Below are 57,671 nucleotides of genomic sequence, written 5' to 3'. Positions count from 1 at the left end.
TTAGCAATTCTTATAAACGATTATGGCAAATTTCAGATACCACACAATTTCAAAGTCTAAGAAAATTAGACATATTTGTAAAATTTATAAAAATTCTCCATTCATAGTTTTTTTACATGGATTTATGTCAAATCTTGATGGAAAAAAGCCAGAAGCTTTTTTAAAATTTGCAAAAAAAAATAAAATAAGTTTTCTTGCTTTAGAATATTCAGGTCATGGAAAATCTACAGGTAAATTTACAAATGGAAATATTTCAAAATGGACTAAAGAAACTTCTATATTGATAAGTAAATATATAAAAAATAATAATTTTTATGTCATTGGTTCAAGTATGGGTGCTTGGATTGCTTTAAGACAATTCAAAATATTTAAAAAACAAATTATGGGATTTTTAGGAATTGGGTCAGCACCTGAGTTTTTAGAAAATTTGATGTGGAAAAAATTCTCCAAAAAAATAAAGCAACAAACAATCCAAAAAGGTATATATCAACTAAAACATGGGAATTATGAGTATCCAATCACTTATCAGCTTATAAAAGATGGAAGAAAAAATAGAGTTTTAAATAAAAAAATAAATTCAAAAATTAATGTTACCATGGTGCATGGTGAATATGATGAAGCTGTACCGGTAAGTTATTCTAGAAAAGTTTTAAAACTGTTTCCAAAAGCAAAAAAGAAATTGATCATTATAAAAAAGGGTGACCATAGCTTATCAAATAAGAAATGGCTTAATATAATCTTAAAAGAATTAAAATTATTAATTAACTAACTTCTTTTATAACTTTTTTTAAACTGATAGGGTTTTTCAGTTTATCTAACATTTCTTTAGGACAAACCTGAATGAAATTATTAATTTCATTATCATAATTTTCAATTATTTCTTTAGATAACAAAGATCCTGTCTCTTCATGGTGTTCTTTGATTAAATTTTTTAAACTTTCTTTCCAATAATCTGTTTCAACATTCTGCCAAACTACTGACTCTGGGTTTACTTTTTTTTCAAATTCTTGTGATTTGTCATAGATAAATGCCATACCACCTGTCATACCAGCAGCAAAGTTATCTCCAACATCTCCAAGAATTACCACAGTTCCACCAGTCATATACTCACAACCATTCGAGTCACATCCCTCAATAACTGTAACTGCACCTGAATTTCTTACAGAGAATCTTTCACCAGCCTGGCCGGCTGCAAAAAGTTTTCCAGATGTTGCTCCGTATAGAACTGTATTTCCTAAGATAGTATTTTCATTTGAAACTAAGTTACTTTCCTCTGGTAGTCTTATAGAAATTGTAGCTCCTGAAAGACCTTTGCCAACATAATCATTTGCATCACCTTTTAATACCAACTTCAAACCTTTGGATGAAAAGGCTCCAAAAGATTGGCCAGCTGATCCTTTAAAGTTTAATATTAAAAAATTATCATCAAGTTTTTCATAGCCATATTTTTTATATAAATGATGAGAAATTCTTGTCCCAACTGCTCTATGAGTATTTTTAATTAAATATTCTTTTTCAATTTTTTCAGAATTATCTAAAGCCTTTTCAATCTCTGGCCATATCTCTTGGTCTAGAGTATCTGGCACTGAATTAATTTCTTGGTTTTCACAGTATCTAGTATTGTTCCCAGTATCTGCTTGAACAAACAAAGGATTTAAATCTAAATCATCTAAATTATCTGAACCCTTACTAACTTGTCTAAGTAAGTCAGTTCTACCAATAATATCGTTTAATGATTTAAAACCTAATTTAGCTAAAATTTCTCTAACCTCAGTTGCTATAAACGTAAATAGATTAACAACCTTATCTGGTGTTCCAGTAAATTTTTCTCTTAATTTTTCATCTTGAGTACAGACACCAACGGGACATGTATTCGAATGACATTGTCTTACCATTATGCATCCCATTGCAACTAGAGCCGTTGTTGCAACTCCATACTCTTCTGCTCCCATCATGGCTGCTATAACGACATCTCTACCTGTTTTAATCCCACCATCAGTTCTAAGTGTAACTGTGTGTCTAAGATTATTTAATGTTAAAACCTGATTAGCCTCTGTTAGTCCCATCTCCCATGGAATACCTACATATTTTACACTTGTTTGCGGGGTAGCTCCGGTTCCACCGTTATGTCCTGAAATTAATATTATGTCTGCTTTTGCTTTAGCAACTCCTGCAGCAATAGTCCCAACTCCTGAGGAAGCAACTAGTTTTACTCCAATTCTTGCTTTTGGATTAATCTGTTTTAAATCATAAATAAGCTGCGCAAGATCTTCAATTGAATAAATATCGTGGTGTGGTGGAGGAGAAATTAGTGTTACTCCAGGCGTTGAGTGTCTTAACCTTGCTATTTCATCAGTAACTTTGAAACCTGGGAGTTGTCCACCTTCTCCTGGCTTTGCACCTTGTGCAATTTTTATTTCAATCTCATTGCAATTGTTTAAATAATTAACTGTTACACCAAATCTTGCTGAAGCTATTTGCTTTACTCTTGAGTTTGCACTATCTCCGTTATCTAACACTTTAAATCTTTTTTCATCTTCACCACCTTCACCACTACAAGAAGCTCCTTTAATTCTATTCATGCCTGTAGCTAAAGTTTCATGCGCCTCTTTAGACAAAGCGCCATGAGACATGCTTCCACTTCCAAATCTTTTTAAAATATTTTCTATTGGTTCTACTTGTGAAATATCTATTGATCCCTTTAATTTTTTTTCTCTGAAATCAATTAAGTCCCTTAAATTTATTGGTGGTAAATTATAAATACCTTCTACATATCTTTTATAAGCGTCATAAGAATTAGAACCAACTGCACTTTGAAGTAAATGTATAAGTTTCCCTTGATATTGGTGTGTTTCTCCATTTTTTCTATATCTATAAATACCTCCAATAGGAAGAATTGTATCTGTGCTTTCAAATGCTTCTTTATGAATTGCTCTAATTTTTTTTTCGATTCCAGTAAGTCCAATACCAGAAATTTTAGACACAACTCCTGGAAAATAATCTGAAACAATAGTTCTGCTTAATCCAACAGTCTCAAAATTGCATCCACCTCTGTAAGAACTTAAAACAGAGATGCCCATCTTAGACATGATTTTTAATAAACCTGCATTTACAGATTTAATGTATCTTTCAACACATTCTTCAAAACTAAACTTTCCAAATAATTTTTTTTCAAATCTTTGATATAAACTGTCGAACGCCAAATAAGGATTTACTGTTGTTGCTCCAACACCAATTAAAGTTGCAAAAGAGTGTGTATCTAATGCTTCTCCAGATTGGATATTGATTGACACATAGCCTCTTAATTTTTTCTCAATTAAAAACGAGTTGATTGCACCAACTGCAAGCAGCATTGGAATTGGAAGTTTTGATATTGATAAATCTTTATCGCTAAGAATTAATTGTGTAACACCCTGTCTAACAGCAATTTCTGCATCTTTTTGAATTTTTTTAATAGCTTCGTATAAACTATTATTTTCTTCAAAGGTACAATCAATTATTGTTGAATTATTTCCAAAAAAATTGATGAATTTTTCAAACTGAGAATTAGATAAAATTGGGCTGTTAAGAACATAAATATTCTGTTTTGTTAAATTATCAAAATCTAGAATATTGCCTAAATTTCCAAATCTTGTTTTTAAACTCATCACTTTGTTTTCTCTCAAAGAGTCTATTGGTGGATTTGTAACTTGGCTAAAATTTTGTCTAAAAAAATGATATAGAGGTCTATATTTATCTGAGAGCACAGCTAAAGGGGTGTCATCGCCCATAGACCCTGTAGCCTCTTTTGCATCCTCAGCCATAGGGTGTAAAATTAATTCAAGATCTTCTAAACTAATTCCAAAAGTATACTGTCTTCTTCTTAAATCATCTCCTGAAAAAGAATTTTTTTCATTCTCAATCGTTAGCTTGTCATCTAAATCAATAATTTGTGAATTAAAATGTTTATACTCTTTTGCTAAGTAATCCTTAATTTGTTTATTAGTAAATACTTTACCTTTTTCTATTCTTACTCCTATAATTTCTCCAGGACCTAATCTTCCTTTTGATAAAATTCTTTTTTCATTTAGCTCGATCATCCCAGTTTCTGAGCCTGCAAACAATAACTTATCCTTTGTGATTGCATATCTTAGAGGTCTTAATCCATTTCTATCGTTTGCTGCAATAACCCACTCATTATCAGTTCCAGCTATAGCGGCAGGTCCATCCCAAGGTTCCATTGTGCTATTTAAAAAATTAAATAATTGCTGATGATCTTTTGGCAAAGTCTTATTCTTCTTAGACCATGCATCAGGAACTAACATTAATTTAGCTAATGGCGCAGGTTGACCTGAAATGTTTAATAATTCGAAAACATTATCTAAAGCTGCAGAATCTGAGGCTCCTTGTTGAATAACTGGCTTAAGATTTTCTATATCATCAAATAGTGGACTATTCATTTCTTGCTCATGAACTTTCATCCAATTTTTATTTCCTCTATAAGTGTTAATTTCTCCATTATGTGCAATTGCTCTAAATGGTTGGGCAAGATTCCAACTTGGAGCTGTGTTGGTTGAAAACCGCTGATGAAATATTGCGTATCTTGATACAAATCTTTCATCATTTAAGTCTAGATAAAATTCTGAAATTGCTTCGGCTAAAAACATTCCTTTGTAAATAATTGACTTTGAACTTAACGAACAAATATAAAAATTATTTAATGATTTTTTAAAAGCTTCGTTTTCGATTTTTCTTCTTGTCTCATAAATTCTTCTCTCCAGATCTTTATTGGTAAGTTCTTTATTATGAGGTTTGAAAAGTACCTGAATAATTTCAGGCATAGTTTGAAAAGCTTTTTCACCTAAAACCTTTGGATTAACAGGAACTTGTCTCCAGCCATAAATATTAAAATCATTTTTCGTTAATTCGCTTTCAACAATTGTTTTGCAGCTCTCTTGTGCTGCATAGTCATTACGTGGAAGAAAAATCATTCCTACGCAGATTTCAGAATTATCGTGCGTGTGTCCAGTAACTTCAATTTTTTCAATAAAAAAATCTTTTGGAATTTCTACGTGAATTCCAGCTCCATCTCCTGTTTTCCCATCAGCATCTACCGCACCCCTATGCCAAACAGCCTTTAAAGCTTCAATTCCATATTCAACCACATTCCTGGATTTTTTCCCCTCTGTTGAGGCTATCAAACCTACTCCACAAGCATCATGCTCCATATCTTCAGAATAGACATTGTTTTTCTTAAGTAGATCAAAATTTTTTTTATAAGTTTTCATTAAGCAACTTTTTTCTCATTTTTGGATTTTGTTTCTAAATAATTTTTTATAGAATCTGCTGCGTCTCTCCCATCTTTAATTGCCCAAACAACTAATGAAGCTCCTCTAACAATATCCCCAGCAGCAAAAACACCACTTAGATTAGTTTCCATAGTATCAAAATCTGTTTTTATTGTTCCCCATTTTGTAACTTGAAGTTCATTGCTATCAAATAAATTAGGTAAATCCTCTGGATCAAATCCAAGAGCTTTAATAACCATATCTGCTTTTATTTCATAACTTGATCCTTCTTGTACTTCAGGTTTTCTTCTGCCAGTTTCATCTGGTTCACCTAACTTTATTTGATCTACAATTAAATTTTCTATCTTATTAGTTCCTTTAAATTCTTTAGGACTAGATAACCATACAAATTCAACACCCTCTTCTTCAGCATTTGCAACTTCTCTTGCTGAACCAGGCATATTTTCTTTATCTCTTCTGTATAAGCATTTTACTGATTTTGCTTTTTGTCTAACTGAAGTTCTCACACAATCCATTGCTGTATCACCTCCGCCAATTACAACAACATCTTTTCCCTCAGCATTTAGAATTCCCTTGTCAAATAATTCAACGTCATCGCCCAATCCTTTCTTATTTGATGCTGTAAGAAAATCCATTGCTGGAAAAATATTATCTAAATCATTACCTGGTAAATTAACTTCTCTTGCTTTGTAAACTCCTGTTGCAATTAATATTGCATCATGTTTTTTTCTTAATTGCTCTAAACTTGCATCCTTGCCAACTTCAAAATTTTGTATGAATTCTATTCCACCATCTCTTAAAAGCTTTGTTCGTCTTTCAACTATTTCTTTTTCTAATTTAAAATTTGGAATTCCATATATTAACAATCCTCCAGCTCTATCATAACGATCGTAAACTGTAATTTTATACCCATTTTTTCTTAACTGTTCTGCTGCCGCTAATCCAGCAGGACCAGCTCCTATAATTCCAACACTTTGATTTTTTTCATTTGTAACTTCAATTGGTTTAACCCAACCTTGTTCCCAGGCGTTATCTGTTATATATTTTTCAACGGAACCAATTGTAACTGTTCCATGACCAGACTGTTCAATTACACAATTCCCCTCGCATAATCTATCTTGCGGACAGATTCTTCCACAAACCTCAGGCATATTGTTAGTGCTTTGGGAAAGCTCATATGCTTCTTTTAATCTTCCTTCAGCAGTTAACTTTAGCCAATCAGGAATATTATTACTCAAAGGACAATGAACTTGACAGAAAGGAACTCCACATTGAGAACATCTGCTTGATTGTTCTTTAGCTTTTTCATTCATATATTCGTCATATATCTCGTTAAAATCCTTTTTTCTTTGATCAACTTCTCTTTTAGGTGGAGTTTGTTGACCTATCTTCACAAATTTTAACATTTTGTCAGTCATAAAAAATATAATTTTTGGCAAATTATATAATGATTTTATATAATAAAGCATTAAATAGGTCATATTTATTGACCTTTAATATCTCATTTTTGTTATAAATAAACAGGTTTCTAATAAATGCATAGCTACTATGATCAAATCGTATTGTTTGAAATATAAGCTTTATAAGCTACGAAGAAATTATGTTTCAGAATATTATAGAAGTTTTAATCCTTTCAGCAATTCAAGGGGTTTCAGAATTTCTTCCGATAAGTTCTTCTGCACATTTAATTTTAGTTTCAAGCTTATATGAATTTAAATCTAGCTCATTACTAATTGATATAAGCCTTCATCTAGGATCTCTTTTTGCAATAGTTTATTACTTTAAAGAAGAGTTGTTAAACATAAATAAAAATAAAAGACTAATAAGTTTAATTGTTATTGGATCTATTCCATTAATAATCTTTGGGTATTTTTTGTATACCACAGGGCTAATTTATAGTTTACGAAACATTGAAACAATTGCATGGACAACTTTAATATTTGCGATTGTTTTATATTTATCTGACAAAAGTCGTTTTGATAAAAAAATTTCTACAAATTTAAATATTCAATCAATTCTATTTATAGGAATAATGCAAATTTTATCATTGATACCTGGAGTAAGCAGAGCAGGTATTACAATAACGGCTGCGAGGATTTTAAAATTTAATAGAGTAGATTCGAGTAAAATATCTTTTTTACTATCTATCCCAGCATTAGCTGGTGCAAGTGTACTTAGTTTAAAAGATATTTTTAATCAACCGACAGAATTTAATTATTTAGTAATAATTGCAATTATATCTTCTTTTATTCTTTCTTTTTTAACAGTTAAATATTTTTTAATTTTTATAAATAAGTTTTCTATGAATGCATTTGTAATTTATAGAATAATAATTGCTTTAGTATTGTTCGGTTTAATTTATTAAATTTTTTTTTTTATGAGTGGGAGTAATTGTGATAATAAAACACCACACAAAATAAAAAAACATCCAAGTATATTATTTATATCTAATACTTGATTTAAAATAAACCATGCAGCTACAGTTGCAAATACACCCTCAAGAGAGAAAATAATTGCTGCTGGTGCAGGTGTAATATTTTTTTGTGCATAAATTTGTAATACAAATGCAAATCCTCCAGATAATATTCCAGCATATAATATAGAATATATTTCCATTAGAATGTTGTTCCAAACAAATTCTTCATAAAGAATTCCGATGAAAAAAGATAAAATAGCTACGATTAAAGCTTGAATTGCTCCAATTGTAAGTGGAAGATTGTATTTAGAAATAATAATTCCAGTAAATATAATATGTGTGCTCCAAAATAAAGCTCCTAGTACAACTAGAGTATCTCCCAACCTAACAGTTGCATCATAAAAATTTGTTAATAAATATCCTCCAATTAAACATAAAATTACTGAAGGCCATACACTCCAATGAATTGATTTTTTTCCAAACAAATAAATTATGATAGGCACCATAGGTACATAAAAGATCGTAAAAAAGGCTGCATTTGCAACATCTGTATAGAGCAAAGCAACCTGTTGTAATGCAGAACCTAAAAATAAGGACAATCCTATTAAAGACACATAAATTACAAATGTTTTTTTATCTGTTTTTAATTCTGGTTTAAAATTTTTTAATTCAAATAAAATTATGAGTGGGGTAATAGCTAAAAAACCAACAAAAAATCTAACAGCATTAAATGTGAAAGGACCAATATTGTCCATGCCTGTATCTTGAGCAATAAAAGTTGTGCCCCATATAAAAGTACATAACAAGGCACTAAATAGGGAAATGGGTTTGGACATTTTAGATTATACAGCTAGCTTATAAGCAAAATTTTTGCCTAGATTTTCTTTAAGGTCATTGTTAAATCTTGCGGCCTCAGCACCATCAATAATTCTATGATCATAAGATAAAGAAATCGGTAGCATTGTTCTAATTTGAAACTTTCCATTTATATAAATTTGTTTTTTCTCTGACCTACCTACTCCTAAAATTGCTACTTCAGGATAATTTATTATTGGTGTAAAAAATGACCCACCTATTCCACCCAAACTAGTAATGGTCATCGAACCACCAAACAATTCTTTTTTGTCTATTTTTAAATTTCTACAAAGCTCACTTACCTCTCTTAACTCTCTACTAATATGAGAGATTTTTTTATTATTAGCGTTTCTAATTTTTGGAACCATTAATCCATTTGGAGTGTCTACAGCTATACCTATATGGTAATATTTTTTTATTGTCATTTTGCCTGTTTCAATTTCATCAATCGAGGAATTAAAACTTGGAAATTTTTTTAACGAAGCAACTAAAGCTTTTACAATAAATGCTAAAGGAGTAATTTTAATTTTTTCTCCCGTATAAATATCAGTTAAAGAATTTCTGAAGCTTTCCATTTCTGTAATATCAGCCTCATCATGATTTGTAACATGAGGTATGGTGGTCCATGAATTTGTTAAATACTTTGATGATAATTTTTTTACTCGCGGTATATCTTTTGTCTCTATTTCACCAAAATCTGAATGCTCAAATTCATTTTTAATTTTGTTTGATTTTTTTTCCTCAATAACTTCAGCTTTATTGTTTGATCTTAATGCTACAAATTTTTTTATATCGTCTTCAACTACTCTTCCATCTCTCTCGCTTCCTAAAACTTTGTTTATATCCACACCTAGTTCTCTAGCAAATTTTCTGGCTTTTGGGCTTGCTGATGAAATGTTAGATATATTATTTAAAACTTTAGTTTCTTGTTGAACTTCAGGTTCTATTACTTCAATTCTTTTAAACTCTTTTTCTATTATTGGCTTCTGTTCAACTTTTTGATTTATCTGTGATGACTTTTCTAAAGTTAAAATTAAATCTCCTTCAGATACTTTATCTCCAACTTTTATATTTAATTTAGAAATTTTACCTTCAAAACTAGATGGTATTTCTACGCTAGACTTATCACTTTCTATTGTAATTAAAGGGTCATTTTTTTTAATTGATTGGCCTTTTTTTACTAATACCTCAATAACCTCAACATTTTTAAAATCTCCTATATTTGGTACCTTAATTTCAATGTCTGACATTATAATTTTGTTGGCATAGGTTTATCGCCATCAATTTTGTATTTTTTCATAGCATCTTTTGCATATTTTGAAGCTATCAATTGTTCTTTTGCTAAAATGCTTAATCCATAAGCTACTAAATGCTCTTTATCTACCTCAAAGAATTTTCTTAAATTTTTTCTAGTGTCACTTCTTCCAAAACCATCTGCACCTAGAGAATAAAAGCTCTTATTGTTTGTGTAAGGTCTTATTTGATCAGAGTTCATTCTCATATAATCAGATGCTGCCATAATTGGTCCTTCCGTACTTCCAAGACATTGCTCTACATATGATTTTTTAGGAGTTTTGTCCGGATTTAGAAGGTTATATCTTTCAACTTCCATCCCATCTTTTCTTAACTCATTAAAGCTTGTAACACTCCATATTTCACTATCAATTTGATAGTCGTTTTGTAAAATTTCAGCTGCTGACATCATCTCTCTTAATATCGTTCCTGAGCCTAAAAGTTGAAGTTTTGTTTTTTTATATTTGTTAAATTCCTTTATCTTATACATTCCTTTAAGAATTCCCTCTTCACAATTTTTATCCTTAGGCATTTCAGGATGTGAATAATTTTCGTTCATTGTTGTAATATAATAAAAAACATTTTCTTTCTTCTCATGCATTCTTCTTAGACCCTCTCTAAAAATAGTTGCTAATTCATAGTGAAATGTAGGATCATAAGTTACACAATTAGGAATTGTTGATGCAATCAAATGACTATGTCCATCTTGATGTTGTAACCCTTCACCTGCTAATGTTGTTCTTCCGGCTGTTGCACCAACTAAAAAACCTCTAGCTTGGCTATCACCAGCAGCCCAAGCTAAATCTCCAATTCTTTGAAATCCAAACATAGAATAAAAAATGTATATTGGAATCATTTCAATATCATGATTTGTATAAGCAGTTGCAGCTGCTATCCAAGAAGACATCGCTCCCGCCTCATTAATTCCTTCTTCAAGTACCTGTCCACTTTTATCTTCTCTATAAGAACTTAGTTGTGCAGCATCCTCAGGCTCATATTTCTGCCCTTCATGAGCGTATATTCCAATTTTTTGAAAAAATCCTTCCATGCCAAATGTTCTTGCTTCATCTGGGATAATTGGAACTAATCTAGGTGAAATATTTTTATCTCTTAACAAATTAGTTAACATTCTGACCAGCGCCATTGTGGTAGACATTTCTTTTTCACCAGTTGAAACTTTCATAAAATCAAAAATATCTTTTGATGGTGCTTTAATAGGTTTTGCAAAGGTTGATCTCTCTGGTAAATAACCTCCCAGTTTAAGCCTTCTTTCTTTTATGTATCTAATCTCTGGAGATTTCTCATCAGGCCTAAAGTATTCTATATTTCTAACTTGTTCATCAGTTAGAGGAACGTCAAAACGATCTCTATAATACATAAGATCATCCACATCTAATTTTTTTGTTTGGTGAGTAGTGTTCACACTTTCACCTGTTTTTCCCATTCCATATCCCTTGATTGTTTTTGCAATAATAACTGTTGGACTTCCTTGGTTTTTAATTGCTTTATCATAAGCTGCGTATACCTTATGAGGATCGTGTCCTCCTCGATTTAATCTCCAAATATCTTTATCTGACATAGATGAAACCATCTCTAAAGTATCTGGATTTTTTCCAAAAAACTTTTCTCGCACATATGCGCCATCTCTTGCTTTCATAGCTTGGTATTCACCATCTACAGTTTCATTCATAATTTTTACTAATTGACCAGTTTTGTCATTAGCTAATAATGAGTCCCAGTATGAACCCCAAATAACTTTTATTACATTCCATCCAGCGCCTCTGAAGCTACCTTCAAGTTCTTGTATAATTTTTCCATTTCCTCTTACAGGTCCATCAAGTCTTTGGAGATTACAATTAATTACAAAAATTAAATTATCTAGTTTTTCTCTAGCTGCTAATCCAATTGCACCCATGGATTCTGGTTCATCCATTTCACCATCTCCTAAAAAAGCCCAGACCTTTCGTCCCTCATCTTTAATCAATCCTCTATTGATTAAATATTTCATGTATCTTGCTTGATAAATTGCAAGCATTGGTCCTAACCCCATCGAAACTGTCGGAAATTGCCAAAAATTTGGCATTAGCCAAGGGTGAGGGTATGAAGATAATCCTCCAGGTTTTACTTCCTGTCTAAAACTATCTAATTGTTTCTCAGTTAATCTACCCTCTAAAAATGCTCTAGCATACATTCCAGGTGCACTGTGTCCTTGGAAATATACTAGATCACCTCCAAATTTATTATTTTTTGCTCTCCAAAAATGATTCATTCCAACATCATATAAAGTTGCAGCAGATGCAAAGGTTCCTATATGTCCTCCTAATTCTGGAAATTTTTTGTTAGCTCTTACGACCATTGCGGCTGCATTCCATCTGATCAGAGATCTTATTCTTCTTTCAATATTTTGATCTCCATTTGATTTTATTTCAGCCTCAGGAGGAATAGTATTTATATATGGAGTATTTTGGGTGTAAGGAATATTTGCTCCTTCACGGTAAGCTTTGTTAATTAATTCCTTAATTAAAAAATGAGCCCTTTGATTTCCATCTTTTGAAATTACTGCAGATAAAGATTCTAGCCAATCTTTAGTTTCTAAAGGATCTGCATCTAATCCATTTGTAACTTGAATTATAGGTTGTTTTTTTTCTTTAATTGGCTCGGGTACATTCACCTGCTCCTCTTTATTTGCAGCCATAGCTTCCTCAGCTTGTTTAATAATATTTTCTGTATCTTTAGGAAGATTGCTCTCTTGAAGACTTTTGGTTGAATTGCTTAAACTTAAAAGTAAATCACCTTTTGAAACTTTATCACCTACTTTTACATTAATAGTGTCAATTTTTCCTGAAATAGTTGATGGAATTTCAACACTAGATTTATCACTTTCAATTGTAACTATTGGATCATTTTCCTTGATTGTATCTCCAGGCTTTACAAGTAATTCTATTACCTCAACATTCTCAAAATCACCAATGTCAGGAACAAGTAATTTTTCGCTCATTATTTAAAAGGCTTATACACTCAAATAAAATATATTTTTATGTTATTTTATCACATTAATTAATCTTTTTATGCAAAGCTGTGTTTTAATTGAACAAAATTTGTTAATAAAACCATAAAATACAGTATCTTTAATAAAAATTAATTTTGGACCGCTGGCCAAATTGGATAAGGCGCTCGGCTACGAACCGGGAAATTCCAGATTCGAGTTCTGGGCGGTCCACCAAAAAAGGATAAAAATGATTGATTGGCTTTTAAAAGCATCTTTACAAAAATCTGTAATTTACTTTTTTATAATTATTACATTGTTATTATTGCTATTAACAATTGTATTGTAAATTTTATGAGTAATGAGTTTGAGCAAATAAGTCTAACCCCAGGGTTCATGAAACATAATGGAGGTGTTTTGTTTAGAAACATCTCTGAAACTGAATATGAATTTAAATCTACTATAAATGAAAATCACTTAAATGCTGCAGGAATAACTCATGGAGGCTATCTATCAGCATTAATAGATGCTGGTGCTGGAACTGCAGCTCACAGATCTGCTGGTAATGCTCCATGTGTAACAATTTCGTTAGATATTAAATTTATTGGTGCCTCAAAAGTTGGTGATGAAATTATTGGCCACACAAAAATATTAAAAAAAACAAATACATTAATATTTTTATTTTGTGAGCTTAAATGTAACAATAAAATTATAACATCAGCAACTGGAGTTTGGAAAATTTTAAAAGTTAAACCTTCAAACTTAGGTCCAGGTGGTTAATTCATTCCTTTCTTCTGATATTAAAATATCCACAAATAACTAATAAAATTAAAGCAATTGGATAAACTATATTTTTCGATGGTCTATCAGAATTTTCAATTTTGAATTCACTGATATAATCTCCCATTTCAAAACCATTTTTTTTTGCTTCTCCATTCCATTTTAAATTATCAACTATTATTTTTTCATCCTGCTCTAATAAAATAATCCCATAATCCTCTAGAGTAAAATGATCCTCAAATGTATTTTTTGATATTACAAAAAGCTTATATCTTTCTCCATATAAACTAGGTCTCGTTATTTTAATTTGAATTTCTTTTTCTGAATCTAATTTTAATGAATTTATTTTACCAATTTCTTCATAATTATATTTTGGATAAAATTTATTTAAAACAAAATCTGGAGACAACAAAGAAATAGAAATGATTAAAAAAATAATAATTTCGTACCATTTAAGTTTATTTACAAACCATCCTTGTGTCGCTGATGTAAAAACTAAGATTCCAATTAATGAAGTTATAATAACAACTAGTCCATGCCAAATATTCTCAATACCAATAAGTAAAAGTTCATGATTAAATAAAAATACTATCGGCAATATTCCTGTTCTTAAACTATACCAGAAAGCTTGAACCCCAGTTCTTAATGGATCTCCTCCTGATATTCCCGCAGCTGCATAAGAAGCTAGTCCTACTGGTGGCGTTACATCTGCCATCAGTCCAAAGTAAAAAACAAATAAATGAACTGCTATCAGTGGAAAAATAAACCCAGATGCATTTCCAACATCAACTAAAACAGTTGCCATCAAAGATGCAACCACAACATAGTTTGCTGTAGTTGGTAAACCCATTCCTAACAACAAACATAAAATTATTGTTAAAAATAATAGTATTGTGACGTTATCTTTAGCAATAGATTCGATAACAATAATTAAGTTTGTACTTAAGCCTGTTGAGCCAACTGCACCTACTATGATACCAGCTGTAGCAATTGCTATACCAACTGCTACCATATTCAATGCCCCTTTTTCAAAACCAACGATTGTTTGATTAAACCATTCTTTAAAAGAATCTTTAGAGTAATTATTTTTAATAATTAAGTTAATTAGATTTACTAAAATTAAAGTAATTGTTGCATAAAAAATTGAATACGAAGCAGTAAACCTTAAATAAACAAGAGTATAAATTAAAACAAAAATAGGAATTAAAAAGTGAATTCCAGATAAAAATGTTTTTTTCAAATTAGGAACATCGGCATCGTCCATTCCTTTCAGATTTAATTTTAGAGCTTCTAGGTGAGATATGTAAAATAGAGCAATATAAGAAATAATTGCAGGTAAAAAAGCATGTTTAACTATTTCAAAATAAGTAACCCCAATAAAACTTGCCATTACAAATGCTGCGGCACCCATCACAGGCGGCATTATTTGTCCATTTACAGATGATGAAACCTCAATTGCACCTGCCTTTTCTTTAGAGAAACCTGTTTTTTTCATTATTGGAATAGTAAATGTTCCAGTAGTTACGGTATTAGCAATTGATGATCCTGAAATTAAGCCAGTCATTCCTGAACCTAGAATTGCGGCTTTGGCTGGTCCACCTCTCATTTTACCAACCATCGCAAAAGCTAAATCTAAAAAATATTTACCACCACCTGCCGTTTCAAGTAAGGCACCAAATAAAACGAACAGAAAAATAAAATCTACGGAAACCCCAATAGGGATTCCAAATATTGCCTCTTGATCCAACCATTGAAATCCTACCAATCTATTTAAAGATAAGCCTCCATGAGATATTATTTCTGGAGCATACCTTCCAAAATATGAAAATAATAAAAAACAAGTTGCAATGATTACCAAAGGTAATCCAATTGCTCTTCGTGTGGCCTCTAAAAGAATTAAAATACCACATCCTCCTAAAATTAATTCTACTGGAAAATTAAATGTATCAGTGATTTTCAAACTTAAAAGAACACCACCCCTCTCTACTAATTGATCATAAAAAAAATAAATATAGAGACAAGAAAAAGCGCCCACAAAACTTATAATAATATCAAAAAATGAAATTTTTTTTCCTTTTGCTACCGGGTAAATTAAAAATGCTAAAGTTAATGCAAATCCTAAATGTATTGCTCTAGCCGGTAAACCTTTGAACATTCCAATATTCAACATAAATGGAAATGGTGATGCGTACCAAAGTTGAAATAAGGACCAAATGATAGCTATTGCAGATACTACCTTTAAATGAAATCCAGTAATGTTTCTAGTTGGTGATAAATCTTCGCTTATTTTATTTTTTATATTGGCACTAATTGAATCACTCATAAGAAATATTCATACCATAAAAAAAAGGCCCGGTAAAAATTACCAGGCCTTTTAAAAAGTAAAAAACTTAGATTACATTAATCCAGCTTCTTTATAATATTTAATTGCACCAGGATGTAGTGGAGCAGATAAACCATCTTTAATCATGTTTTTCTTTTCCAAAAATCCAAATGCTGGATGTTGTTTTTTGAAATCATCAAAGTTTTCAAAAACTGCTTTTGTAACTAAGTATACTAATTCTTCAGAAACATCTGCCGAAGTTACCACAGTTGCTTTAACACCAAATGTAGTAGCATCTTTTTTCTGTTTTGTATAAGTGCCTTTAGGAATTACAGCCTGCGCATAATAATCAGCACCATCAATTAAGCCTTGAACTTCTGGTCCAGTCAAATTGATTGGAGATGCTTTAGCGGCACAAGTTGCTGCTTGTTCCATTGCACCATTTGGAAATCCAACCGAATAACCAAATGCATCAATTTTACCATCACATAAAGCTTTCACTTGCTCTGAAGAAGTTAACTCTGTTGTTGATTTAAAGAAACTATTATCAACACCCATAGCTTTCATTAGCTCTTCCATAGTTCCTCTCTGACCAGAACCAGGGTTACCAATGTTTACTACTTTACCTTCTAAGTCTGCAAAATCTTTAATTCTTGCTTTTTTTCTAGCCCAAATTTGAAAAGGTTCGTTGTGAACTGAAAACACAGCTCTCAAATCACTAAACTGTTTTCCTTCCCATTTGCTTGAACCATTCGCTGCATGATATTGCCAGTCAGATTGAGCTACACCAAATTGAAATTCTCCAGCTGCTATTTGTCCAATATTGTAGTTTGAACCACCTGTCGATGGAGCAGTACATCTATACGCTTTAGCTGTACCTTTTTTTCTACCGTGCTCAGCACTAATTGCTGATTTATGAAGCATTTTACATATAGCGTTACCTGTTTGGAAATATACTCCAGTAGGTCCACCAGTTCCTATCGTGAAGAACTCAGCTGATTTAGCAACTGTAGTTAAGGACAGTGATGCAAATAAAATCAGTAAAGCACTTGATAGGGATGTGATTATTTTTTTCATTATTTTTCCCTCTCTATAATTGTATGTCGTTATTTTTTATAAATTAATCTTACCAAAAAATTATAATAGATGTATAGGCTGATTTTAAAGATTTTCTGACCATTTTTTTAAATTATCAACACCTTCTACAACCTTTGGTGCCAACTTTTCGATTATATTAAAGTCAATAGATTGGTCTTCCTTAATACTATTCATGAATTTTTCTCCATCAAAATCAGTAAAGCTTAATCTTGCAAGCATTTTACTTTCATTAAATCCAAAATCTGATCCAGGTAATAATGCAACACCTGTTTCTTTTAAAATATTTTCACACATTTCTGATGAAGTTTTAAATTTAGAATTTAAAAATTCAGGCATTAAATAGAAACCTCCTTGAGGTTCATTAATTAAAATTTTGTTTGATTTTAAATTTTGATAAACATAATTGCCGACAGCCTTTAAAATATTTCTAGATTTGTTAATATATTTACTATGATTGTTTTCATATGCTTTTATTGCAGCATATTGGATAGGCGCACTTACTGCTGAAAAGGTTTCACTGGCTAAAACATTAATCATGTTTTTTATGTCATTTAAGCTCTCTGGAACAATAAAATATCCCAATCTCCAACCACCAGCTCCACACCATTTACTTAGGCCGGTACTGATAATTGTTTTTTCAGGACAAAAATTTGAAATAGACTTATAATTTTTTGTAAAAGTCAGTTCTGAATATATCTCATCAGATAAAATTATAAGATTATGTTTATTTGCAACATTAGAAATCTCTTCCAAATTTTCACAAACTTGTCCTGAAGGATTATTGGGGGAATTTAAAAATAATAAATAATTTTTATTTTTATCTTTTAATATTACCTCCTCTATTTCTTGAGCTGTAGGGAACCAATTATTTTCTCTTTTTGTTTGTAAAATTTGAATTTTGTTTCTTCCTAATATTGCTTGTGGCGCGTAAGAAACCCAACTAGGTGCAGGCAATATAATTTCACCATCGAATATTACATGAAGTAAAAACATCAACTCTTTAGAGCCTGGTCCTATGATGACATTCTCAGAATTATATTCATAATTTTTTTTCTTTGATGAGTATTTTGCAACAGACTGTCTTAGTTCTGAAAGACCTTGCATGGGCAAATATTTGTTTTGATACGCATTATTTTTAAGCTCCTCTACTACGTCTTGTGGAACTTTAAAGGGTGATTGTCCAAAACCAAATTTAAATATTTTTTTTCCTTCATCTTCAAGTTTTTTTGAAGCTTCATTGATTGCTAGCGTAGAAGATGGTTTTAAATCTTTAACTATATTTTTTAACATTTAATAACTTAACTGTTTCAAATTTTTGTATTGTTTTAAAACTTCTGGGTTTGCTAAAGCTTCTTTATTTTTAACAACACTTCCTTCTATAGTACTTTTAACAGCAAGCTCAACGATTTTACCACTTTTGGTTCTTGGAATATCTTTTACAACAATTACTTTACTAGGGACATGTCTTGGTGATGCATTTATTCTTATTTGAGTTTTTATTCTATTAAGCAAAGAATCATTAAGTATGTATTCATTACTCATTACAACGAAAAGAATTATTCTTATATCATTATCCCAAGATTGACCAACTACTAGTGCTTCTTTAATTTCATTAAACTTTTCAACCTCAGAATATATTTCAGCAGTACCAAGTCTTACACCTCCTGGATTAAGGGTAGTGTCAGATCTTCCATGTATAATAAAACCATCGGTATTTCTTCTTTCAGCATAATCACCATGATGCCAAGTATTTTTATATCTATTGAAGTAAGCTTTTTTAAATTTTACGTCATTTTTATCTTTCCAAAATTTAAGAGGCATTGATGGAAATGGATTTTTACAAACTAGTTCACCTTTAGAATTTTTTAAAGATTTACCGCTATCATTAAAGACATCAACATCTAAACCTAAGCCAGAATTTTGTATTTCACCAATATTTACTGGCTGATATATATTTCCTAAAACAAAACATGATACAATATCTGTACCACCCGAAATAGATGAGAGATGAACATTCTTTTTAATATTTTTGTAAACATATTTAAAACCTTCGCTTGATAAAGGAGAACCTGTTGAACATATTGTTTTTAGTTTTAGAAGTTTATATTTAAATTTAAGATTAGGTTCTAATTTTCTTAGAGCATCAATATATTTAGCACTAATTCCAAACAGAGTAATTTTTTCTCTTTGTGCTATTTTTAAAAGTAAATCACTTGATTTATACATTGGAGAACCATCAAAAAGTACTATTGATGCCTTTGAAGCTAACGAGCTTACTAACCAATTCCACATCATCCAACCACAAGTAGTAAAATAAAACACGTTATCATTTTCTTTTATATCGCAATGTAATTGGTGTTCTTTCTTATGTTGAAGAAGAACTCCACCAGTTCTGTGGCAAATACATTTTGGTTTTCCAGTTGTTCCACTTGAATATAAAATAGTCAACTCACTTTCGAAATCATACTTTTTAAAATTTATTTTTTCAGATTGATTATGAATAATCTCACGCCATTTAATTAAATTTATTTTCTTATATTTACTTTTATTAGTGACATATTTTTTTCCAGGATAATTAACAATCACAACATTTTTAATTGACGGAATAGATTTTAAAATTTCAGATAATCTCTCTAATACATTAATTTTTTTCCCATTGTAAAAATACTGGTCTGTAATGAACAAAACTTTTGGATTAATTTGAGAAAATCTCTCAACAACACCTTTAATACCAAAATCAGGACTGCATGATGACCAAATGCTTCCTATAGTGCTCGCTGCTATAAACGCCTCAACTGTCTCGATAGTATTAGGCATATAAGCTGCAACTCTATCTCCTTTTTTAATTTTAATTTCCTTTAAAAACTTTACAATTTTTCCTGTACTTAAATTTAATTCTCTCCAAGATTTTTCTTCTCTAAAGCCATTTTCGCTTATAAAAGTAATCGCCTTATCATCATTATTTTTTGACAATAAATTCTCACCAAAATTTAACTTACTACCTGGTAAGAATAAATTTTTATAAAATATTTTAGATTTTTTAATTTTTTTTTTACTTTTCAATCCTTTAATTTCTGAAAATTCCCAAAAATAATTCCAAAACTCAGGAGAATTTTTAATAGTCCAATTTAAAAAAGTTTTGTAATTTAAATTAAATTTTTTTTTGATTTTTTTTGAAATAAATTTCTCAAAAGCATAAAGATTTGAATTTTTTTTCTCTTTAAAAGATGCTTCCCAAAGTTTATTGGTCATTTTTATTTTTTTAAATTACTATTATAGAATTAATCTCAATTATGATATTCTCATTAATATTAATATAAAAATGAGAACTTTTTACCCTCCGATTCGGTCATGTTTTAGTCTATTTTTGTTCTTTAGCACTAACAATATCTGGTAGGTAAAAAAAATTATACACCAAAGATAGAAATGCCTAAAAATAAAATTACAGCTGTTCTTGGTCCAACAAACACAGGTAAAACTCATCTTGCAATTGACACAATGCTATCTTTTGACAGCGGAATGATTGGGTTCCCATTAAGATTATTAGCAAGAGAGGTTTACGATAAAGTAATAAAAAAAATTAGTATAGACAAAGTTGCTTTAATTACTGGTGAAGAAAAAATAATTCCTACAAACGCAAAATATTATTTATGCACAGTAGAATCAATGCCTATTGAAAAACATTTAGAATTTGTGGGCATAGATGAAATTCAAATGTGTGCAGATCATGAAAGAGGTCACATATTCACAGATAGATTATTAAATTTAAGAGGTGAAAAACTTACAATGCTAATGGGTTCTAGTACTATTAAAAACATCATATCTAAATTAAATGAGGATTTAGAATTTATTAATAGAGATAGATTATCAAAACTCACTTATGCCGGACATAAAAAGATATCAAGAATAAATAGAAAAACTGCAATCATAGCTTTTTCAGCGGAAGAAGTTTATGCAATAGCAGAATTAATAAGAAGACAAAAGGGTGGGGCAGCTATAGTTATGGGTTCATTAAGTCCTAAAACGAGAAATGCTCAAGTAGAACTTTACCAATCTGGAGATGTCGATTTTTTAGTAGCCACTGACGCTATTGGAATGGGAATAAATATGGATCTAGATTATGTATATTTCTCAAATCTTAAAAAATTTGATGGAAAAAAATTAAGAAAATTAAATTTATCTGAAATAGGTCAAATAGCAGGAAGAGCTGGAAGATATTTGAATGATGGTGGTTTTGGAATAACTGGTGATTGTAAAGAAATTTCACCTGAAGAAGTGGAATTAATTGAAGGACATAAATTTGAAGAAATAAGAACTTTATTCTGGAGAAATTCTGATCTTAATTTCAATAACCCAAATTCACTGATTAAAAGTCTTGAAGAAAGACCCCAGATGGAATGGTTAAGAAAAGTTCACGAATGTGAGGATGAAAGAGCGCTAAAATATTTTATAAAAGATGAAAAAAATAATCTAGAATTTAACGAAAGAACTCTCAAATTATTATGGGAATGTTGTCAGATACCTGATTTTGTTAAAAAAACCTACGGCAATCATTATGAAGTGATCAGAAATGTTTTTAAATTTTTAAACAGTGAAAAAGGTCTAATTTCAGAAGATTACATGAGATTACAGCTCATGAAACTTGATAAATTAGAGGGAAATGTAGATTCTTTATCAAATAGAATTGCAAATGTAAGAACTTGGTCTTATGTTTCAAATAAAAATAATTGGGTAGAAAATCAAAATTATTGGATAGAAAAAACAAAACATTTAGAAGATAGACTTTCTGACAGACTTCATGAAGAACTTACCAAGACTTTTATCGACAAAAGAGCAAGTATACTTGCAAGAGGTTTAAAACAAGACATGGAATTCAAAACTGAAATATTACAGAACAATGACGTTAAAATAGATGATCAGTTTATTGGTAAAATCAAAGGTTTGAAATTAGAATTAGATTTAAAAAAAGGCTCTCTTGAAACTGATATCAAGTCATTAAAAAAAGCTGCTAGACAATCAATTGGACCTGAGTTTGATAAAAGAATTCAGTCAATTGTAGATACAGGATTAATAGATTTAAAAGAGGATTTTAAAATATATTGGAATGAATTTCCAATTGCTAGACTGTTACCAGGAAATGATTATTTAAGTCCTAATTTTACTTTAGTTGTTGATGACATTATTGAACAAAATCCAAAACAAAAACTAAATGATTTTATTCAAAAATGGCTAAACTCTAAGATAAGCGATGTCTTGAAAAGTTTAATAGATTTAAAAAACATTAAAGAAGATAAGTCTTCGATTAAAGCTTTAGCTTATCAGCTTTATGAAAATAATGGTGTTTTAAAAAGAGAACAAGTTTCTGATTATTTAAAAAATCTTGAACAAATAGATAGAAAAGTACTTAGAGAATTGGGTGTAAAATTTGGAAGATACCATGTATTCCTTTATCAGCTTATAAAACCAGATGCTGTATCTTTAAGAACCTTATTGTGGAAAAATTTTCATCAAAAATTCTATAATTTAAAACCACCAACTTTCGGATTAAATTTTTTAGAAGATAAAGTTTCTCAAAATAAAAACTTTATGCTTCTCTGTGGATTTGAAAAATTTGATAATCTTTTTGTAAGAATAGATATTCTTGAAAGACTCTTTGTACAAATTATTAATGCTACTTCAAAAGAAAATAATGAAATAAAAATGATACCTGAAATGTTAAATCTTTTAGGGTGCAGCAAAGAGAACTTTAGAAAATTATTACAAAAAATGGGTTATAAAACTTATGAGAAAGAACAAGACATGTTTTTTAAATATAATCCTGTTAAAAAATTTAAAAAAATACAGAACAAAAAAGTTTCAAATGAAAATCCATTTAAAGTTCTTAAAAATCTCAAGCTAGGTTAATTTTATGTTTTTTAAAAAGACAGATAAAAAAGAAGAGAATAATTTTATAGTAAAAGTTTGTGCTTTATTAATCCATGCTGCAAAAATAGATGAAAATTATACTGACAAAGAGGAGGAAATAATTAAAAAAACACTTCTAGAGTTGGGCCTTGAAAGTGAAAAAATCACAAAAACTATACAAGATGCAAAAATTATTGAGGAAAATTCAAACCAAATTTTAGACTTCACAAGAGAAATTAAAAATTTACCTGAAAAAGAGAAAATTAAAATAGTGGAAGCTCTTTGGTCAATTATTTATTCTAATGAAGATGCGGATATGTATGAAACAAATCTTATGAGAAGATTAGCGGGACTTTTATACATTGACAGTAAAACTATGGGGGATATTAAGCATAAATTAAAAGAGGAAAGTAAAGAGTGACTTATATTGTAAACGACAATTGTATTAAGTGTAAGCTTACTGATTGTGTAGACGTTTGTCCGGTTGATTGTTTTTATGAAGGTAAAAATATGCTTGTAATTAAACCGGATGAGTGTATAGATTGTGGCGTTTGTGAGCCAGAGTGCCCCGTTGATGCTATAAAAGCAGATACAGAACCTGGAAGCGAAAAATGGTTAGAGATCAATAAAAAATATTCAGAAATCTGGCCAAACATAAGTGAGAAAAAAGATCCCCCAGCGGATCACGAAAAATTTAAAAATGAGCAAAATAAGTACGAAAAGTATTTTAAAGAAAATCTTTAAAGGTAAATCAGATAAAGAAATGACAAAAAAAGTTAAAAAGAAAAAAGTAACTAAAGTTAAAAAAGCTGTAAAAACTAAAACTAAAAAAGTCAAAAAAGTAGTAGTAAAAAAAGCTAAAAAAGTATTAAAAAAAATTCCAAATAAATCTCCTAAAATAAAAAAAGTTTCAAAAACTACTGAAACGCCAGATGAACCGAAAGTTGATAATTTAAGAATATCAAAAACTAATGAGGTTAAACCTGAGATAAAAAAAGTTAAAAAACAAGAAACTGAAAAAAGAGAATTTAAAATTAAAGATTATGTTGTTTATCCAAAACATGGCGTTGGTCAAATTACAGAATTTAAAAAAATAAATATCGGTGGTATTGATGTTGAAACATATGTTATCAAATTTGAAAAAGATAAAGCTAATGGTATGGTACCCGTTAACAAACAGTCTCACCTAAGGCCTTTAGCAACAATTAATCAAGTAAATAAATGTATTTCTATATTAAAAAGTAAGCCAAAAATCAAAAGATCAATGTGGAGTAGAAGAGCACAAGAATATGAGGCAAAAATTTCATCAGGTAAAATTTATGAATTAGCTGAAGTTGTAAGAGATCTAAACAAAGGTGATGATCTTATGGTTGATCAATCTTATAGTGAAAGACAACTTTTTGAAAAAGCTTATGAAAGAATGCAATCAGAATTTCAGATAATTTTAAATTTATCACCAGAAGATACTCAAAAAAAATTAGATAAAGCATTAAAGAGAAATGTTGGTGGACAAGCACAAGCTATTAGCGCTACTCCTAAAACTCCAAATGCTGATTTACCTGTCGAAGAGCCTATTTCTGAAACTGACGAACCTTTAGACGAATAAAAAAAAACGCCTCTCACACAAAAAGTTATGAGAAGCGTTTTTTGTAAAGAATACTAAGTTATTATTTTCTTCTTTTCTTAGCCTTTTTAGCTTTTTTCTTAGCTTTTTTCTTAGCTTTTTTCTTAGTTTTCTTTGCTGCTTTTTTTCTTTTCTTAGGCATCTTTAGCTCCCTTTTTAGTTTAACGAATCAAATTGATTCGCTGTTAACTTATTTTTATTTTTTTATACAACTTATGTCAAATCATTAATTAAAAGCGAATTTTAAAAAAAATATTTTTTATTTTTTATAAAAAATTTTTTTATTAATTTAGTTAATGTTTATGCGGTAAATAAACTCTTAATTTAAAGAAATTTAATAAAGTTTTTCTATTTCACTTTTATACTTTTCAATAATTTTATATCTTTTTAACTTTAAAGTTGGTGTCATTAATCCATTTTCAATTGTAAATTGATCTTTAATTACAAAAAACTTTTTAATTTTTTCTATCTTAGATAAGTTTTTATTTATTGCTTCTATTTCTTTTGAAATGTTTTCATCTGACACATTACTTTCATTATTATTTAAAACTAAAATAGCTATTAAATATGGTTTGTTATCTCCATAAACTAATGCTTGCTCTACATATTCAATCTTCAGTAAGTCATTTTCAATTTTTACAGGTGAAATATTGTCACCACCTGGTGTAATTAAAATATCTTTTTTTCTATCAGTAATTTTTAAGTATCCATTTTCAAAATGTCCTATATCTCCAGTATATAACCAGCCATCCTTTAAAACTTTTTCAGTCTCTTCCTTTTTATTCCAATAACCTAACATAACATTTTCACCTTTAACCAGAATTTCACCATCATCAGCAATTTTCACCTCATTACCACTAAAAGCAGGACCTACTGTATCTATCCTTATATCTTTTATTGGGTTACAACTTACAACTGGAGAAGTTTCAGTTAACCCATATCCTTGCAAAGTCGGTAAACCTATCGAATTTAAAAAAACACCCACTTCTTTATCTAGCGCACCTCCTCCAGAAATGAATGCTTTTAAAGAACCTCCAAACTGAGCTTTTATTTTTTTTCTAACTATTTTTTCACAAATTGTATTTTGCACTTTTTCAAAAAAAGTAAGTTTTTGATTTGTTAGTACTTTTTCTCCTAGATATAGCATTTTGTTTATTAGAGATTTTTTAAAACCAGTAGCTTTATTAAAAGTTGAATTAATTTTTTGATACAGATTCTGATAAAATCTTGGGACAGCTGTCATAATATCTGGACTACACTCCCCCATATTTTTAATTAACTTATCTATGCTTTCTGCGTAGTAAACTTCGGCACCTATTGCTATTTGGACAAACTGAACGGTGTGTTCATAGGAATGAGATAATGGTAACCAAGTTAGGAATTTAGGTTTGTAAGACATTATCTCTTTCAAAAGTGAAATAGAACCTTCACAATTATTTAAAATCCCCCCATGACTAAGCATTACTCCCTTGGGGTTACCTTGGGTTCCTGATGTATAAATAATACAAGCTACATCTTTTCTTGAAATTTCTAATTTTAAAAAATCGATCTCTTCACAGTCGTTCCTCAAAAAAATGTCTTTAACGCATATAGTATCAGATTGACTGTCAATTTGATCAAAGGTGATAACCTTTTTTATAAATGGCTTTATAGAAATTATATTTTTAATTTTATTATATTGAACTTGATCTGAGACAATTATTACTGATGGATTACAATCATCAATTAAATATTCATAATCTCTTTCGGTATAAGTGGTATAGGCTGGCACGGTAATTCCACCTGCTAACATTATAGCTAAATCAGATATCATCCATTCAGGTCTATTTTCTGAAATTAATAAACATCTATCTTTTTTTTGAATTAAAGATTTAAGCTCATTGCTTAATTTTATAATATTCAAATAAGTATCTCTCCAAGAAAATTTATCGTTTGGATTTTTTAAGGATTTTAGAAAAATTTGATCTGCTTTTTCTTTTGTATACTGATTATAAAATAATTCTAAAAGATTATTATAGTTTTTTATATTCATAAACTTTGGTGGGCGAAGAGAGAATCGAACTCTCACTTCTTGCGAAACACGATTTTGAGTTATACGCGTTCACTATTACTCCTTAATTTATTGAATGAATATTATGTTTTTTTTAGTGTACGACAAGTGTACGATCTAAAAAAGGAGATTTAGTTGACTTTTTAATTGAAAACCTAATCTTTATTGTATATTTTGATTTTATAATGAAAAATAAATATTTATCCAAAATTCAAGCTGCTACTAAAATTTTTAAAGAAAGAAAAATACCTTTAACTTCTAGAGAAATAGTAGAGATAGCAATGAGAAGAAATCTTATTAAAGTAAATGGTAAAACTCCACATGCTACTATGAACGCAGATTTCATCAACGAAGGAATTAGAAGATCGAAGAGAAGACTTAAACCTAGGTTTTCGAGAACTTCTGATGGTAAATGGAGATATGATGGAGACTAAAAAAGATTTAGGACAGTTTTTTACTCCCAAATTTATTGTGGAATTTATGATAGGTTTAATTAAAAAAAAAAACCTAAAATACTAGAGCCATCTTGTGGTGAGGGTATTTTTTGTGATGAATTATTAAAAAAAAAATTTAATCACATCACTGCTTTTGAAATAGACAAAAGATTTTGCCCATCTTACGCGGTCAATCAAAGTTTTATATCATCTGAATTTAAAGAGAAATTTGATGTTATCATTGGAAATCCACCATACATAAGATGGAAAAATCTAAATAAAAAACTTAAAAATGAACTAGATACGAACATACTATGGAAGAATAATTTTAATAGACTATGTGATTATTTATATATTTTTATATTAAAATCTATTCATTTACTTAAAGATGAAGGTGAATTAATTTTTATTACTCCAGAGTATTGGTTTAAAAACTTACATTCTCAGAACTTAAGAAACCTAATAATAAATGACTGCTACATAGATGAAATTTATTATTTAAATGAAGTAGATATTTTCAAAAGTGTTAAAAGTTCTTTTATTATTTTTAAGATAATAAAAAAAAAAATTAAGCCAAAAATTAAGTTATTTAAGATAAAAGAAAATTTTAATAAAATTGACAATATAGAAAATATTTTTTTAAATATTAATCAACACTTTGATTTTTTTGAAATTGATCAATTTAAATTAAACAAAAAATGGCTGCTATTCAAAAAAAACTTAATTGACGAATGTGATCAGTTAGAAGTTTCTTGTATTAAATTTGAAAGAGAAAAAGAATTATTCTCTAGTAATAATCCTAACACTCTTGAAAAAATATCTACTATAGCAAATGGGTTGGTTAGTGGTTTTGATAAAGCCTTTATTTGTAATGATATTTTATATTCTAAATTAAATAAAATAGAAAAGAAATATTTAGTTTCAATTGTTAAATCAAAACATCTTATAAAATATAAATTCATAAATTCTCAAAAATATATTTTATTAAATGATGCTAATATAAAAAATTTTAAAAAAGAATTCCCTAATTTTTATGATCATTTTGAACCTTTTAAAACAAAGTTATTGGAAAGGTATGATTATAAAAATGGAATAAATTATTGGGATTGGTCATTTTTAAGAAGTTATAAACTACAAAAAACAGATCAAAAAAAAATTTGTATCCCTTGTAAGCTAAGAATTAAAAGTTATGAGGATATAAATTTTTCATTGGTTGATGAAAAATATCTTTTAACACAAGATGTTACATCAATTTTTTTAAACAAAGAATTAAAAGAGGATATAAGATATATATTAGGTTTTTTAAATTCTTCAGTTGTAAAAAAATGGATTTTTATAAATAACAATAACAGAGGAAATGTATTAGAATTTTCAGAAGAGCCTTTAAAAAATATTCCAATAAAATTAATTGATTGGAAAAATAAATCTGAAACTAAAATTTATGATAAAATAGTTTATTATACAGATAAAAATCTAAGTGAATATAATACAAAAAATTCTAAGGCTATAGATCTCCTTGTTAATGATCTAATAAATATAAAAAAGGATTAATAAACTTTTTATCAAGTATTTTTTTTCTATTTTGAACACTTTTTATATAAGTTTTTAGATAATCTGATGCCCAATCTTTTTTACTTTTTGTATAATTTTGATCAATAGTACTAACATCAAATTGAATTTGTAAGGCGGCAGCCCAATTAATATAAATTTTTTCTGGTGTAATTTTGAATAGATCTCTTATGACAATTTCTTTTAAATCTAAGAAATTACCATTTAGCTCCCAATCAATTCCGATGTAATTAATATCTATTTTATTTCCATCATTATTATTAATAATAGACTCAGCAATATGAGCCATTTTATAGGCTGAAATTATATTGGGAGGTTGTCCTTTTTTTGAAATATTTTTGGTTTTAACATCAATTATAGTATTCACTTTATCGTCTATAAAAAGAATATCCGCAGTATCATTTTGTTTTTCCTCAAACATTGCTTCGGGCGTCCACTTATCAAGCGACGTTTTTCCACGATTTATTATAAAACCAAAAGTTCCTTTGAATAATTCAAGCCTCTCTTGTGCTGTTTTTTTTGAACTATTTTGTTTTAAAAGCTTATTTAAATACTCATATTGTTTAAAAATATTATTATTATTTTTTTTTTTTAAAAAATTATATATTTCATCACAAAAAGGTTCCCCAGAATTATGCCCTGAAAGCTGTCCTTGTGGCTTATTTATTTTTAAATTAGCCAACTCATCAAAATATTTCTTTTCAAATTTGATGCTCATTAATGATGATTATCATAAATAAAGTATGACAGGAATATAAATATATTTATGAAACAAAATATATACTATGAAATGAATACTTGGTTGAATGAACACAAATTTGATATTTTTGGTTCTTTATCATTTAAAAATCATTTTAAGGACAACATTAAACAAAAAAGTTTTCAACACTTTTGGAACAGAGTGGACAGTCACTATTTTGGTAGCAATAGAAGAAATAGAATTGAAAGAATTTGTTTTAATCATATAGGTTATTCAAACACAAACTTACATTTTCATTTTTTGGCAAAATGTCCAATAGTTGAAGATACACATAAATTTAATGCTGTTTTAAATTTAATTTGGTTTGAAATGAAAGAAAGTGGCAAGTATTCAAAAATAGAATTAATCAATGACAATGTAGCAGTTGCTAAATATGTTGGACACGAAACTTATAAATTAGGCACAGACACAATTAACACAGAAACCTCTCATCTTACTTAATAGGCAATATAAAAAATTCTAATCAGCGATGCTTTTTGGAGTTAGTCTTTGGAGATACAAATTGGTTATACATAATAACCTTTATCCACAACTATTGTCTAAAGTATTAAAACTATACCTCTCATCAATTGTATTAATTTAAAAAGAAAACAACTTCAAATACAGATTTCTACTGTTTTTGAGTCAAAATCAGTAGTTTAATGATTTAATAATATGATTGTTTTTAAAACGCTTTGCTCTTTCACGTTCACTTCTTAAACGCAGCTTTAACGCTTCAATACTGCGTCGTATAGCGTTGATAGTATGCTGATTGGATTGATTAAGCAGTAGAGTACTGCGTGGTTTAAACTCGCTAAATCTCATACAAATTTACTTATCTGTTTCAATTTCAGATTAAAACATAACAGAACATACATAATGTTATGTTTTGACGACTTCTCCATATGCTGTGGGAGTTTTAGCGAGTAGTTAAAAATCGATTGCTCTTAAAACATAATGAAACTACTTTTTTTGAAACAAAATCATATGTGAGGAACAAATGAAACAAGCAAAAATATTAACTCAAAAACAACTAAATTTATTTTTTAAACAACTCGAAATTTATCCTAACGCAAAACGCAATCGATTGATTATAGCATTCACTTTTTTTGGTGGATTAAGAATTGGTGAAGTGGCAAAACTACATTGGAAAGATGTCGTTGATATCAACTACTGTGTTAAAGATGAAATGATACTCTTGGCAGAAAATACTAAATCAAAAGAAAGTCAAAAGGTTTTTATCAATAAAAAACTTAGAAATGAAATTATTGAATACAAAAGATATTATAGCAACAAATACTCAAAAATTGACTTAGGAACTCCTCTATTAATAACTCAAAAAAGAACTCAATTTTCAGCAAACTCACTGTGTCAATTAATTAATTCAATCTATAAAAGATGTGGGCTTTCAAATGTAACTTCACACAGTGGCAGGCGCTCGTTTATCACAGCGTTAGCAAATAAAAGTATCAATGCCAAAGTGATAATGAATTTAGCAAGACATCGAAATTTGAGCACTACACAGCGTTATATCGAAGTGAATGATCAACAATTAAAAAATGCTGTAGAACTAATTTAAATTTGGTGGGCGAAGAGAGAATCGAACTCTCACTTCTTGCGAAACACGATTTTGAGTCGTGCGCGTCTACCAGTTCCGCCATTCGCCCTCTATTAAAGTTATATAATAAAAATATCTTAAATGAATAATGATTGAAAGTTATATTTTTTTATATTTAGCAAATTCTTGATTTAATGATTCATTTTTCTTTTTTTCTTTTTTCCAAAGATAAAAAAATATTAAAATTAATAAAGGTTGAATAAAAACAAATATTACTATGTTTGCCAATTCATATCCCATACCTGTGACATTCCCAATTACTTCAAGAACATAAACACACCAATCAAAGAAATCATTTATCATTGAAATATTATGAAAGATTAATTTGGTAAGAATATGTCTGGATTAGTTGAAATTAATTCCTATATAAAATGTATTGATAAATATTGATTATACAAAAGACCTCCACGATTTAAACACCGTTAAATCTGCCTTAAGAGAGTGTATCTATTTAAAGATACTCAGGCATCAAGAGGATTTCATAAATATGATTATTGAAACAGATGAGGCTTATTATTATGCCGAAAAAAATTATAGAAATAAAATTGTTGAATCAACATTGAATATAAAGGTTTTCAAACAACAGAGAGATCGGGTTGTTCACTTACATTACGTATACTATAAAGCTTTATATTTCTTAGTAGACAGAGTTTCAATTGATTACAAAAAATTTATGATATCTCTTAGAAAAGATAGGATAAGATTTCATAAATGGTTTGAAAAAAATGGAATTATCAATACGACAACATATTAAATTTTAAAAAAATTTCATTTATCTTATAACCTAATCAATTTTTGGTTTTTTTAGTTATTGTATAACTCTTACCTTTATTCCAAGGTATTCTCCCTGTTTTGTAACTTTTGCCTTTGTTCCAAGGAATTCTTCCTTTTTTTGACAGTGATATTTTTTTTCTAGCTTCCTCTGAATGTGTTTTTCCAAACATTGGGTTATTTTTGCCTTTAACCTTCTTCGATATTTTCTTTTTTGTCTCCTTAGATAAAATTTTACCTATAGAACCAGCTGACATTCTTTTCCTAACAGCTTTTGACCATTTTCTTCCTTTGTTAATTAGAGAGATTTTTTGAAGTGTAGTCTTGCTATAAATCCTTGTTTTATTTGACTCTGTAATTCTTTTTTTTTGATAGTCAGTCAATTTCAGATTCATATTTTTTTTAGTCAAAGAAATTATTTTTTTTGTTTTTTTTGAATGTTTTTTTCCATAAAAATTATTTTTTTTTCCTATTCGAGTTCCTTTTAATGCTTTTGAGATATTTGCTATTACCTCATTATCCATATGTATTGCTGGAAATGCTGCTTTATTAGCCCAATCTTCTTTTTTGTATATTTTTTTATTTACTTTAGTTTCATACTGGATTGCTTCTTTTTCAGTGTCAAAAGTCCAACCTAATCTAAAAGTAAAATTTTGAGGATTTTTTTTAAATTCACTACAAATATTTGATTTACTACTTCCAAAATATTTAATTCCAAAATCATTAATGGGAGAAACTTTATTTCTATATCTTACCCCATGATATTTTTTTCCATCTGATTTTCTTGAAATAAAATATGTGTACGGTTTTACTTTATTAAACTCATTAGTTTTCATTTTTATAATCTAAAAATTTAAAAAAATTATTCATTAATTTTATATGATTTAAATTTTTTGGTGAACTATCTAATAAATTTGGATTAAATAATATTATTGAGACAACTTGTGCTCTAGAGATGGCAACATTTAATCTGTTTCTACTAAAAAAAAATTCTTTATTTCTAGGTAATGAATCGCTATCTGAGGAAGTCATTGAAATTATTGTTACAGGTGCTTCCTGGCCTTGAAACTTATCAATAGTTCCAACTCTTGGATTCTCTATTTTAGACTCTTCTAATTTTGAAATGAGTAAATTAACCTGAGTATTATATGGACTGATAATTAAAAAATCATCTACAGCTAATTTTCTTATCTTTCCTTGGTCATCAAACTCAAGACCAATCATTTCTTTCATAAGATCTCTAATAACTTCAAATTCCTCAATGCTGGTTTGAACATTATTTGTATGATTCATTTCAATATAATGAATTCCGGTATCTTGGATTTTTGACTTTTTATTAAATTTAATTAATCTTTTGTCTGTTCTTTCATCACTAATTAATCTCTCTTCATAAAAATTTGATGAAATAAAGTTATTCAATTTAGAATTAAGCCTATATGTTTTATTTAAAAAGATACCTCTATCTTCAGGAATAGTGTCTTTTCCCTCTAATAAATAATCTAATATAGATTGACCAGATTCATTGGGGTGACTTCCTTTAATCGGTTGCCCAAGTTGATTTTGATCACCAATTAAAATTATATTTTTTGCTACAGTTCCAATACTTATCAAATCTGCCAAACTAACTTGTCCAGCTTCATCTATAAATAGATAATCAATTTTCTCATCATAAAAAGTACTTGCTAAATGATATTTTGTTCCAGCATAAATTTGTCCAACATCCGACTCTTTTAGGGCGTCCATAAAAACAGGATCTTTTTCATAAGTCTTTATATACTCACCATTAAATACTGTATCTTCGTCTTCTAAAGTTCCTCTTTTATATCCCTTGAATTCAAATTGTTTCTCAATCGCCATATCCTCTATTCTTTGGAGTAGATTATGAATTACTTTGTGAGATAGTCCTGTGATCGCAATTTTTTTATTTTGTTTTAATAATTCAATAATCGCATTTGCTGCTTGATAAGTTTTTCCAGTTCCGGGAGGTCCTTGTATGTAAAGATAACTATTTTCTAAATTTAGTATAATTTTAGGTATTTCTTTATCAAACTGCTCTGAAGAAATTAATTTATCACCAGTTTTTATACCTTTAATTTTTGGATGTTTTTTTTCTAAAAAATTATTTAACGCATGATATTTTTTTTCTTCATTAATCAAACTATCAATAAACTTATAGGTATTTGAGATTAATTTATTATTTGCTCTAGGTTTATCTGGACCAATGGAAAGAACATAGGGCAGCATACCAGATGCTGTTCCTCTTTTTAAAAGAACTTCTTTTGTTTTATAATCAATATCTATAATTGTTCCCGCATTATCTTTTTGTTCGATATCTTGGTTATTTGCGATAATTGCTCTTTTACTTTTTCTTAATTTGAAATCTTGATCTTCAAACTTATAAGAATAAATTAATGATCTTTTTTCTGGAGTAGGTTTTCCATTTAATTTCATGTCGCCTATACATTCTGGATCATCAATTAATTCTTCATCTGATTTTGTTCGTCTATCAAAAAATTCACGCCAAGCAGGTTTGTCTTCTCTATTATAAAATCCAATTATATCAGCCATTAGTTGTTTAATTTGAGAATTTTTAATCTTAGATTTTTCAACTTTATCTTGATACGCAAGCATATCTACTTCCCAATCTCTTAAATTCATTTCGTTATCTTCTTTTTGAGAAGTAAACCATGAAGTCTCTTTGGGCTTAATATTTAAAAGCCATCTATGGAGTTCATATGTAGATCTACAATCTTGTTTATTATAGCTTTCTATTTCATCTAAATATTTTTGATTCTGGGTTTCAACCCATTCACTATAATACTCTTGAGAAACATCACCTTTTTGTACATCTCCTTCTCTTTTAAAATTATAAAATTTTTCAACATTTTTTAATGAATAACTATTCTCAGAAATAAACAGTCCTTGAGTATTTACGTTTAATAAATTTACGAACTTATCTAGGTTCATATAATGATCATACTCAATACCTTTTACTTTATGTAAGGATGTTAATTTTAATAAAGCTGTTATTTCATAAGATCCATAATGGTAGATTTTAGAAGATGGATATTTTTCAAAATGTGACTTGGTGAACTCAAAGAAATTTATTACATTTTGTTTTTCCTCTTCTTTATTGTGAGACCATAGAGCTTTAAATTTTTCTTTATCATCCTCTATATAATAAATACCTAATAGATATTCTAAACCGCCTGGATAAATGTGATCTTCGACACTTTCTATGTCAAAATACAAATCACAAGCTGAGGGCTCTGGTAATAAATTAAAACCTTTTTTTCCATCTAAATTTCTTGGATTTGGTTGATGAATTGGAACATTAGTTTTTTCATATTCTTTTTGAAGTTTGGCTTGAGTAATCAATTTATATGAAATTTCTTCTCTAAAACCTTTAAGATTCTTTTTAGGATCTTGTTTTGATAATTTGCTAGCAGTATCTATTTTTAATTGTAATAATTTTTTTAAATGAACTTTTGTTAAACCACCAACTTGATTTAGGTTATCTTCCTTTATCCATATCTTTTCACACTCTTCCTGCCATGAACAAACTTTACAGAAACTACATTTTTCTGGTTTAGTTTTATCAATTCCATTTGATATAAATTTTTCATAATTTTCTCTATGAGTTTTAAAAAATTTATTAACTTGATTGACTTGTACATTTTCTTCAATCATATCTTTCAGTACAACAGTGAATCTTTTAGGTAATACTCCTTGAGTTTTCTCTAACATATATGTGTACATACCCAGTTGAATAATATGATCAGGTTTTGGTTTGTTTGAGTTTTTTGTATCTATTACTTCATAACTATAATCACCAAACTTTGATTTAAGATCTTTATTGATAATCAAGAAATCAAACTCTCCACGCCACTTATCTCTTTGTAAATAACCACCATGAATAACCTCCCAACCTTCTTTCATGGCTTGTATTGTTTTAGGAACTTTTTCTTCTTTTGAGAGTTTAGAATTTTTTAAATCTATTACTTTTTTATATTTTTTCTTAAGTTCTTTTAGATAGTTTTTTTCGTGTAGATTTCCTTTTTCTAATCTTAATTGATCATTTTTAGATAATTCTATTTTCTTTAGATTTAACTTCTTTTCATTTATTTCATTAAAGATTGTGTATTTACAGCTCAAATAGCTTTTTAACATTGATGGTGAGTAGAGGTTTTTCATTTGTCTAATGTAACTTGATCATTATTGATTGAACAAGTCTATTTTTTAAAATTCTGTAATATTCAAAGTTATTAAGAAACAATTTTAATTTGAGACCTATTAATTCTAGTTAATCTACCAATTAGTTCGTCTGTCTGAACATTGGCTGTATAGAATTTGTCAATCATATCTGTTGATGTATCTAAATTTTTAGCAATATCGGTAGCACTAACTCCATTCTGAATTTGAAATAAAATGTAAGTGTGTCTGAAACTTTTTGAATCTCTTTTAACAAATTCATTTCCAATTTTTTTAGTTTTTAAACCTGCGTCCAATAACAAACTATTAAGCCCTTCTCTAAAACTCTTATTTTTAAAAATTTTTGTTGAAGGAGAAATTTTAACTTTATTTTTTTGATAAAGTTTCATTATTTCTTCAATAGCAAAATAACACGAACCCATTCCAATATTACTGTTAGCTCTTTGTTTTTTTCCAAATGCGTTGTTAATTGTATAATACCTCTCCAAACGGTTATAAAAATTATTACTAAATGATTTTTTTAAATTAGGTTTGACTTGATGTTTGTCGATCAATCTCACATCTTCAAATTTTAGATTTAAACATTCATTAACTCTTAAACCACTACCTGCTATAAATATTATAAATTGATGTAATAAACTTCTTTCAAATTGTACTCTCGTTCCTCGTGCTTTAGCAATCCTATTACGAGATGTCTTAAGTAAGTGCTGATACTCTTGTCTTGTAAAATGAACTCTTTGTGTTCTTTCATTCCTTAATTTCTTTTCTAATAACTTTGTAGTTATTTTTTGTAATTTCTCTTTTCTATATCCCTTTTCAACACTCCAACTCAAAAAATTAGATATAGTAACTAAATCACCTCTTAATGTTTTTCCACTTAGCTGTTTTCCTAATTTATTAGATTCTTCATTTCTCCATATTAAAAATTTCTTCAAATGCTCATAACTAATTTCATCAATTTTTGATTTCATTAATGGTTTACACTTCATAATCACGTTCATACGGGATTTGATGCTTTTATTTGAAGTCTTGCTTCTACTAATGTCATTTTTTAGCTCATTTAAAAAAAATGAAAGACAATCTTCAAAAGTTGATTGATGTACTTGTAGTCCTTCAGCAAGTCTAAAATGTAGTCTATCAAACCATTTTTCTAAAATCTTAATTGCTTGTTTTTTATTGGACGTTTTTGAGCTTATTTGAATTTGTTTCTTATCGATAAAAGTTCTCGCATACCAATTTTCACTTTTTTTATCTTTACGTTTGTAGACATGAAGTCTTCCATCTTTTCTTTTAAAGAGAGTGTTATCTTTGTAATAAGTCATAAAAACTCGTACACTTTTTAAATATAATTGTATGAAAGTGTACGACTAGTGTACGAATGTAAAGTCTTTAAAAAATAAAGCAAACAAAAGAGTATTAATAATTAGACTCACGTTTTGAGTCGTGCGCGTCTACCAGTTCCGCCATTCGCCCGTTATATTAAATTATAATTAAATAGTATAAGAACTAAAATTATATTAAAACTAAAAAATGTTCCAAAGTCTTTATAAATATTGTTTAAATTTAGCTGCTCACAAAAGTTCAAAATTATACTTAGGAATTGTTTCCTTCACTGAAAGTTCATTTTTTCCTATACCTCCAGATGTAATGATTATTCCTATGGTGATTGCTAAAAAAAAAGAATATTTTAAAATATTTTTAATCGCATCTATATTTTCAGTTTTAGGCGGAGTTTTTGGATATTTACTAGGTTATTTGTTTTATGATTTAGCTATTCATTTAATTGAATTTTATGGTTATGAAAATAAAGTAGAAAATTTGAAGACAAGTTTGTCTCAAGGATCAGGTTTTTTTGCCTGGCTAAGTATTCTTTTTCTAGCAGGATTTACTCCTCTTCCCTATAAAGCATTCACTATTGCTAGCGGTGTTGTTGGTTTTAGTTTACCTGTATTTATTGTTGTAAGTTTAATCTCGAGAAGTCTTAGATTTTTTATTGTTGCTTATTTATCTTATAAATTTGGTGACTTATTTACTGAATTCATGGAGAAGCATGGTTCAAAATGGTTCACTATAATTGGAATTTTAATAGTTATAGTATTAGGAATTATATTTTTAATTTTTAAATTTAATGCTTAATAACAAATCATTGTTTCTTAACCTAATTTTATTAGTCAGTTTCGTTGCTTTAATGTCAGCGTTCTTTATTGAATATATTTTGGGTCACCAACCATGCAATCTTTGTATCTTAGAGAGAATTCCATATGTAATTGCAATAGTAATTATACTCTTGAATTATAAATTTTATCAGTTTGAAAAAATATTTTTGGTTTTATTGGTAATTGTTTTTTTAACAGCTACTATCTTATCAGTTTATCATTTTGGTATTGAACAAGGGTTTATCGAGGAATCTCTAGTTTGTGACCTAAAAAATGGCTCTGAAGTAACATCCAAAGAAGAAATTTTAAAACAATTGCAAGAACAAAAAGTTAGCTGCAAAGATGTAACATTTAAAATTTTTGGATTATCACTTACAACTTACAATATTGTAATTTCTATACTAATTACAATCAATGCATTAAAAATTTATTTAAACTATGCCAAAAGTAAGTAAAAAAAAAATTGAAGAATTTATAAGGGTAGATCATGCTGGTGAACGTGGAGCAGTTAAAATATATGAGGGTCAATTGTTAGCTTTAAATACATTTGTCAAAGATGAAAATTTGAAAAAAATCATAGAAGATATGAAAATTCATGAAAAGGAACATAGTGAATTCTTTGAAAATGAAATTAAAAAAAGAAACATTGCTCCTACAAAACTTTTACCACTGTGGGATTTGCTAGGTGTTGGTTTAGGATTTGGTTCTACTTTGTTAGGGAAAAAGGCAGCCATGCTATGCACAGCATCTGTAGAGGAAGTAATTGATGAACACTATTTAAATCAAATTAATCAATTAGATGAAGATGAAAAATTTCTCAAAAACAAAATTACAAAATTTAGAGAAGATGAGCTTAATCATAAAGATATCGCTTATGAAAAGGGTGCAACTAAAAAAGGACCTTATAGTATTTTAGATAAAATAATTAAAACTGGTTCTAAAATTGCAATTAATATTTCTGAAAAAATTTAAGTTTCTAATTCAACATCCCAATATAAATAATCCATCCAACTTTTGTGTAAAAAGTTAGGAGGAAAGTTCTTGCCATTTTTATGTAAATCTTCTGTTGAAGGTCTAAATGGATATTGATTCAATTTCATTCCTGAATTTTTTAATAATTTTCCACCTTTTTTTACATTGCAAGCTGAACAAGCTGTAACAACATTGTCCCAATTTGTTTCTCCACCTTTAGATCTTGGAAGCAAATGATCAAAAGTAAGTTCCTCATTACTTCCACAATATTGACAAGAGAATTTATCTCTTAAAAAAACATTAAATCTAGTAAAACTTGGTTTCGTTTGAGGAACAATATAGTCCTTCAAAGCTATAACACTTGGTAGCTTCATATTAAATGAAGGACTTCTAATAGTTCTATCGTAATGACTTACAATGATAACTCTATCAAGAAAAACTGATTTCACAGTGTCTTGCCATGACCATAATGATAGTGGGTAATAGCTTAGAGGTCTGTAATCAGCATTAAGAACTAATGCAGGACATTTTTCTAATGATACATCTTGTTCAATAAAGTTGTTCACATCAAAACATTAACTTAGTTTAGCATCATAATCAATATGATCAGATGTTAAATTTTTTTTAAAATATAATTTAATGCTGTACTTGATGCCTCGATAGGAATGTGATGATCACAATTTTTTATTAATAACGTTTCAACAGGAATATTATTTCGAATTAAAAAATCTTTAGCTTCAAGTAAATGTGTTGATGGAACAATTTGATCGACATCACCATGTATTAGTAATGTATCTGTGCTATTTTTGATTCTATCTTTCAAATTAATTTGATCTATTATTTTTCCTGAAAATCCTATGACACATAAAAATTTTTCATTTGAGGTAAGACCAACATTCAAAGACATCATGCATCCCTGGCTAAAGCCTGATAAACAAATTTGTTGATTTGATAAGTTGTATTCAGTTTTAACTTCCTCAATAAATTTTTTGATAACATTTTCAGCTTTAATTGACTCTTCAAGAATATAAGATGGATCTTCTTTGGTTAAATCAAACCATTGATATCCTGATGGATTAATTGCACATTTTTCATGTCCATTAGGACAAATAAAAATAGTATTTGGTAAATGTCTTTTCCAATTTAAAGTTAACATACTTATGTCTTTTCCATCTCCACCATACCCATGAAGTAAAATTATCGCATTCTTAATTTCTGTTCCTTCTTCTGGTTTGATGATGATTGAATTAAGGCAAAATGTCATAGATGATTTATTATGTTTTTTATTTTTAAAAACACACTACAATAATAATATGTTTTCTGGAATATTAGTTAAAATTTTATCTATCGCTCTTTTAATAGCTGTTGGAATAGTTTTGGTTTTGGGTATTGGAACTTTATTTAAAGGTGGAGAAACAAGTAAAAAATATTCAAATAAACTAATGCAGCTTAGAGTGCTGCTGCAATTTGTGGCCATACTTGTTTTGGTAGCTTTCGCATATTTTTTTAAAAACTAATTATATTTCTCAATCCACTTTAAAAAATCTTTGTCATTAAAGTCTATGTCACCAAGAACCCTAGCAAATTCCTTGCCTTCTTTATTTATAAATATTGATGTTGGAACTCCTCTTAGAGAAAATGTTTTAGCTAAAGTTACTTCTGGATCAAAAAAAGGTTCCAAATTTTTTAAGTCTAATTTCACAAAAAATTCTTCAACTTTATTTAGTTTTTCTTTCCCAATATTAATAGGAAAAACTTTTAAATTATTAAGTGATGAATTTGCTTGCATATTGTCTAATGAAGGCATCTCTTCTTTGCACGGAGGACACCAAGTAGCCCAAAAATTTAAAACTAACAATTTTCCTTTGAAATCATTAATTTTAATTTTTTCATTTTTCTTATTTAAAAAAAATACATTTTCATACGTTTTTGGAACTTTATGAATAACAATATTTTTAATGTTCGGTAAATCACTGGCTTCTACAGTTGTAATTAAAAAAATAAATAATGCTAAAATTCTCATATTAATTAGGTATAACTAAATATCATGGCAAAAAATAAAAACAACCAAGCAATATGGAACACGCGAATACAAAAGGAAGCGTCAAACTTATTTCAAAAAGTTGGTAATTCTATTGATATAGACAAGAGACTTTACAAAGAAGACATCCAAGGATCCATTGCACACGTTGAAATGCTTTTTAGACAAAAGATAATTTCCTTTAAAATAAAAAATAAAATTATTTATGGTCTAAATAAAATTTATAAAGAAATAACTCACAAAAAATTTGAATTTAATAAAAAATATGAAGACATTCATATGAATATAGAGAAAAGATTATTTCAAATAATTGGTGATGAAGCTGGATACATTCATACGGCTAGATCAAGAAATGATCAGGTAATAACTGATTTTAAAATTTGGATTAAAACTGCAACAAAAGATATTAATAATAATATAGATAAAGTAATCAAAAGTTCAATTAAACTGGCTGAAAAAAATGTTGAGACTATTATGCCAGGGTTCACTCATCTTAAAAATGCTCAAGCTATATCATTTGGCCATTATTTAATGGCTTATGTGGAAATGTTTACTAGAGATAAAAAAAGATTTTTAAACAATTTAGATAATTTAGATGAAAGCCCGTTGGGTGTAGCGGCTCTATCAGGCACTTCATTTAACATAGATAGAAATTTTACATCTAAAAAACTTGGGTTTAAAAGACCAACCAATAATTCAATAGATACAGTTTCAGATAGAGACTTTGTGCTAGATTTTCTTTATGCTGTTTCTGTATGTTCAATGCATATTTCTAGAATTGCAGAGGAATTAATTATATGGAATTCAGATGGATTTAACTTAATCAAATTATCAGATAAAGTTGTTACAGGCTCTTCAATTATGCCTCAAAAAAAGAACCCTGATCTTCTGGAATATCTAAGAGGAAAAACTGGTGCTTCTTATGGAAATTTTTTTTCTATGCTAACTATACTAAAGGGTTTGCCGCTATCCTATTTTAAAGATTTACAGGATGATAAGGAATTAGTTTTTAATTCTAATGACACTCTCATAAATTGCTTAAAAATATTTGATGAAGTTTTAAAAAATTGCAGTGCAAATAAAAAGAAAATGCTTGAACTTGCTAATACAGGTCATATTACGGCAACAGATTTAGCTGATTATTTAGTTAAAGAACACAACATGTCATTTAGAAAGGCATATCAAAAAACAGCTGCTATTGTGAACATGGCAGAAAAAAGAAAGAAAAATTTAAACGAGTTGACTTTACATGAACTAAAAAAAATTGAACCAAAACTCACAGAGGAAGTTTTAAATATTTTTGAATTAAAAAATTCTATTAATTCAAAAAAATCTTTTGGAGGAACATCTTTTGATAATATAAGAAAAATGATAATAAAATATAAGAAAACAAAATGATTAAAAAAATATCACTTTTAATTTTAATTTCATTTATGCTGGTATCTTGTGGTAAGAAAAATTGTCCAACTTATACAGGTTCAGAAGAGGAGAAATGTGATCCTCTATTTAAAACAAGATGAAATATATAAATAAAAAACTTTCAATTGATAAACATTACTTCCAAGATATTGCTCAAAAGTACAATACTCCAACTTATTGTTACTCATATTCAAAGTTAAGAGAAAATATATTAAATTTCAAAAAAAATTTTAAATCAATATCACCATTGATATGTTTTGCAGTTAAATCAAATACAAATGTAAATTTAATACAGGAAATAGCAAAATTTGGTTTAGGAGCTGATGTTGTTTCTGTTGGTGAAATGATGATGGCTCTTAAAGCGGGTGTTAATCCAAAAAAAATTGTTTTTTCGGGAGTAGGTAAAACTACAGATGAAATAAAATATGCAATAGACAAAAAAATTTTATTAATAAATGCAGAATCTAAAAGTGAAATAGAAGAAATAAATAGAGTTGCTAAAATTAAAAATAAAATTGTAAAAATTGGTCTAAGATTAAATCCTAATACTGATGCCAAAACATTAAGCCAAATTTCAACTGGTAAGAAAGAAAATAAATTTGGTGTAAATGAAAAAACATTTTATGAAATTATTGATTATTGTAAAAATTCAAAAAATATTGATCTTAATTGTTTAAGTGTTCATATTGGAAGCCAAATTTTAGATCATAAACCATATGAAAAAATGCTTAAGGTGGTTGATAATATTCTGAAAAAAACATCTCATAAATTTGAATATATCGATTTAGGTGGTGGTATGGGAATTAAATACACAGACGATAGTAAAAAACTTAATTATAAAAAATATAATTTAGCCATTAAGAAATTTTTAAAAAATAAAAAATGTAAAATAATATTTGAACCTGGGCGGTCTATAATAGGAAATGCTGGAACATTAATTACAAAAGTTATTTATATAAAAGACAGTGAAAGTAAAAAATTCATTATATTAGATGCAGCAATGAATGATTTAATGAGACCAGCATTATATGGTGCAATTCACAAAACTTTACCTGTTATTAAATCTGGAAAAGTTTCTAAAAAAACTTATGAATTTGTAGGACCTATATGTGAAACTACAGACAAGTTTGTAACTATTAAAAACTTTCAGGAACTTCAAGAAAAAGACTATGTTGCAATATGTGACGCAGGAGCTTATGGAATGTCGCTGAGTTCAAATTATAACTTAAGAACAAAGCCCTTAGAATTACTAATTAAAAACAATAAAATAAAAATAATTAGAAAAAGACAAAAGCATAAAGAAATAATCTAGCTTTTGAGACAATGATAAGAAACTTTTTATTTTCAATAATTTTTTTTACTGGAATTATTGTTATTTCTATAATTTTTTTACCTTCTTTCTTTCTACCAAGAAAAGTTGTTTTAATTGGTGGCAAATTAATGGGCTATTGGACTAGTATTTGCTTAAGGTTTATCCTTTCAGTAAAAATCCTTATCAAAGGTGAAGAAAATATAATCAAAGAGGATAAATTTTTTATTGCTGCATCTCATCAATCAATGTTTGAAACTTTTTATTTGCAAACTATTTTTAATTCACCAGTTTTTATTTTAAAAAAAGAGCTTCTCCAAATTCCAATATTTGGTTGGTATTTAAAAAAAATAGGATCAATTTCAATAAATAGAAATAAAACAACTAAAGATAATTTGGGTTTTTTTAATGATATTTCAAACACAATATCACAATCAAATCGTCCATTAATTATTTTTCCTCAAGGTACCAGGGTATTACCTGATGATAGAACTCCATTTAAAAAAGGAGCCTCAAGGATATATGAAGAATTAAAAATAAATTGTTTACCAGTAGCCATAAACTCTGGTTACGTATGGCCAAAAAAAGGTGGAAAAAATAGTAATAGAACAATTACTATATCAATATTAAAACCTATTTCAGCTGGCCTAGAAAAAAATGAATTTTTAAAAACTCTAGAAAAAAATATCTATCAAGAATTAGATTTAATAAATTAACCCTTCATTGGCATCACAACATAAATACTATCAAAATCGCCTGGATCTTTTATTAAAGCTGGTGAGCCCATATCATTAAAAAAGATTTCGACTCTATCACCATCTAATTGTGAAGCCACATCAATCAAATATCTGGAGTTAAAACTTATTTCTAAGTCGTGATCAAATTTAACATTTAATGTTTCTTTCCCGTCTCCACTATTAGTATTATTTACCGAAAGATTTAGAGTATCATTTGATAAATTAAATTTTACACCATCTTTTTTATCTAGAGATACGGAAGCCACTCTATCAACTGAGTTTAAGAAAAGTTTTAAATCAATTTCTAATTTTTTTTGATTATTTTTAGGAATTACCTGAATATAATTCGGGAATTTTCCATCGATAAGTTTTGAAATTAAAATACTATTATTTAGTTCAAACTTAATTTTTGACTTTAGATTTGATACTTTTACATCACCATCATAACTATCTAACAGTGAACAAAGTTGAAAAATTGTTTTTTTTGGAAGTATAATAGGGTCAAATTCAATTTTTTCATCTAGCCTGATTTTTGAAATCGACATTCTATGACTGTCAGTAGCTACAGCTGTTAAATAATTTTTATCTTCAACTTCAGTTTGGTGAAAATAAATACCACTTAAATAATGTCGAGTTTCATCATTTGAGACAGAAAACTTACATTTATTTAGAAGCTTCAGTAATTGTTTTGATTTTATAATAAATTCATTTTGATTAAAATTTTCATCAGTCAATGGGAACTCGGTAGCACTAATACAATTCAAATTAAAAATGGATTTTTCCGATTCTACTTGTAATTTACTTACATCGGTAAGACTAAGGTTAATTTTTTTTCCTGATGTTAATTTTCTGATTATGTCATACATAATTGACGAGGTTGTTGTTGTTTTTCCTTCTTCTAGAATTTCAACATTATTTAGCTGGTGTATAAAAATTAAATCAAGATCTGTAGCAGTAATTGTTAATTTAGAATTGCTAGCATCTAATAAAATATTAGATAAAATTGGTAACGTGCTTCTCTTTTCAATTACACCCTGACAATAATTTAGTGCTTGCTGAAGGTCTTGTTGGTTGACGTTAAATTTCATTTTCTTTGTTATTGTATAATATCTGATTTTTAAGTTTATTGATATTATCTACCATTTCTGGATCTTTTTCTTTGATTTTCTCAATTGTTTTAACAGAATGGATAATTGTTGTGTGATCTCTATTTGAGAATTCTCTACCTATTTCTGGTAATGATTTTGAAGTTAAAATTTTAGTTAAGTAAATTGCAGTCTGTCGAGGTCTTACAAGATATCTTGATCTTCTTGAAGAAAGCATTTCATTTTTACTTATCTTAAAAAACTTACACACAATAGTCTGTATTAAATCAATTGTTACTTTATTTTCTGAGATATTTAAAAGATCTTTTAATACCACTTTAGTTTCAGGTAAATTTGGAACTTTGTTATAAATTCTTGAAAAAGACACTATTCGATTAACTGCTCCAACTAATTCTCTAACACTTCCTGAAATCTCATTACTGATAAAATCTTGTATATCTTTTGATACTTGAAGCTGATCCGAATATAAATTGTTTAATTCTTCTGTTTTTTTTTGAACTATTTTTTTTCGTAATTCTAAATCAGGTTTTTGAATGTCAACAACCAATCCACCTGAAAATCTGGATTTAATTCTCTCTTGAATACGCATTAATTTATTAGGTGCTCTATCTGCAGATACTATAATTTGTGATCCTTTATCTAACAAAGCATTGAATGTATGAAAAAATTCTTCCTGCATTGCTTCTTTGCCGCTAATAAACTGGATGTCATCTATTAATAAAATATCAGTATTTCTAAAATATTCTTTAAACTTAACCATATCATTTGATTTAATTGATTTTACAAACTGATACATGAAACGTTCAGCTGAAATGAACATCACTTTATTTTTTTTCTTCATCTCAAAACCAATAGAATTTAATAAGTGAGTTTTCCCCATTCCTACACCACCATAAATATAGAGTGGATTGTAATGAGAGATAGTTTCTGTAACCTTTAAAGAAGCTTCATATGCAAGTTTATTGCTTGATCCAGTTATAAAGTTATCAAATCGTTTGTTTGGATCTATTCGGTTGTACTGAAGGTACGAGTCTTTTATAAATGAAACATTTTCATTTTGGGTATTTTCAATATTTGTTGTTTCTTTTAAATCCTTATCAACTTTTTGATCAATAATTTTAAATTCAATTCTAATTATATCTTTTTTATACAATTTAATTATTTTCAGAATTTGGTCTAAATACCTCGAAGTAATCCAATCTCTAATAAATCTAGTTGGAACAGATAAAAGTAAATAATTATTATGCTCCTCAAGAAATGATATTTTTTTTAACCAACTTTCATAAATTTCCAAACCTAATTTATTCTTCATTTCAGATTGAATTTGTTGCCAATCGATCTCTTCTGAAGCAAAATTATTAATATTTTTATTTGTAAAAGATTTATTCATAACTTAAGGAAAGATCTCAGTTAGAACGATTTAAAAAATTTTGCAACAAGTATTAAATTTAAAATTAAAAAAAAATTAAATCTGCAATTGTAGAATTTATTGTCACAATCATTTTTTTTATGGACACAAATTTTTAAATTAGTTTTAAATTTTCTTAAAAATAAAATTTTTGATTGAATCAAATACAGATTGAATCAAACATTGATTGTATTGTGTAAGATCAAAGATTTACTAAATCTAAATATAGTAATTTGAAAATATTTAGATCTTATATAATGTGTGTGTGAAATTTATCTTCGAAACAACTTAAGGTTTTTAAATTGCTGCAATCTTTTTAGTTATTCTTGAAACGTTTCTTGATGCATTTTGTTTTTTAATTACACCAGTCTTTGCAATTTTCATCAACTCAGAGTTTAATTTAGGTAAGAATTTTAACGCTTCATCTTTCTTTTTGGTATCAATTAAAGCGTTCATTTTCTTTAATGCATTTCTAAATCTACTTTTTCTAGCTTTATTAACTGCTGTTTGTTTAGAAATACGTCTTATACGTTTAATAGCTGATTTTGTATTTGCCATGCGCAGGGGTATAGCTTGAGAACTGAAAACGGTCAACTAAATATTTGCCTAATTTTGGCAGGAATTACAAAAAAAAGTAGATCTATTTGATACAATTTTTTTCTGTATAGTATCGGTACATCCTATAGTTTTACATCTTAATCCTTCTTGCTGATACACTTTAAATTCTTTTTGATAGTTTCCAGAAGATCCCAACGTATCCTTAAAATCTCTAATACTTGAACCACCTTTTTTAATTGCTCTTAATAAAATTTTTTTTGAATAATAAATAATTTTTTTACAATCTTCTCTAGTTAACAAACTTGCTTTTTTAAATGGATAAATCTTACTTAGAAATAAAATTTCACTTGCATAAATATTCCCAATTCCAGAAACAAATTTTTGATCTAATAAAAATGTTTTAATATTTTTATTCTTTCCTTTGAAGTAATTTAAAACATAATTCAAATTAAAATTTAAATTGAATGGTTCTGGTCCCAAATTTTTAAACCTATTTTCTAATTTTTCACTATTTTCTACTAACTCAAAAAAACCAAATCTTCTTGGGTCATTATAAATTACTTTCAAAGAATTAAATATTAATTCAATATGATTATGTTTTTTTGGTAATATAGGAGAATGATAAAAACTAGCATTAGTAAATTTTAATTTTTTTTTACTATCAATGATGTGTATGGTTCCAGACATACCCAAATGTATCAAACAAAACTCTCCACTTTTAAAATTCAATATTAAATACTTGGAAAATCTATCTACTTTAATAATTTTTTTATTCATTAAAAAAGAACTAAAATTTTTTGGAAGTGGAAACCTAAGATTTTTATTTCTAATAATTACTTTTTTAATACTTTTTTGTTTAACTTTTTTGTCTAAAGATTGTCTAACAATTTCTACTTCTGGTAATTCTGGCATTTCTCACTATATTCAATATATATTTTTTTATGCAACAATATCTTCAAAATAAAAAAGGCCTTGTGGAAGGTGTTTTTGATCAAGTTTATAATAAATACGACTTGATGAATGATTTTATGTCACTAGGCATTCATAGATTTTGGAAAAAAAGTCTAATCAATATAATGAAACCATCTCCAAATAGAAAGTTAATAGATGTTGCTTCTGGAACTGGAGATATCGGTAAATTATTTTTGAATAGTACAAATCAAATGTCAGAAGTCACTTGTGTAGATCCAAATAAAGGTATGATTAATCAAAGCAAACAAAAATTATCTAATTATAAAAATATAAAATGGATCAATGCAGCTGCTGAGAAGCTTCCACTTCAAGACAACGAATTTGATTATTACACAATAAGTTTTGGTCTTAGAAATACAAAGAATTTAGATAAAGCTCTATCTGAAGCTTATAGGGTATTAAAACCAGGTGGAAGATTTCTATGTTTAGAATTTTCAAAAATTCAAAACTCTAACCTAGATTTTGTTTATAAAAACTATTCAAAAATAATTCCTCATATTGGTCAATTTATTGTTGGCGATAAAAAACCATATGAATATTTAGTAAAAAGTATTGAAGAATTTATTAATCAGGAAGAATTAATTGACTTAATGAAAAAGCATAATTTTACGAAATGTAATTATAGGAACTTTTCAGGTGGTATAGTTTCTATCCATAGTGGTTGGAAAATATAATGCTAAAAAAATTAATTACTTTATTTAAATTAGGAAGAAAGATTGCAAAATCTGATATTTTAGATATTGCCTCTAAATTTAAAAAACCGCCAGTCGCGATCACAATTTTATTTCAGCTATTAGCAATATCTTTTGAAAAAAAAGAATTGAGTCATCATGCGCTAGATGATGGTGAAAGACTTTCAAAATCATTAGAGTCAATGGGTACAACTTTTATAAAATTAGGTCAATTTTTAGCTACTAGACCTGATATTATAGGAGAAGAACTTTCTACAAAGCTGGAAAAATTACAAGATCGTGTACCACCATTTTCTATTAATCAGGCAAAAGAAATAATTAAAAATGATTTAGGCAATGATGCTTACAATTCTATTATTGATTTAAGTGAGCCAGTTGCTGCTGCATCAATAGCACAAGTTCATAAAGCTAAAATAAATGACAATGGTACAATTAAAGATGTAGCAATAAAAATTATAAGACCAGACATAAAAAAAATATTTAATGAAGAAATTGATGCGATGATGCTATTTGCATTTATCATTGAGTCATTTTTAAAAAAAACTAAAAGATTAAAACTTGTGGAAGTTGTTTTTTTGTTGAAAGAAATAACTAACCTAGAAATGGATTTAAGGTTTGAGGCAGCAGCCGCAAATGAATATGCAGAAAATACAAAAAATGATGCTGGATTCAAAGTTCCTGAAATATATTGGAACTTTACTAGTGAGAATGTAATGACATTAGATTGGATAGATGGAATATCTATTCGTGAAACAGAAGAGCTAAAAAAAAGAAATTTAAATACTAATAAAATTGCTGAAGATATTATCCAACATTTTTTAAGACATGCAGTAAGAGATGGTTTTTTTCATGCTGATATGCACCAAGGTAATATATTTATTGATGAGAATGGTCAAATAGCTCCAATAGATTTTGGCATAATGGGTAGATTAGACAAAATGAGTAAACGTTTTTTAGCAGAAATTTTATTTGGATTTATACAAAGAGATTATAAAAAAGTTGCTGAGGTTCACTTGGTAGCAGGATTAGTCCCTAAAAATGTGCCAATAGATGATCTTGCACAAGCATTAAGGTCAATAGGAGAGCCAATATTTGGTCAAGAGGTTAAAGATATTTCAGGTGGAAAATTATTAAAACAGCTTTTTGATGTTACAGAAAAATTCAATATGCAAACTCAACCTCAATTGTTGATGTTACAAAAAACAATGGTTGTAGTTGAAGGTGTTGCAAGAAAATTAAATCCTAACACTAATATTTGGACAACCTCTAAACCAGTTCTTGAAAATTGGTTAAGAGAAACAAAAGATCCTATAAATAATTTTAACGAAACACTTAAAAATAGTACTGAAGTAATTAAAAGATTACCTGAATTACCTGAAATCATGGACAAAGCAAATCAAGCTCTAACATTTTTAGCCAGCGGACAAATTCCTCAAAACTCCAACTCTTATACAGCTTTAAACGATAAAAAATCTGAAATGATAGCATTTAGAAACCAATCTATTATTGGTTTATTACTTCTTGTAATTTTTGGTCTTATAGTATTTTAATTCTGCAAATGAAAAATCTTAATAACAAAAAAATTCTTTTTATTATTTGTGGTGGTATTTCAGCTTATAAAAGTCTTGAAACGATTAGATTATTAAAAAAAAATGGTGCAGAAATAAAAACTATACTTACTGCTAGTGCTAAAGAATTTGTAACTCAATTATCAGTAGCATCATTATCTCAAGGTAAAGTTTATAGTGATTTGTTTAGCTTAGAAAACGAAACTGAAATGGATCACATTTCACTTTCTAGATGGGCAGACGTTGTTATCGTTGCACCAACTACAGCAAATACAATTTCAAAATTAGCACAAGGTTCTACAGATGATTTGGCTTCTACTGTAATACTTGCTTCAAATAAACAAATTTATTTAGCACCAGCGATGAATGTTAGAATGTGGGAACATAAATCTACAAAAACTAATTTAAAAAAATTAAAAGATTTTGGTTATAAGTTTATTGGTCCAGAAATAGGAGATATGGCATGCGGAGAATACGGACAAGGTAAGATGTCAGAACCATTAAAAATTGCGGATGAATTAAACCAATTTTTTTTAAACCAAAGTCAAAATAAAATATTTAAAGCTTTAGTTACTGCGGGTCCAACAAATGAGTATATCGACCCTGTGCGTTTTATAACAAATAAATCAAGTGGCAAACAAGGATATGAACTAGCTAAATGTCTATCGAAAAAAGGTTTTGATACAACACTGATTTCAGGACCAACTAATCTAGAAGTAGAAAAAGATATTAAACTCATTGAAGTTGAAACAGCAGATGAAATGTTTGCTGCTACACAAGAGAATTTACCTGTAGATGTAGCAATTTTTTCAGCAGCAGTATCAGACTTTAAAGTAAAAAATAAATCTCAAACAAAAATAAAAAAAGAAGAAGCATTAAATTTAAATTTAGAAAAAAATATTGATATTTTAAATTACATATCAAATCATAATTCTATGAGGCCTGAAATCGTGATTGGTTTTGCAGCAGAAACAAACGAAGTTTTAAAAAATGCAGAAGAAAAATTAAATAAAAAGAATTGTGATTGGATAATTGCTAATGATGTTTCTAAAAAAAATATTGGATTTAACTCTGATTATAATGAAGTTGTAATCCACTACAAAAATAAATCTTTAAAAAGTGAAGTCCTACCATACAAAAGAAAATCTGAAATTTCTGAAGAAATAGTTGATAGAATAATTGATCAATTAAATTAATGGCAAAAATCCTTGTTAAAAAATTAGATCCTTCAATAGAGCTACCTGCCTACAAAACAGAAGGAGCTTCGGGAATGGATCTTATGGCATTTATAAAAGAACCTATTATACTTAAATCCCAAAATTCTTGTTTAGTTCCAACTGGAATTGCCGTTACTTTTTCAAATGAATTTGAAATTCAAATACGACCTAGATCAGGTTTAGCAGCAAAAAATAGTATTAGTGTTTTAAATACACCAGGAACAATAGATAGTGATTATAGGGGTGAGATAAAAGTAATACTTTACAATCACGGAAAAGAAGATTTTTTAATAAACAATAAAGACAGAATAGCTCAAATGGTTCTTGCACCAGTGATAAAAATGAATTTAGAAGAAACAGATGAGCTCCCAGAAACAATTAGAGGCGAAGGCGGATTTGGCTCAACAGGAAAATGAGCAAAAAACTAAACAAAAAACAAATCGAACGTTTTTCAAGACAGATCATATTAAAAAATATTGGTATTTTAGGTCAAAATAAAATTACAAATGCAAAAGTATTAATAATAGGCATGGGTGGTCTCGGGTGCCCAGTAGCAGAATTCTTGACTAGGTCAGGGGTTGGCTCATTAGGAATTGTGGATCATGATCGAATAAGCCTTTCAAATATTCATAGGCAGAGTTTATTCAATCAGAAAGATTTAAATCAACTAAAAGTCAAAATAGCTAAAAAAAAATTAAACAACATTAATTCTTTAACAAATATAAAAATTTTTAATTACAAATTAAATAAATCTAATTTTCAAAAAATTATTAAAGATTACGATTATATTGTTGATGGAACTGATAATTTTGAAAGTAAATTTCTAATTAATGATTTAAGTTTAAAGTATAAAAAGTTTTTGGTAACTGGTGCTATAAGTAAATTTGATGGTCATATCTTTACATTTAATTTCAAAAATAAAAAAGAACCATGCCTTCGATGTTTTTATCAAGAGGAAAAAATATCAGATGAAATACTCAATTGTGAATATGAAGGAATCCTGGGAACTGTAGCGGGAATAGTTGGCACGATGCAAGCTAATGAAATTTTAAAAAATATTTTAAATATAGGCCAAAGTTTAAATAATTATATTTTAATTATTGATTTATTAAATTTAAATTTTAGAAAAGCAAAAATTAAAAAAAGAAAAAACTGTCTATGCAATTAATTATAAGAATAATTTTAATTTTTATCTTATCAATTTCAATAAGTTCAGCTGATGAAATATTTGTTTCTTTAAAAAAAAATAAAGTAAACGTTAGGTACGGTCCAAGTTTTGATTCTGATGTAAAATATGTTTACAAAAAAATTAACCTTCCTTTAAAACAAATAGATAAAAAAGAAAACTTTAGAAGAATTATAGACCTTAAAAATAATGGTGGGTGGATACATATATCTCAATTAAAAAAAAATAATTCTGCAATAGCAACAAAAGATAAAATTTTATTTAAAAACCCTACATCTTTTGCAAAACCAATTGCTCTTATTAAGGAAGGTAGGTTATTAATTTTAGAAAAGTGTGAACAAGAATGGTGTCAGATAACATCTGGAAAATTTCAAGGTTGGGTTAAAACAGATAATTTCTGGGGATTTAATTAACTAAAATCAGCAGCAAGTGACTTTTTGTTCTCTAAAGACAGCTTGGTAGTATGGGAATATTCTTTATGGTCTATTCCTATTTCAACTTCAATTTCTTCAGATTTAAATTTAGCTATTTGGTCATCTGAAAAATTAAAATGAATAAATTGAACTGAAGAAGCTTTTCCTTCAGCTGATGTTCTATCAACATCTTCCTCTGGTATAGCTTTTATTTTTTCTCCATTAATTTTCATAAACACTGTTTCTTCTATTCCACCCACTTTTCCTAGGAAAGCTGCACGTGATATAGGATTGTCTATTTCAAACATCAAAGTAGCTGTTAATTCTTTACCATTTGGTATTAGAGGATTGTATGCTGATAACTCATCTTTAAGTTGTTCATCTCCACCTTTTTCAATATATAACATTTCTTGAACTTGAGCTAACATTGTCTCGTAACTTTCAAAATAAAAAGTTGCATAAGGACCTAATGCAATTCTTCTATTTTTTTTAAAATCAACAATATTTTTTCTCAGTTCTCTTCTATTTTTTGTGTAGACATCCAATGGCATAATGTCTTCTTTTTGTATCTCTCTTTTTTCTCTAGGCATAATCATAATTTATAACTTTTAGCCATCAATTCGATAGGATGTAGTGCCTCATCATTGGAGATGTTAGTATCCACTTCTAGCTGCTTCAAGTGCTTACCTGCTAAAGGACAATCAGAAGCCATGTACTTGTTGTTTTTTGTTTTAATTTGTCTTGCAGTTGGTCTTCCTACTTTATTGGCCAGATCATGTGTTTCTTTCATCACACCAAAAGTTCCACCATGCCCAGCACATTTCTCTACAACATCAATTTTAACATTCGGGATAAGTTTAAGCATATCTCTGGCTTTGATACCCATGTTTTGTGCTCTTGCGTGACACGCATGGTGCACTGTCACTCCACCATCTATTTCTTGTAAACCATCTGCTAATCCCTCATTGTTTGCAATATCAACAACATACTCATCAATATCCATAACGTTTGCAGATAATTTTTTTATTTTATCATCATTAGGTAAAAGCAATGGCCATTCAAATTTTAACATTAAACCACAACTAGCGGTTAATGTAACAACTTTGTAACCTTTGTTAATCCATTCAACTAAATCTTTAGAAACTTTTTTTGCCTGTTCCACAACTTTAGGAAGATCAGCTTGCTCTAAGAATGGCATTCCACAACATCCAGGATAGGCTTCTTGAACTTCTACACCATTTTTCTTTAGAACTTTTAAAGCTGCAACACCCGTATTTTTTTTATTAAAGTTAACAAAACAGGTAGAATAAATTACAACTTTTCTATCATTAGTTTTTGTCTCGTAGTTTATTTTGTCATTATTTTTCTTAAAAAAGTTAGAGAAAGTTTCTGAATTGTATTTTGGAAGTTGAACCCTTTTATCGATACCAGCAACTACCTCTAATATTTTTCTGAACAACTTATTTTTTATATCTGATGCCCAATTAATTATTTTAGAAAATAAAACCCCAATTTTTGCGTTTCTATCTATTTGGGCTAATTGCATTGGAACACTTGGTAATTTACCTAATTTTTTTTGTGCCGTTCTGTACCTCAACATTAAATGAGGGAAATCAAGATCAAAATCATGAGGAGGTACATAAGGACATTTGGTCATAAAACACATGTCGCAGAGAGTACAGGCATCAACAACCGGAGCAAATTGCTCACTTTTTAAACTTTCTACGTCTTCATTTTCAGACTCATCAATCATATCGAACAATTTTGGAAAGGAATCACAAAGATTAAAACATCTTCGACATCCATGGCAAATATCAAACACTCTTCGCATTTCTGCATCTAATTTTTCAGAATTTAAAAAATCTGGATGCTCAAAATCAATAGGGTGACGAATTGGGGCGTCTAGACTTCCTTCTTTGCTCATCCGATTATATTAGAAATTATAATTAATGATAAAGAAACTAATACCACTGGTTCATTAAACCAGTCTTTTAATAATTGTAAAAGTTGCTCTTTCATTTTTTTTGATTTTATAAATTTTGTTAAATTTAGTGGGCGGTAAACGCCCACTAATTAATGTCATTTAGGCAATTGACTCTAAAGTTTTTTGAAATTTACCAGCATGAGATTTTTCAGCTTTTGCTAAAGTCTCAAACCAATCTGCAATTTCTTCAAAACCTTCTTCTCTTGCAGTTTTAGCCATACCTGGGTACATGTCAGTATATTCATGCGTTTCTCCCTCAATTGCTGAAGCTAAATTTGCTTTAGTTTCACCAATTGGTTTCCCAGTAGCTGGATCTCCAACTTGTTCAAGGTATTCTAAGTGACCATGTGCGTGACCAGTTTCACCTTCTGCTGTTGATCTAAATACTGTAGCTACATCATTATAACCTTCGATGTCAGCTTTTTGTGCAAAATAAAGATATCTTCTATTTGCTTGACTCTCACCAGCGAATGCTGCTTTTAAGTTCTCTTCTGTTTTACTTCCTTTTAAAGACATTTTTTTCTCCTTAATTTAACTTTATAGACCATATAGTGTCTAAAACTTTAATGTCAATAGTTTAGAATTATTATAATCTAGATTTTATATAATTGATTTAATTGAATTATTTTTGAGTTTGATTATCACTCGCAACTTTAACCAAAACTTCAACTGAATTTATTTTTTTTCCTGTAATATTTTTTTTAATATTTACTGGGTCTATATCATTTTCATCACAATCTATTAGCTGATGAGTATCTTCATCATAAAAATGATGATGCACAGATGTGTTTGTATCAAAATAACTTTTATCGCTGTTAATCGAAATTTCTTTTAAATAACCTTTTTTCTGAAATGCATGAACAGTGTTGTAAACTGTTGCTAAAGAAATTTTTTCATTCATCTCCTCAGAAATCATTTTTACGAGATCATTGATTGTAAAATGAAAAGTTTTTTCTCTATTAAATAGAACTTCACACATTTTAACCCTTTGTTTAGTGGGTCTAAGTCCTAAATCTCTTAATTTTTCAACAAAATTACAGTTTTTTACCATTTTATTTTATAATTATTCTAATGTATGAATAAAAATATACAGTTTTATTATATTATATTGGCATTAAATCAAGTAATAAGGTCTCTCAAAAAATATGAAAAAAAATTCCTACTCATATGACGATCTAATAAGTTGTGGAAATGGTGATCTTTTTGGACCAGGTAATGCAAAATTACCACTTCCTCCAATGTTGATGTTTGATAGAATAACTGAAATAAACGAGAATAATGGAGCTTTCAATAAAGGCTCTTTAAAGGCTGAATTAGATATAAAAAACGATCTATGGTTTTTTGACTGTCATTTTAAAGAGGATCCGGTCATGCCTGGGTGTCTAGGTTTAGATGCTATGTGGCAACTAGTTGGATTTTTTCTGGGCTGGTTAGGAAATCCTGGCAAAGGTAGAGCTCTAGGAGTTGGTACTGTAAAATTTACTGGTGAAGTTTTACAAAATGTTAAAAATGTAAGGTACGAAATAGATATGAAAAAAATTATGTCGCCAGGTGGAACAACTGTTGGTCTTGCCAATGGAATTGTACTTGCTGATGACAAAAAAATATATTCAGCAGAAAGTTTGAAAGTGGGGTTATTTAAATAATGAGAAGAGTAGTAATTACAGGCTTAGGAATTGTCTCTTGTTTGGGAAACAACCAAGAGGAAGTTTATCAATCATTAATTAATTCAAAATCAGGAATTTCTTATGCTGAGGAATATAAAGAACATAATCTTAAAAGTCATGTTCATGGCAAACCAAATATAAAATTAGAAGATCATATCGATCGAAAAACAATTAGATTTATGGGTTCAGGTTCAGCTTATAATTATATTGCAATGAAAGAAGCTATTGAGGATTCTGGATTAGAAGAAACTGAAGTTAGCAATTTTAAAACTGGAATAGTTATGGGTTCTGGTGGTCCATCAATTG

General features: G+C 28.4%; 54 protein-coding genes, 2 tRNA genes and 1 pseudogene (1 of these 57 only partly in view). 30 read left to right on the top strand and 27 right to left on the bottom strand.

Annotated features, from left to right (window positions below):
* The first annotated feature begins 22 nt into the window (after positions 1-22).
* On the top strand, positions 23-769 hold the full coding sequence (locus tag ACTTBK_RS06990) for a serine aminopeptidase domain-containing protein (RefSeq protein WP_440619321.1): 747 nt from the start codon (positions 23-25) through the stop codon (positions 767-769).
* On the opposite strand, the gene gltB is transcribed toward ACTTBK_RS06990, so the two are convergent.
* Together gltB and ACTTBK_RS06980 are read right to left on the bottom strand one after the other, a co-directional pair.
* Complete coding sequence (gene gltB, locus ACTTBK_RS06985; protein ID WP_440619320.1) at positions 762-5,267, bottom strand: glutamate synthase large subunit; 4,506 nt, start codon at positions 5,265-5,267, stop codon at positions 762-764. The genes ACTTBK_RS06990 and gltB overlap by 8 nt on opposite strands.
* On the bottom strand, positions 5,267-6,706 hold the full coding sequence (locus tag ACTTBK_RS06980; protein WP_440619319.1) for an NAD(P)-dependent oxidoreductase: 1,440 nt from the start codon (positions 6,704-6,706) through the stop codon (positions 5,267-5,269). The genes gltB and ACTTBK_RS06980 overlap by 1 nt, the downstream gene beginning before the upstream one ends.
* 182 nt (positions 6,707-6,888) lie before the next feature.
* Between ACTTBK_RS06980 and ACTTBK_RS06975 the strand changes: the two genes are divergently transcribed.
* Positions 6,889-7,653: an undecaprenyl-diphosphate phosphatase gene (locus tag ACTTBK_RS06975; protein WP_440619318.1), complete on the top strand. Its 765-nt coding sequence runs from the start codon at positions 6,889-6,891 to the stop codon at positions 7,651-7,653.
* Here ACTTBK_RS06975 and ACTTBK_RS06970 read toward each other — a convergent pair.
* The 3 genes from ACTTBK_RS06970 to aceE are packed head-to-tail and all read right to left on the bottom strand — an operon-like array spanning position 7,650 to position 12,850.
* Positions 7,650-8,540 (bottom strand): DMT family transporter, encoded by an 891-nt coding sequence (locus ACTTBK_RS06970; RefSeq protein ID WP_440619316.1) that lies wholly within the window; start codon positions 8,538-8,540, stop codon positions 7,650-7,652. The genes ACTTBK_RS06975 and ACTTBK_RS06970 overlap by 4 nt on opposite strands.
* Before the next feature lie 6 nt (positions 8,541-8,546).
* On the bottom strand, positions 8,547-9,809 hold the full coding sequence (locus tag ACTTBK_RS06965; RefSeq protein WP_440619314.1) for a 2-oxo acid dehydrogenase subunit E2: 1,263 nt from the start codon (positions 9,807-9,809) through the stop codon (positions 8,547-8,549).
* Positions 9,809-12,850, bottom strand: a complete 3,042-nt coding sequence (gene aceE / locus ACTTBK_RS06960) for a pyruvate dehydrogenase (acetyl-transferring), homodimeric type (RefSeq protein ID WP_440619312.1) — start codon at positions 12,848-12,850, stop codon at positions 9,809-9,811. The genes ACTTBK_RS06965 and aceE overlap by 1 nt, the downstream gene beginning before the upstream one ends.
* Before the next feature lie 148 nt (positions 12,851-12,998).
* Here aceE and ACTTBK_RS06955 point away from each other — a divergent pair.
* A tRNA-Arg gene (locus ACTTBK_RS06955) sits at positions 12,999-13,075 on the top strand.
* Positions 13,076-13,192: 117 nt separating this feature from the next.
* On the top strand, positions 13,193-13,618 hold the full coding sequence (locus tag ACTTBK_RS06950) for a PaaI family thioesterase (protein ID WP_440619311.1): 426 nt from the start codon (positions 13,193-13,195) through the stop codon (positions 13,616-13,618).
* Position 13,619: 1 nt separating this feature from the next.
* Here the strand turns inward: ACTTBK_RS06950 and ACTTBK_RS06945 are convergent, their stop codons facing one another.
* From ACTTBK_RS06945 to ACTTBK_RS06930, 4 genes are all read right to left on the bottom strand, one after another.
* The gene (locus tag ACTTBK_RS06945; protein WP_440619309.1) at positions 13,620-15,941 is read right to left on the bottom strand and encodes a TRAP transporter permease; all 2,322 of its coding nucleotides are present in this window, start codon (positions 15,939-15,941) and stop codon (positions 13,620-13,622) included.
* Between the two features lie 72 nt (positions 15,942-16,013).
* Positions 16,014-17,018, bottom strand: coding sequence for a TAXI family TRAP transporter solute-binding subunit (locus tag ACTTBK_RS06940; RefSeq protein WP_440619307.1), 1,005 nt, complete (start codon positions 17,016-17,018; stop codon positions 16,014-16,016).
* A gap of 84 nt (positions 17,019-17,102) precedes the next feature.
* A complete protein-coding gene (locus ACTTBK_RS06935; protein ID WP_440619305.1) occupies positions 17,103-18,329 on the bottom strand; it encodes a pyridoxal phosphate-dependent aminotransferase in 1,227 nt (408 codons plus the stop codon).
* Positions 18,330-20,291: an acetoacetate--CoA ligase gene (locus tag ACTTBK_RS06930; protein WP_440619303.1), complete on the bottom strand. Its 1,962-nt coding sequence runs from the start codon at positions 20,289-20,291 to the stop codon at positions 18,330-18,332.
* A gap of 174 nt (positions 20,292-20,465) precedes the next feature.
* On the opposite strand from ACTTBK_RS06930, the gene ACTTBK_RS06925 reads away from it, so the two are divergent.
* Genes ACTTBK_RS06925 through ACTTBK_RS06910 form a run of 4 tightly spaced genes read left to right on the top strand, consistent with a single transcriptional unit; the run spans position 20,466 to position 24,549 of the window.
* Positions 20,466-22,943: a helicase-related protein gene (locus ACTTBK_RS06925; protein WP_440619302.1), complete on the top strand. Its 2,478-nt coding sequence runs from the start codon at positions 20,466-20,468 to the stop codon at positions 22,941-22,943.
* Between the two features lie 4 nt (positions 22,944-22,947).
* Complete coding sequence (locus ACTTBK_RS06920) at positions 22,948-23,364, top strand: TerB family tellurite resistance protein (RefSeq protein ID WP_440619300.1); 417 nt, start codon at positions 22,948-22,950, stop codon at positions 23,362-23,364.
* A complete protein-coding gene (gene fdxA, locus ACTTBK_RS06915) occupies positions 23,361-23,687 on the top strand; it encodes a ferredoxin FdxA (protein WP_075484280.1) in 327 nt (108 codons plus the stop codon). The genes ACTTBK_RS06920 and fdxA overlap by 4 nt, the downstream gene beginning before the upstream one ends.
* Complete coding sequence (locus ACTTBK_RS06910; RefSeq protein WP_440619298.1) at positions 23,644-24,549, top strand: CarD family transcriptional regulator; 906 nt, start codon at positions 23,644-23,646, stop codon at positions 24,547-24,549. The genes fdxA and ACTTBK_RS06910 overlap by 44 nt, the downstream gene beginning before the upstream one ends.
* A gap of 352 nt (positions 24,550-24,901) precedes the next feature.
* Here ACTTBK_RS06910 and ACTTBK_RS06905 read toward each other — a convergent pair whose 3' ends face one another.
* Positions 24,902-26,599: an AMP-dependent synthetase/ligase gene (locus tag ACTTBK_RS06905; protein ID WP_440619297.1), complete on the bottom strand. Its 1,698-nt coding sequence runs from the start codon at positions 26,597-26,599 to the stop codon at positions 24,902-24,904.
* Positions 26,600-26,802: 203 nt separating this feature from the next.
* On the opposite strand from ACTTBK_RS06905, the gene ACTTBK_RS06900 reads away from it, so the two are divergent.
* From ACTTBK_RS06900 to ACTTBK_RS06890, 3 genes and pseudogenes are all read left to right on the top strand, one after another.
* Positions 26,803-27,051 carry a winged helix-turn-helix domain-containing protein gene (locus tag ACTTBK_RS06900; RefSeq protein ID WP_440619295.1) on the top strand — a complete coding sequence of 83 codons (249 nt, stop codon included), beginning with the start codon at positions 26,803-26,805 and terminating at the stop codon, positions 27,049-27,051.
* Between the two features lie 78 nt (positions 27,052-27,129).
* Positions 27,130-27,558, top strand: a pseudogene (locus ACTTBK_RS06895) (Eco57I restriction-modification methylase domain-containing protein); the annotation flags it as partial.
* A 330-nt stretch (positions 27,559-27,888) separates the two neighbouring features.
* On the top strand, positions 27,889-28,602 hold the full coding sequence (locus ACTTBK_RS06890; protein ID WP_440619293.1) for a hypothetical protein: 714 nt from the start codon (positions 27,889-27,891) through the stop codon (positions 28,600-28,602).
* On the opposite strand, the gene ACTTBK_RS06885 is transcribed toward ACTTBK_RS06890, so the two are convergent.
* Positions 28,571-29,338 carry a HincII family type II restriction endonuclease gene (locus ACTTBK_RS06885; RefSeq protein WP_440619292.1) on the bottom strand — a complete coding sequence of 256 codons (768 nt, stop codon included), beginning with the start codon at positions 29,336-29,338 and terminating at the stop codon, positions 28,571-28,573. The genes ACTTBK_RS06890 and ACTTBK_RS06885 overlap by 32 nt on opposite strands.
* A gap of 48 nt (positions 29,339-29,386) precedes the next feature.
* On the opposite strand from ACTTBK_RS06885, the gene ACTTBK_RS06880 reads away from it, so the two are divergent.
* On the top strand, positions 29,387-29,821 hold the full coding sequence (locus ACTTBK_RS06880; protein ID WP_440619290.1) for a hypothetical protein: 435 nt from the start codon (positions 29,387-29,389) through the stop codon (positions 29,819-29,821).
* Positions 29,822-30,359: 538 nt separating this feature from the next.
* Positions 30,360-30,938, top strand: a complete 579-nt coding sequence (locus ACTTBK_RS06875) for a tyrosine-type recombinase/integrase (protein WP_440619289.1) — start codon at positions 30,360-30,362, stop codon at positions 30,936-30,938.
* 3 nt (positions 30,939-30,941) lie between these two features.
* On the opposite strand, the gene ACTTBK_RS06870 is transcribed toward ACTTBK_RS06875, so the two are convergent.
* Together ACTTBK_RS06870 and ACTTBK_RS06865 are read right to left on the bottom strand one after the other, a co-directional pair.
* Positions 30,942-31,026: transfer RNA gene (locus ACTTBK_RS06870), tRNA-Leu, on the bottom strand.
* A gap of 50 nt (positions 31,027-31,076) precedes the next feature.
* Complete coding sequence (locus tag ACTTBK_RS06865) at positions 31,077-31,280, bottom strand: hypothetical protein (protein ID WP_440619288.1); 204 nt, start codon at positions 31,278-31,280, stop codon at positions 31,077-31,079.
* 184 nt (positions 31,281-31,464) lie between these two features.
* On the opposite strand from ACTTBK_RS06865, the gene ACTTBK_RS06860 reads away from it, so the two are divergent.
* On the top strand, positions 31,465-31,731 hold the full coding sequence (locus ACTTBK_RS06860; protein ID WP_440619287.1) for a hypothetical protein: 267 nt from the start codon (positions 31,465-31,467) through the stop codon (positions 31,729-31,731).
* 34 nt (positions 31,732-31,765) lie between these two features.
* On the opposite strand, the gene ACTTBK_RS06855 is transcribed toward ACTTBK_RS06860, so the two are convergent.
* From ACTTBK_RS06855 to ACTTBK_RS06845, 3 genes are all read right to left on the bottom strand, one after another.
* The gene (locus ACTTBK_RS06855; protein WP_440619286.1) at positions 31,766-32,584 is read right to left on the bottom strand and encodes an NUMOD3 domain-containing DNA-binding protein; all 819 of its coding nucleotides are present in this window, start codon (positions 32,582-32,584) and stop codon (positions 31,766-31,768) included.
* Positions 32,574-35,942 (bottom strand): TM0106 family RecB-like putative nuclease, encoded by a 3,369-nt coding sequence (locus ACTTBK_RS06850; RefSeq protein ID WP_440619285.1) that lies wholly within the window; start codon positions 35,940-35,942, stop codon positions 32,574-32,576. The genes ACTTBK_RS06855 and ACTTBK_RS06850 overlap by 11 nt, the downstream gene beginning before the upstream one ends.
* 71 nt (positions 35,943-36,013) lie before the next feature.
* Positions 36,014-37,282 (bottom strand): tyrosine-type recombinase/integrase, encoded by a 1,269-nt coding sequence (locus ACTTBK_RS06845; RefSeq protein WP_440619284.1) that lies wholly within the window; start codon positions 37,280-37,282, stop codon positions 36,014-36,016.
* 208 nt (positions 37,283-37,490) lie between these two features.
* Between ACTTBK_RS06845 and ACTTBK_RS06840 the strand changes: the two genes are divergently transcribed.
* Genes ACTTBK_RS06840 through ACTTBK_RS06830 form a run of 3 tightly spaced genes read left to right on the top strand, consistent with a single transcriptional unit; the run spans position 37,491 to position 39,088 of the window.
* Positions 37,491-38,096, top strand: coding sequence for a YqaA family protein (locus ACTTBK_RS06840; protein WP_440619283.1), 606 nt, complete (start codon positions 37,491-37,493; stop codon positions 38,094-38,096).
* Positions 38,089-38,571 (top strand): disulfide bond formation protein B, encoded by a 483-nt coding sequence (locus ACTTBK_RS06835; RefSeq protein ID WP_440619282.1) that lies wholly within the window; start codon positions 38,089-38,091, stop codon positions 38,569-38,571. Before ACTTBK_RS06840 ends, ACTTBK_RS06835 begins: the two co-directional genes overlap by 8 nt.
* Positions 38,555-39,088 (top strand): demethoxyubiquinone hydroxylase family protein, encoded by a 534-nt coding sequence (locus ACTTBK_RS06830; RefSeq protein ID WP_262590095.1) that lies wholly within the window; start codon positions 38,555-38,557, stop codon positions 39,086-39,088. Before ACTTBK_RS06835 ends, ACTTBK_RS06830 begins: the two co-directional genes overlap by 17 nt.
* Here ACTTBK_RS06830 and ACTTBK_RS06825 read toward each other — a convergent pair.
* Positions 39,085-39,654 (bottom strand): HNH endonuclease, encoded by a 570-nt coding sequence (locus ACTTBK_RS06825; protein WP_440619280.1) that lies wholly within the window; start codon positions 39,652-39,654, stop codon positions 39,085-39,087. The two genes, ACTTBK_RS06830 and ACTTBK_RS06825, sit on opposite strands and share 4 nt — an antisense overlap.
* A gap of 47 nt (positions 39,655-39,701) precedes the next feature.
* The gene (locus ACTTBK_RS06820; protein ID WP_440619278.1) at positions 39,702-40,352 is read right to left on the bottom strand and encodes an alpha/beta hydrolase; all 651 of its coding nucleotides are present in this window, start codon (positions 40,350-40,352) and stop codon (positions 39,702-39,704) included.
* A 49-nt stretch (positions 40,353-40,401) separates the two neighbouring features.
* On the opposite strand from ACTTBK_RS06820, the gene ACTTBK_RS06815 reads away from it, so the two are divergent.
* Positions 40,402-40,605 (top strand): twin transmembrane helix small protein, encoded by a 204-nt coding sequence (locus ACTTBK_RS06815; RefSeq protein WP_262590092.1) that lies wholly within the window; start codon positions 40,402-40,404, stop codon positions 40,603-40,605.
* On the opposite strand, the gene ACTTBK_RS06810 is transcribed toward ACTTBK_RS06815, so the two are convergent.
* Complete coding sequence (locus tag ACTTBK_RS06810) at positions 40,602-41,111, bottom strand: TlpA family protein disulfide reductase (RefSeq protein ID WP_440619277.1); 510 nt, start codon at positions 41,109-41,111, stop codon at positions 40,602-40,604. The two genes, ACTTBK_RS06815 and ACTTBK_RS06810, sit on opposite strands and share 4 nt — an antisense overlap.
* A 24-nt stretch (positions 41,112-41,135) precedes the next feature.
* On the opposite strand from ACTTBK_RS06810, the gene argH reads away from it, so the two are divergent.
* The 4 genes from argH to ACTTBK_RS06790 are packed head-to-tail and all read left to right on the top strand — an operon-like array spanning position 41,136 to position 44,573.
* Positions 41,136-42,527 carry an argininosuccinate lyase gene (gene argH / locus ACTTBK_RS06805; RefSeq protein ID WP_440619275.1) on the top strand — a complete coding sequence of 464 codons (1,392 nt, stop codon included), beginning with the start codon at positions 41,136-41,138 and terminating at the stop codon, positions 42,525-42,527.
* On the top strand, positions 42,524-42,649 hold the full coding sequence (locus ACTTBK_RS06800) for a hypothetical protein (RefSeq protein ID WP_440619274.1): 126 nt from the start codon (positions 42,524-42,526) through the stop codon (positions 42,647-42,649). The genes argH and ACTTBK_RS06800 overlap by 4 nt, the downstream gene beginning before the upstream one ends.
* Positions 42,646-43,860, top strand: a complete 1,215-nt coding sequence (gene lysA, locus ACTTBK_RS06795; protein WP_440619272.1) for a diaminopimelate decarboxylase — start codon at positions 42,646-42,648, stop codon at positions 43,858-43,860. The genes ACTTBK_RS06800 and lysA overlap by 4 nt, the downstream gene beginning before the upstream one ends.
* Before the next feature lie 11 nt (positions 43,861-43,871).
* Entirely contained in the window at positions 43,872-44,573 is a 702-nt protein-coding gene (locus tag ACTTBK_RS06790; RefSeq protein ID WP_440619271.1) for a lysophospholipid acyltransferase family protein, read from the top strand.
* Here ACTTBK_RS06790 and dnaN read toward each other — a convergent pair.
* The 4 genes from dnaN to mutM all read right to left on the bottom strand — a co-directional run bounded on the left by dnaN (position 44,570) and on the right by mutM (position 48,578).
* A complete protein-coding gene (gene dnaN, locus ACTTBK_RS06785; RefSeq protein ID WP_440619270.1) occupies positions 44,570-45,682 on the bottom strand; it encodes a DNA polymerase III subunit beta in 1,113 nt (370 codons plus the stop codon). The two genes, ACTTBK_RS06790 and dnaN, sit on opposite strands and share 4 nt — an antisense overlap.
* Positions 45,672-47,090, bottom strand: a complete 1,419-nt coding sequence (gene dnaA, locus ACTTBK_RS06780) for a chromosomal replication initiator protein DnaA (protein ID WP_440619269.1) — start codon at positions 47,088-47,090, stop codon at positions 45,672-45,674. The genes dnaN and dnaA overlap by 11 nt, the downstream gene beginning before the upstream one ends.
* A 315-nt stretch (positions 47,091-47,405) precedes the next feature.
* Positions 47,406-47,666, bottom strand: coding sequence for a 30S ribosomal protein S20 (gene rpsT / locus ACTTBK_RS06775; RefSeq protein ID WP_262590084.1), 261 nt, complete (start codon positions 47,664-47,666; stop codon positions 47,406-47,408).
* A gap of 48 nt (positions 47,667-47,714) precedes the next feature.
* Complete coding sequence (gene mutM / locus ACTTBK_RS06770) at positions 47,715-48,578, bottom strand: bifunctional DNA-formamidopyrimidine glycosylase/DNA-(apurinic or apyrimidinic site) lyase (protein WP_440619268.1); 864 nt, start codon at positions 48,576-48,578, stop codon at positions 47,715-47,717.
* A gap of 29 nt (positions 48,579-48,607) precedes the next feature.
* Here mutM and ubiE point away from each other — a divergent pair, with 29 nt between their 5' ends.
* The 6 genes from ubiE to ACTTBK_RS06740 are packed head-to-tail and all read left to right on the top strand — an operon-like array spanning position 48,608 to position 53,714.
* Positions 48,608-49,312, top strand: coding sequence for a bifunctional demethylmenaquinone methyltransferase/2-methoxy-6-polyprenyl-1,4-benzoquinol methylase UbiE (gene ubiE / locus ACTTBK_RS06765; RefSeq protein WP_440619267.1), 705 nt, complete (start codon positions 48,608-48,610; stop codon positions 49,310-49,312).
* Entirely contained in the window at positions 49,312-50,880 is a 1,569-nt protein-coding gene (gene ubiB, locus ACTTBK_RS06760) for a 2-polyprenylphenol 6-hydroxylase (protein ID WP_440619266.1), read from the top strand. Before ubiE ends, ubiB begins: the two co-directional genes overlap by 1 nt.
* A gap of 8 nt (positions 50,881-50,888) precedes the next feature.
* Positions 50,889-52,094 carry a bifunctional phosphopantothenoylcysteine decarboxylase/phosphopantothenate--cysteine ligase CoaBC gene (coaBC, locus tag ACTTBK_RS06755; RefSeq protein ID WP_440619265.1) on the top strand — a complete coding sequence of 402 codons (1,206 nt, stop codon included), beginning with the start codon at positions 50,889-50,891 and terminating at the stop codon, positions 52,092-52,094.
* Complete coding sequence (dut, locus tag ACTTBK_RS06750) at positions 52,094-52,531, top strand: dUTP diphosphatase (protein WP_440619264.1); 438 nt, start codon at positions 52,094-52,096, stop codon at positions 52,529-52,531. The genes coaBC and dut overlap by 1 nt, the downstream gene beginning before the upstream one ends.
* Positions 52,528-53,283, top strand: a complete 756-nt coding sequence (locus ACTTBK_RS06745; RefSeq protein WP_440619263.1) for a HesA/MoeB/ThiF family protein — start codon at positions 52,528-52,530, stop codon at positions 53,281-53,283. Before dut ends, ACTTBK_RS06745 begins: the two co-directional genes overlap by 4 nt.
* On the top strand, positions 53,274-53,714 hold the full coding sequence (locus ACTTBK_RS06740) for an SH3 domain-containing protein (RefSeq protein WP_440619262.1): 441 nt from the start codon (positions 53,274-53,276) through the stop codon (positions 53,712-53,714). Before ACTTBK_RS06745 ends, ACTTBK_RS06740 begins: the two co-directional genes overlap by 10 nt.
* Here ACTTBK_RS06740 and ACTTBK_RS06735 read toward each other — a convergent pair.
* The 4 genes from ACTTBK_RS06735 to ACTTBK_RS06720 all read right to left on the bottom strand — a co-directional run bounded on the left by ACTTBK_RS06735 (position 53,711) and on the right by ACTTBK_RS06720 (position 56,749).
* Positions 53,711-54,304 carry a DUF3501 family protein gene (locus tag ACTTBK_RS06735; protein WP_440613544.1) on the bottom strand — a complete coding sequence of 198 codons (594 nt, stop codon included), beginning with the start codon at positions 54,302-54,304 and terminating at the stop codon, positions 53,711-53,713. The two genes, ACTTBK_RS06740 and ACTTBK_RS06735, sit on opposite strands and share 4 nt — an antisense overlap.
* 2 nt (positions 54,305-54,306) lie before the next feature.
* A complete protein-coding gene (locus ACTTBK_RS06730; RefSeq protein ID WP_440619260.1) occupies positions 54,307-55,638 on the bottom strand; it encodes a (Fe-S)-binding protein in 1,332 nt (443 codons plus the stop codon).
* A gap of 159 nt (positions 55,639-55,797) precedes the next feature.
* The gene (locus ACTTBK_RS06725; RefSeq protein ID WP_262590070.1) at positions 55,798-56,214 is read right to left on the bottom strand and encodes a rubrerythrin family protein; all 417 of its coding nucleotides are present in this window, start codon (positions 56,212-56,214) and stop codon (positions 55,798-55,800) included.
* Positions 56,215-56,320: 106 nt separating this feature from the next.
* Positions 56,321-56,749: a Fur family transcriptional regulator gene (locus tag ACTTBK_RS06720; protein WP_262590069.1), complete on the bottom strand. Its 429-nt coding sequence runs from the start codon at positions 56,747-56,749 to the stop codon at positions 56,321-56,323.
* Between the two features lie 94 nt (positions 56,750-56,843).
* Between ACTTBK_RS06720 and fabA the strand changes: the two genes are divergently transcribed.
* Both fabA and fabB read left to right on the top strand, forming a co-directional pair.
* Positions 56,844-57,344, top strand: coding sequence for a bifunctional 3-hydroxydecanoyl-ACP dehydratase/trans-2-decenoyl-ACP isomerase (gene fabA, locus ACTTBK_RS06715; RefSeq protein ID WP_428079165.1), 501 nt, complete (start codon positions 56,844-56,846; stop codon positions 57,342-57,344).
* Positions 57,344-57,671, top strand: the start of a protein-coding gene (gene fabB / locus ACTTBK_RS06710) for a beta-ketoacyl-ACP synthase I (RefSeq protein WP_440619259.1). It continues 884 nt past the right edge of the window; 328 of the gene's 1,212 nt are visible here — the first part of the coding sequence; its start codon is at positions 57,344-57,346; its stop codon lies off the right edge, out of view. Before fabA ends, fabB begins: the two co-directional genes overlap by 1 nt.

Origin of the sequence: Candidatus Pelagibacter sp. HIMB1493 (assembly GCF_052047995.1) — a bacterium.
Lineage (GTDB): Bacteria > Pseudomonadota > Alphaproteobacteria > Pelagibacterales > Pelagibacteraceae > Pelagibacter.
Note: the sequence above shows the minus strand (reverse complement) of the source record. Positions and strands in the feature narration are given on the sequence as shown.

Coding starts and splice junctions, on each gene's coding strand:
- ACTTBK_RS06990 (WP_440619321.1), top strand. CDS start 23: ATGGCAAATTTCAGATACCACACAATTTCAAAGTCTAAGAAAATTAGA.
- gltB (WP_440619320.1), bottom strand. CDS start 5,267: ATGAAAACTTATAAAAAAAATTTTGATCTACTTAAGAAAAACAATGTC.
- ACTTBK_RS06980 (WP_440619319.1), bottom strand. CDS start 6,706: ATGACTGACAAAATGTTAAAATTTGTGAAGATAGGTCAACAAACTCCA.
- ACTTBK_RS06975 (WP_440619318.1), top strand. CDS start 6,889: ATGTTTCAGAATATTATAGAAGTTTTAATCCTTTCAGCAATTCAAGGG.
- ACTTBK_RS06970 (WP_440619316.1), bottom strand. CDS start 8,540: ATGTCCAAACCCATTTCCCTATTTAGTGCCTTGTTATGTACTTTTATA.
- ACTTBK_RS06965 (WP_440619314.1), bottom strand. CDS start 9,809: ATGTCAGACATTGAAATTAAGGTACCAAATATAGGAGATTTTAAAAAT.
- aceE (WP_440619312.1), bottom strand. CDS start 12,850: ATGAGCGAAAAATTACTTGTTCCTGACATTGGTGATTTTGAGAATGTT.
- ACTTBK_RS06950 (WP_440619311.1), top strand. CDS start 13,193: ATGAGTAATGAGTTTGAGCAAATAAGTCTAACCCCAGGGTTCATGAAA.
- ACTTBK_RS06945 (WP_440619309.1), bottom strand. CDS start 15,941: ATGAGTGATTCAATTAGTGCCAATATAAAAAATAAAATAAGCGAAGAT.
- ACTTBK_RS06940 (WP_440619307.1), bottom strand. CDS start 17,018: ATGAAAAAAATAATCACATCCCTATCAAGTGCTTTACTGATTTTATTT.
- ACTTBK_RS06935 (WP_440619305.1), bottom strand. CDS start 18,329: ATGTTAAAAAATATAGTTAAAGATTTAAAACCATCTTCTACGCTAGCA.
- ACTTBK_RS06930 (WP_440619303.1), bottom strand. CDS start 20,291: ATGACCAATAAACTTTGGGAAGCATCTTTTAAAGAGAAAAAAAATTCA.
- ACTTBK_RS06925 (WP_440619302.1), top strand. CDS start 20,466: ATGCCTAAAAATAAAATTACAGCTGTTCTTGGTCCAACAAACACAGGT.
- ACTTBK_RS06920 (WP_440619300.1), top strand. CDS start 22,948: ATGTTTTTTAAAAAGACAGATAAAAAAGAAGAGAATAATTTTATAGTA.
- ACTTBK_RS06910 (WP_440619298.1), top strand. CDS start 23,644: ATGAGCAAAATAAGTACGAAAAGTATTTTAAAGAAAATCTTTAAAGGT.
- ACTTBK_RS06905 (WP_440619297.1), bottom strand. CDS start 26,599: ATGAATATAAAAAACTATAATAATCTTTTAGAATTATTTTATAATCAG.
- ACTTBK_RS06900 (WP_440619295.1), top strand. CDS start 26,803: ATGAAAAATAAATATTTATCCAAAATTCAAGCTGCTACTAAAATTTTT.
- ACTTBK_RS06885 (WP_440619292.1), bottom strand. CDS start 29,338: ATGAGCATCAAATTTGAAAAGAAATATTTTGATGAGTTGGCTAATTTA.
- ACTTBK_RS06880 (WP_440619290.1), top strand. CDS start 29,387: ATGAAACAAAATATATACTATGAAATGAATACTTGGTTGAATGAACAC.
- ACTTBK_RS06875 (WP_440619289.1), top strand. CDS start 30,360: ATGAAACAAGCAAAAATATTAACTCAAAAACAACTAAATTTATTTTTT.
- ACTTBK_RS06865 (WP_440619288.1), bottom strand. CDS start 31,280: ATGATAAATGATTTCTTTGATTGGTGTGTTTATGTTCTTGAAGTAATT.
- ACTTBK_RS06860 (WP_440619287.1), top strand. CDS start 31,465: ATGATTATTGAAACAGATGAGGCTTATTATTATGCCGAAAAAAATTAT.
- ACTTBK_RS06855 (WP_440619286.1), bottom strand. CDS start 32,584: ATGAAAACTAATGAGTTTAATAAAGTAAAACCGTACACATATTTTATT.
- ACTTBK_RS06850 (WP_440619285.1), bottom strand. CDS start 35,942: ATGAAAAACCTCTACTCACCATCAATGTTAAAAAGCTATTTGAGCTGT.
- ACTTBK_RS06845 (WP_440619284.1), bottom strand. CDS start 37,282: ATGACTTATTACAAAGATAACACTCTCTTTAAAAGAAAAGATGGAAGA.
- ACTTBK_RS06840 (WP_440619283.1), top strand. CDS start 37,491: ATGTTCCAAAGTCTTTATAAATATTGTTTAAATTTAGCTGCTCACAAA.
- ACTTBK_RS06835 (WP_440619282.1), top strand. CDS start 38,089: ATGCTTAATAACAAATCATTGTTTCTTAACCTAATTTTATTAGTCAGT.
- ACTTBK_RS06830 (WP_262590095.1), top strand. CDS start 38,555: ATGCCAAAAGTAAGTAAAAAAAAAATTGAAGAATTTATAAGGGTAGAT.
- ACTTBK_RS06820 (WP_440619278.1), bottom strand. CDS start 40,352: ATGACATTTTGCCTTAATTCAATCATCATCAAACCAGAAGAAGGAACA.
- ACTTBK_RS06815 (WP_262590092.1), top strand. CDS start 40,402: ATGTTTTCTGGAATATTAGTTAAAATTTTATCTATCGCTCTTTTAATA.
- ACTTBK_RS06810 (WP_440619277.1), bottom strand. CDS start 41,111: ATGAGAATTTTAGCATTATTTATTTTTTTAATTACAACTGTAGAAGCC.
- argH (WP_440619275.1), top strand. CDS start 41,136: ATGGCAAAAAATAAAAACAACCAAGCAATATGGAACACGCGAATACAA.
- ACTTBK_RS06800 (WP_440619274.1), top strand. CDS start 42,524: ATGATTAAAAAAATATCACTTTTAATTTTAATTTCATTTATGCTGGTA.
- lysA (WP_440619272.1), top strand. CDS start 42,646: ATGAAATATATAAATAAAAAACTTTCAATTGATAAACATTACTTCCAA.
- ACTTBK_RS06790 (WP_440619271.1), top strand. CDS start 43,872: ATGATAAGAAACTTTTTATTTTCAATAATTTTTTTTACTGGAATTATT.
- dnaN (WP_440619270.1), bottom strand. CDS start 45,682: ATGAAATTTAACGTCAACCAACAAGACCTTCAGCAAGCACTAAATTAT.
- dnaA (WP_440619269.1), bottom strand. CDS start 47,090: ATGAATAAATCTTTTACAAATAAAAATATTAATAATTTTGCTTCAGAA.
- rpsT (WP_262590084.1), bottom strand. CDS start 47,666: ATGGCAAATACAAAATCAGCTATTAAACGTATAAGACGTATTTCTAAA.
- mutM (WP_440619268.1), bottom strand. CDS start 48,578: ATGCCAGAATTACCAGAAGTAGAAATTGTTAGACAATCTTTAGACAAA.
- ubiE (WP_440619267.1), top strand. CDS start 48,608: ATGCAACAATATCTTCAAAATAAAAAAGGCCTTGTGGAAGGTGTTTTT.
- ubiB (WP_440619266.1), top strand. CDS start 49,312: ATGCTAAAAAAATTAATTACTTTATTTAAATTAGGAAGAAAGATTGCA.
- coaBC (WP_440619265.1), top strand. CDS start 50,889: ATGAAAAATCTTAATAACAAAAAAATTCTTTTTATTATTTGTGGTGGT.
- dut (WP_440619264.1), top strand. CDS start 52,094: ATGGCAAAAATCCTTGTTAAAAAATTAGATCCTTCAATAGAGCTACCT.
- ACTTBK_RS06745 (WP_440619263.1), top strand. CDS start 52,528: ATGAGCAAAAAACTAAACAAAAAACAAATCGAACGTTTTTCAAGACAG.
- ACTTBK_RS06740 (WP_440619262.1), top strand. CDS start 53,274: ATGCAATTAATTATAAGAATAATTTTAATTTTTATCTTATCAATTTCA.
- ACTTBK_RS06735 (WP_440613544.1), bottom strand. CDS start 54,304: ATGCCTAGAGAAAAAAGAGAGATACAAAAAGAAGACATTATGCCATTG.
- ACTTBK_RS06730 (WP_440619260.1), bottom strand. CDS start 55,638: ATGAGCAAAGAAGGAAGTCTAGACGCCCCAATTCGTCACCCTATTGAT.
- ACTTBK_RS06725 (WP_262590070.1), bottom strand. CDS start 56,214: ATGTCTTTAAAAGGAAGTAAAACAGAAGAGAACTTAAAAGCAGCATTC.
- ACTTBK_RS06720 (WP_262590069.1), bottom strand. CDS start 56,749: ATGGTAAAAAACTGTAATTTTGTTGAAAAATTAAGAGATTTAGGACTT.
- fabA (WP_428079165.1), top strand. CDS start 56,844: ATGAAAAAAAATTCCTACTCATATGACGATCTAATAAGTTGTGGAAAT.